A 57,671-nucleotide genomic window follows, 5' to 3' on the forward strand; every position below is an offset into this window, starting at 1 on the left:
AGTGCTGTCGTGCCTGCATCTGCGGTCGCGTCGGCTGCACAACCTGTTCTGAAACCCGTGCAGACGGCCTCAGCGACCACAGCAGCAGTTTCTCCTGCTCCGGTGCTGACACAAGTACCGACACCAACACTGAACCGTTCTGTTGAAGCGCCGGGCGCATTGGCGCAGTCTGACTCTCCGGCGCAGGTCACAGTACCGTCCGCGCCACGTGCGCAAACAGCACAAGCGGCATCGACAGCGGTGCAGGCACAGAACACAACCCGTCGTGTGACGACGGCGTCTGCCAAATCCCGTCAGCAGCCGGATGTGTCGCCGGAAGAACTGGCGCTGCAAAAAGAAATCGACTCGCTGAGCGAATTAAACCGCTCTGAAATAACGGCAGGGGTGTCGCTGCGTGCCCGCAGCGGGCAATCCGGTTTGTCGCAAATGAAAACAACTGAAGTACCGATTGAGGGGCATCTGACCACGCTGGGCATGGGCAACTTCGGGCTGAAGATTATTCCGGTTGTGCTGGACTCCGGCACACTGGATCTGAACGATACCAATGTTGCCGGTCAGTACGGGAAGAATCTGATTCTGAACGAAAGAGCAAAGTTTGCCGGTACGCCGTTCACGACCGTAGCGAAAGCGCAGGGATTAAACTCGGTTGCTGCGATTCAGCAGGAAGCACGTGGAACGGCGCTGCAGATCAGTTATGAACTGAACGGATTTAAGCTGGATCTCGGCAGCAGCCCGTCCGGATTCCCGGTACGCAATGTGGTTGGCGGTATTAAATGGTCCGGTCAGTTTGACGGTGTCGGTGTCAGCGCCGAACTGTCGCGCCGCTCTGTGACCGACAGTATTTTGTCGTTCGCCGGTGCATCAGACAGCGTTTATCAACTGCAATGGGGTGGCGTGACGAAAAACGGCGGCCGTTTTGATGTTTCTTATGACACGGATGAAGGTGGCGTCTACGGTGGAGCCGGTGCGTATGCGCTGACCGGTAAAAATGTGGTGCGTAACAGCAGCGTGGATGCCGGTGGCGGTGTGTACTGGAAGGCGCTGAAAACCAAGGACAGTATGCTGACAGCCGGTGTCGGTATGACAGCAATGTTTTATCGTCAGAATCTGCGTTATTTCACCTATGGTCACGGCGGTTATTTCAGTCCGCAATCATATCTGGCGCTGAATGTGCCGGTGGAGTGGAGTGGTCGCAGCGGTAAATTGTCGTATCTGTTCGGTGGTGCGGTTGGTGTGCAGCACTTTAAAGAAGATGCATCGCTGATTTATCCGTTCTCTCCGGCCGATCAGGCGGAGCTGGTGCAGTTTGCTGCAGCGAATCCGACGCTGAATATTGCAACGTCTTACAAAGGGCAGACCCATACCGGTTTGCAGTATAAGCTGATGGGTTCGCTGGAATATCTGTTTAATCCTTACTTTGCGCTGGGTGGGCGATTCTCTGTCGATAATTCCGGTGATTTCACTGATGCTGCCGGCATGATTTATCTGCGCTATACCTTTGAACCGCGCCGCAGTGCACCGGCTTTCCCGCCAGTTGTGCCACGCAATTACACACAACAGGGGAACTGAGATGAAGACATTATTTGCAGCGGTTTGCCTGAGCCTTTCCGGTGTGGTGCTGGCAGGTGATTTACAGTCCGAAGGAAAAACCGCTTTGTCAGAAGGGGACGCCGCATCGGCCATCATCAAATTCACCGAGGCTGCCAAAGTCAATCCGTTTGATCCGGCTGCGCTGAATAATCTGGCGGTGGCACTGGCGGCGCAGGGTAATTATGAGAAAGCACTGGAAACGCTGGAACGTGCTTACCGCCTCGCGCCGACGCGTGGCGATATTCAGGCAAATCTGCAATCCATGCGCACCTGGGTGGCAAGGAATGCACCGCAGATTCAGTTGAAGGAAAGCAAGGCAAAACCTGTGGTCAATACGTATCCGGATGCGGATATTCCACCGGAACCGCCACCTCTCTGGAAAAAATAACGCAGAAAGCCTGACGCAGCCCCTTGCATCTTGCTGAAATTTGATGCACTATCGTTTGAATCGACTGCCGCAGAAATGCAGGCACCAACTTTATTGAATGAAAAATGACTTTTTCCCGCTTCTTTTTCTTTTTTTACTTTAGCTATTCCCAGCCAGTGGCGGTCGGAATACGGTAAGTGCTTGCAGAAAAGAAAGCGAACCAGATTCAGAAAAACCGCCAGCGATGGCGGTTTTTTTTTAGCCTTCAAATTGTTTCAGTATCTTTTTTAATTATCAGATTCCATTCAGGAGAACACTATGCAACGCACCGATGACTTGCGCATCCGGGAAATGAAAGAGCTGGTTCCGCCATCCCATCTGATTCGTGAATTTGCCTGCTCGAATACCGCGTCGGAAACTGTCGCCTCGGCACGTCAGGCGCTGCACCGCATTCTGCACGGTCAGGATGACCGTCTGATGGTGGTGATCGGCCCTTGCTCTATCCATGACACCAAAGCAGCGATGGAGTATGCGCATCGTCTGGCGGCGGAGCGTCAGCGCTTCATCGGCGAGCTGGAAATCGTGATGCGTGTGTACTTTGAAAAACCGCGTACCACAGTGGGCTGGAAAGGTCTGATCAATGATCCTTACATGGATAACAGCTTCCGCATCAACGATGGTTTGCGTATCGCACGTGAATTGCTGGTGAATATCAATGAACTCGGATTGCCGGCCGGTACCGAATATCTGGACGTGATCAGCCCGCAATACATCGCGGATCTGGTTAGCTGGGGTGCAATCGGTGCGCGTACTACCGAATCGCAGGTACACCGCGAGCTGGCTTCCGGTTTGTCCTGCCCAGTCGGGTTCAAAAACGGTACCGACGGCAACGTCAAGATTGCGGTCGATGCGATCAAAGCTTCGTCGCAGCCGCATCATTTCTTATCGGTGACAAAAGGCGGCCATTCCGCGATTGTGTCCACCAATGGCAATGAAGACTGCCACATCATTCTGCGCGGTGGTAAAACGCCGAATTACGATGCCGCCAGCGTGGAAGCAGCATGTCAGGACATCGCCAAATCCGGTCTTGCAGCGCGTCTGATGATCGATGCCTCACACGCCAACAGTTCCAAAGTACCGGCGAATCAGGTACCGGTGTGCGCTGACATTGGCAATCAGATCGCCGGCGGCGATACCCGTATCGTGGGCGTGATGGTGGAATCGCATCTGGTGGCAGGTCGTCAGGATCTGGTGCCGGGTAAAGAGCTGGTTTACGGCCAGTCTGTTACCGATGGTTGTATCGACTGGGAATCCAGCGTGCAAGTACTGGAAGGTCTGGCCGCGGCAGTACGTCAGCGCCGTCTGGCGCAACCGGAATAAGGATGTCATGTATCCTTGGCTGTGCAAATATCGTCATCTGATGATTTGCAAGGCCCGGACTTTCTGCCGACGACCGCCGGATCGCTGTGCTGAAAACCGCATTTGAGGCAAAAAATGCCGTTTTTCAGCTTCCGACGGGCAGACGGACAGGTCTGTCGCCGGTCAGCGTAAAAAGCCCATGAAAAAGCGCTGTTTCCTTTTCGGGAAAACAGCGCTTTTTTTGCCTGTGCATCAGGTTACAGGCGGCAGGTTCTGCACAGAATCAGTCGCGGAAGTTATTAAATTCCAGCGGCAGATCTTTCATATCTTTACGCAGCAAGGCCATTGCAGCCTGCAGATCATCACGTTTCGCACCCTGAATACGTACCGCGTCGCCCTGAATGCTGGCCTGTACTTTCATCTTGCTGTCTTTGATGATTTTGACGATTTTCTTGGCGTTTTCCTGCTCAATGCCTTTTTTTACGGTGATGGTTTGTTTGACTTTGTCACCGCTGATTTTTTCGATTTTGCCTTTGTCCAGAAAGCGCACGTCCACATTGCGTTTGCCCATGGTTTGCGTCATTTCGATCATGATCTGATCCAGATGGAAGTCAGAGTCAGCATAGATAATGATTTCGCGTTCTTTATCTTTCAGTTCCAGTTTGGCGCTGGTGCCTTTCAGATCGAAGCGGTTAGTGATGACTTTGTTCGCCTGATTGACCGCGTTTTTGACTTCTTCCATGTTCGCTTCGGAAACGGTATCAAAAGATGGCATAGTTTTTCCTTTTCATGTTCATTGATTTGATATCCGCCATTTTATCAAAAGCATGCAACCCTCACGGGGCGATGCCGCTATAATGCCCGCCTTATGAAGCCGAATTTACCTGTTTTACGTCATATTTCTTTAAGTGCCGACAATACTTTCGGGATTGCTGCGGTCGCCGATGCCTTCATGGAAATCAGCGACGCTGCACAACTGGCAGCGCTGGCAGATGATCCGCAATGGTCAGCCATGCCGCGCCTGATCCTGGGCGGCGGCAGTAATCTGGTCTTGTCCGATCAGATTCCGCGTCTGGTACTGAAAATGACAGGTAAGGGCATTGCGATCAGTGCTGAAGATGCAGACTATGTGTATGTGACCGCGCAGGCCGGCGAACGCTGGCATGATCTGGTGCGCTGGACGCTGGCGCAGGGACTGGGAGGGCTGGAAAACCTGTCGCTGATTCCGGGTACTGCCGGTGCAGCGCCGGTACAGAACATTGGCGCTTACGGCCTCGAATTAAAAGATGTGTTCAGTCATCTGGAGGCATGGGATTTTGCGTCACGTGCGCTGCGGCGCTTTACGCTGGAAGAATGCTGCTTTGCTTACCGCGACAGTATTTTCAAACAGGCTTGGAAAGACCGTGCCGCCATTCTGAGTATTACCTTACGTTTGCCACGCCGCTGGACACCGAAACTGGCTTACGCTGATTTGCAGAAATACTTTGCCGGTCGTGATCTGGCAACTCTCAGCGCTACGGAAATCAGCGATGGTGTCGTGCAGATTCGTCAGCAAAAACTGCCTGATCCCGCTGTGATTGGTAACGCAGGCAGTTTCTTCAAAAATCCGGTCGTCAGTGCAGCGCAGCATGCTGAACTGCAACAGGCATTTCCGGCGCTGGTCAGCTATCCGGCAGGGGAACAGTTCAAACTCGCCGCCGGCTGGCTGATTGATCAGTGTGGCTGGAAAGGGCAGGCGCTCGGCGCTGCCGGTGTTTATCACAAACAAGCGCTGGTGCTGGTGAATCTGGGTGGCGCGACCGGTGCTAACATTCGTGCACTGGCACAAACGATACAGCAGGATGTGCAGCAACGCTTTGGCGTGCTGCTGGAACCTGAGCCGGTATTTGTCTGATTGTCAAAGCTTGTGAAACTGCTTCTCAATTTGTAAGTTAAGACCTATCCTTGAAGCCTGTCGATGCTATCGTCGTTAAACGTTGACGGCGCTCATCGCTTTTGCTGAAAATTTTGCAAAATTTTTTTTTATGTGTATCCATAAGACATGGATGCGCTGTGCCGTTTCCGCCTTCAGAAATTCCTGAACTGACAAGCTGATTTGTGCAGTCGCAGAGACAAAACACAATGCATCAGATTAATATATTGAATGCATATTGCAAGCTTCGTGCGCTACATTGATACGAAGTAATACGTACTGTGCGTGCCAAAGTGAAATGTGGTGCATGGCAACAGATATTCAGAATGAACAGCGGTAACGTGATGTCGATGTCGGATTGGTTTAGGAATGCGCGAAAAAAGAAAATTACGTCAGAGTCTGGTAATCAGCGTTCATGACTTGCGCACTGGCATGTTTGTCAGTGAGCTCGATCGTCCGTGGGAAGAGACGAGTTTTCTGATTCAGGGTTTTTTGCTGACAGAGTTGCTGGATCTGCAAACCCTGAAGAATATGGTCAGCCATGTCACGATTGATCCCAGCCGCAGCGACCAGTCTTCTTTACTGCATTTGCCGTGGGACAGTTTCCACGAAGAAGTGGCAGATGTCACACCGGATTTTGAAAAAACGGTTCCCGGTGTCCGTGTCGTGTATACCGCACCACCCGGACATAATTCGGTAATGGACAAGGTGAAGCAAGTGCTGAAGCCAGAACCGCCGCGCGTACCGGGTTCTGCGATTCGCGATGCACGCCGCATGGCTGGTAATGGTCAGGTGCGCCAGCCCGCGCCGTATTTTCTGCGTTACGAAGTACACGCTGCCGAGCAGCGAGATGAAACCAAAGCGGAAAGCAGCAGCAGTCTGCTGCCACCGTCGAACGCTTCATTTTCACAATTTATCGCCACCCTGTATCCGCGTGATGTGGTTTATGCACCACTGAGTTTGTATGAAAAGGTGCAGGACTGGGTGGTGTCATGGAACCGCGCCAAACCGGTCAGCGATACCCGTCAGCGGCGACATTTTCCGCGCCGCCAGCGCCATCCGGATTACATCCCTGATAATTTGCATCTGGTCATTTACAGAGACCGTGCACCGATGCAGGAAGAGCTGGTACGGGCTACGCATGCCATTGAACGCACCACTGCGTTTTTGCAAACCTTATATGAAGATTTGCGTGCAGGGCGTGAACTGACGGTAGAGCAAGTGCAGCCGGCTGTACAGTTGCTGTCGGAATCGGTGATTGCTAACCCGTCTGCACTGATGTGGCTGGTACGCATGCAAAGCGAGGATGTGGAAACGTATAACCACGGTATCAAGGTTGCCGTCTATCTGATGGTGCTGGGGCGTTATCTGGGATTTGCCCGTCCGCAGCTGAATGAACTGGGGTTGATCGGATTGCTGCTGGATGTCGGCAAACTGAATCTGCCGGACGATGTGCTGAAAAAACCGGGCAAGCTGGAACCGGATGAAATGGACATGATGCGTACGCACGTCGAAGCCAGTCTGAACAAACTGCAGAGTAACGGCCCGCTGTCTCACAATGTCTATCTGGGCATCAGTCAGCATCACGAACGTATGGATGGCAGCGGTTATCCCGCCGGACTGAAAGGCGCTGAAATCAGTATTTTCGGACGTATGGCGGCGATTGCTGACAGCTTTGCGGCGATGACGTCCGAGCGTTCGTATGACTCAACCCGTTCAGCCTTTGATGCGATGAAGGAATTGTTCAAAGAAGCGGGGCCACAGTTGCATGAGCCGCTGGTGGAAGATTTTGTGCAGGCGATCGGTATTTTCCCGGTTGGCAGTCTGATCGAATTATCCACCGGTGAAGCCGCGATTGTGCTGGAGCACAACAAAGTCCGCCGTCTGGAGCCCAAAATTCTGGTGCTGACCGATGCAAATAAAAAAGAACGTGAACAACCGGCGGTACTGAATCTGATGCGTCAGGAACCGGCATCCGGACAGGAAACGATCCGTATTCTGCGTGGTCTGCCTGATGGCGCTTATGGCATCGACAGTCGTCGTTTTTATCAGGCGAGAGCGTAATGGATACTGAACAAAGCCACGCAAGTTGTCTGCATCACTGCGCTGAGTTTGCGGTGCGTTTGCAGCAGGAAATCGATAATGCGAGACCGGACCGCACGCTGGCGCTGCTGGTGCTGCATTTACAGCGCAGCGACCGGATTATTTCCCTGATTTCTCCAAGCTATGCTGATGTGATCCGCCAGCGCTTGTGGGAGCGTCTGCGTCCCGGTCTGCGCGATCAGGATGTGGCCGTGTTTGCCAGCGATAACGAATGCTGGCTGATGCTGCCCGGGCTGGCTGCGCCGGAGCTGGTGTTGCTGGCGATTCACCGTATTCTGACCACGCTGGATGTGCCGCTGATGCTGGACAGCCACAGCGTGCATTTCAGTCCTGCCATTGGTGTGGCGGTTACGCCGGTCACAGGTCTGACGTCCACCACCATGATACGCATGGCCGATCAGGCACAAAAGCGCGCATCGGCAGAGCACTTGCGGTATGCGTTTGCCGAGCAGGATATTAAAACCAGCCTGCTGCCGGAAAACCTGCCCAAGCTGGTGGCGGAAGTGATCGAAGCGAATGCGCTGAATGTGGTGTATCAGCCGAAAGTCGATATCCATACCCATCGTGTGGTGGCAGTGGAGGCGCTGGTGCGCTGGCCGTCGGATCATCCGCAATTTGTACCGGTGAATGAACTGATTGAGACGGTAGAGCGCTGCGGTATGGTGGAAGCGCTGACCCTGCAGGTACTGACCACGGTCTTGCGCGAATCCTCCGGCTGGCAGGCACAGGGGCTGGATGTGAAAATCTGGATCAACCTGTCGGCGCGTTTGCTGAACCAGCCGGAATTGCCGCGCACACTGGCGCATAAGCTGGAAGTCTGGTTTGCCGCGTCCGGCAGTATCGGTCTGGAAATCACGGAAAGTGCGCTGATCCGCGATCTGGAGCAAACCGTGGAAGTGCTGACCGAGCTCAAGCGTCTGGGTTTTGCACTGGCGATTGATGATTTTGGTACCGGTTATTCCTCGCTGGCCTATCTGCGCCGCTTCCCGATCGACGAATTAAAAATCGACCGCGTATTCGTCGATTCCATGACCGATTCGGTACAGGATGAGCAAATCGTCAAAAGTATTGTCGATCTGGCGCACAACTTTGGTTTGCCGGTGGTGGCGGAGGGTGCCGAGCGTGCGGAAACCGTGGACATGCTCAGAAAAATGGGTTGCGATCAGGTGCAAGGGTATTACTTTGCGAAACCGATGCCAGCCAGTCAGTTACTCAAGTGGTGTGCAGATTTCCATTTGAAGCATGCCCGCTAGTCCAGGGAATTCGCGGACAACGACAAAAAACTGTGCCGGAGTCCGCATTTCAGGCGATTTTCAGCGTTTTCAGGCAGTCGGAAGCAGGTAGCGCAGTTTGCTACCTGCCGTGATGATGCGTCAGCGTGTACAGCCAAATTCAGCCAGCTGCTTATTTACATCTTCCGGCTTGTACGGCGCGTTCTGTTTTGCTTCTCCGGTCAGTCCCTGTTGCTGCTGACCAAGTCCGGACAGCGCAGTGCGCAGTTTGTCACACAATTCTTTTTGTTGCGGGCCGCTGGCGGGTTTGGCGGCAGGGGCTGCCGTTTGTGGCGTAGATGCTGCTGCCGGTTTGGTTTCCGCAACAGGCGGGGCAGGGCGCGCGCCACTGCGTTCAGCCACTCTGTCCATGCACAGCTTTTCAATCTGCTGTTTGATTTCCAGCGAATTGCCTTTCAGGCTGTACACATCGCTGACCAGACGACGGCGGTCTTCAGAATCGGAACCTTCCATTGCACGGGCCAGCGTCGCACCGGCTTCCCGCATCCATGCAATGCGTTTTGCTTCATCACCCTGACGCACACAGACCGGATCAACGGCTGGTTTGGGCTGTGCAGGCGGTGCTTCTGCCTGACTGATGATTTGCCCTTTCTGACCCGGCGCACACGCATGATCCTGATAGCTGTTGCCGCATTTGTACATGGTCTGCGCCATAACAGGAAATGCGATCATCAGTAAACAACCCGGTATCAGCGTGCTTTTGCGCATGGTTTTCCTCTTAGTTTTGTTTGCTCTCTATTGCTTCCCAGCGCTCCAGCGCGTTCAGCAATTGTTCATCCAGTTCAGCATAGCGGCTGTGTAACTGATTGGCGCGGTCAGGGCCGTTTTTATACAGATCGGCGTCATTTAACTGCGTCGTAATGTCAGCCTGTTCCGCTTCCAGTTTTGCAATCAGCGCCGGTAATTCATCCAGCTCGCGCTGCTCTTTGTAGCTCAGCTTCTTGCGTGCACCGGCAGCTTTGTTCTCTTCCGCAGGTTTTACTGCTGCTTTTTCCTGTTTTGGCGCTGCCGCTTTTTCAGTCTGTTGCTGCGCCAGCGTGCGCTGGTAACGTTCCCAGTCGGTATAACCGCCGACATATTCACGCCACAGACCGTCGCCTTCCGATGCAATCACCTGTGTGACCACATTGTCGAGGAAGGTGCGGTCATGGCTGACCAGAAATACCGTACCGTCGTAATCGGTCAGCAATTCTTCCAGCAATTCCAGCGTATCGATATCCAGATCATTGGTCGGTTCGTCCAGTACCAGCACATTCGCAGGCTTGGCGAACAAACGTGCCAGCAGCAAACGGTTACGCTCACCACCGGACAGGGATTTAACCGGAGAACGCGCACGTTCCGGCGCAAACAGGAAGTCACCCAGATACGACATCACGTGCTTGCGCTGCCCATTGACTTCAACCCAGTCACTGCCCGGAGAAATGGTTTCAGCCAGACTGATTTCTTCATTCAGTTGCGCACGCATCTGGTCAAAATACGCAACCTGCAAACGTGCGCCTTGTTTCACCGTACCGCTGTCCGGTGCCAGTTCGCCCAGAATCAGTTTCAGCAGCGTGGTTTTACCCGCGCCATTCGGCCCGATCAGACCAACTTTATCGCCACGCATCAGCGTGCCGGTGAATTGCTGTACCACGCGTTTATCACCGTAGATTTTGCTGACCGCTTCCAGCTCCGCCACAATCTTGCCGGAACGTTCGCCGGTGGTGATGTCCAGTTTGACCTGCCCTTGCTGATCGCGGCGCGCACTGCGTTCCAGACGCATTTGCTCCAGACGGCGCACGCGGCCTTCATCGCGGCAGCGGCGTGCTTTCACGCCTTTACGTATCCAGACTTCTTCCTGTGCCAGCAATTTATCGAACTTTGCGTTCTCAGTTTCTTCGATATCCAGCAATTCTGCTTTACGTGTCTGATAGGCGGCGAAATTGCCGGGGAAAGACAACAGGCGGCCACGGTCCAGCTCCACGATGCGGGTAGCGACATTGTCCAGAAAACTGCGGTCATGCGTGATAAACAGAATCGAACCACGGAATTCGCGCAGCAAGCCTTCCAGCCACTGAATCGAAGAGAAATCCAGATGGTTAGTCGGTTCATCGAGCAGCAACACGTCCGGCCCGCTGACCAGTGCCGCTGCCAGCGCCACCCGCTTACGAGTACCACCGGATAAGCTGCCGACCGTTACCGATTTATCCAGATTCAGCTTCGCCAGCACGGTTTCCACTTTGTTCGGCAAATTCCAGGCATCGGCCGCATCCAGTTTCAGCTGAATGTCGTGCATCTTATCCATTACTGCCGCATCATCGTCGCCACCGAACTGAGCTGTCAGGCTTTCATATTCCTGCAGTAATTGCTGCCATTCACCAAGACCGCTGGCAACTGCGTCAAATACCGAGATTTCCGGCGCGAACTGCGGCTCCTGCTCAACATAGGCAATGCGTATGCCTTGCTGCATCACCAGCAGGCCATCATCCATGCGCGAAGTTTTCGCGATGATTTTCAGTAAGGAAGATTTACCGGTGCCGTTACGGCCGATCAGACCGACACGCTCACCGGCCTCCAGAGAAAATTCAGCATGATCCAGCAATGCGACGTGGCCGAATGCCAGCTGGGCATTGGTCAGAGAAATAACTGCCATAAGGGATTCCGAGTCAGAAACAGAGCGGTGCAGCGGCGCCGCACACAAAACGCGCTATTGTACGTCAAGCCCGCAGTGCGAAGGGTAAAACCGGCGGTGGCTGAATTGATTGTTAGCAGCATGTCAGGTAAGATACCGCGCTTGCTGTGCCGCCGCGCACAGACACCGCGTCTCGCCGTAGTTCAATGGATAGAACGTATGCCTCCTAAGCGTAAGATACAGGTTCGATTCCTGTCGGCGGGACCAGTGTTTTTCGGTTTCAATTCCTCTTTCTCCTCCGTTTTCCCCTTACTGTCTGTTGCCGTTGTCTGGTGAGCGTTAGCTTGTTGGCCGGATATCGTTGTATTTTTACTAGCTTGCGTTTTCGATTATAAAAAACAGTTATAGTCGCCTCCTGATATTCAACCGGAGGGAGCCACATGCGTCGCTTTGCAGCCGTTGTTATATTAACTACCCTGAGCCTGTCGCAGGATGTGTATGCCAGTCGTTTCAGCCTTGGCGTCAGCCGCGATAAATATGGTGAGTCCGTTGCCAATGATATGAATAATGCCGGACAGGTGGCGCTGATCGTGCGAGATAAAGACGGCACGCCGCATGCAGCTTTCTTTGAGCGCGGCAAAGTCAGCCTGCTGGAAACCGGTGGTGAAATTGCCAGTGAAGCTAACCGGATCAACCGTTTTGGCGAGGTGATCGGTTCGGTGCAGCGCGATAACAGCTGGCAGGCAGTGATTTTCCATCAGTCACAAAACCCGACCATGCTGGGTACGCTTGGTGGCCGCAGCAGCCACGGTCTGGCACTGAATAATGCCGGCGAAGCGGTCGGATTTTCAGATCTGGCGGATGGCAGCTGGCATGCATTTCTTTACCGGCCGGGGCAGGGGATGCGTGATCTCGGTACGCTGGGTGGCAATATCAGTTATGCCGTGGCAATGAATGATACCGGGCAGGTGGCGGGTACTTCGGTGACTTCCGGAGGTTACCGGCATGCGTTTTTGTATGATCCGCAAAAAGGCATGCAGGATCTGGGTACGCTGGGCGGACGTTACAGTTCTGCGAATGCCATCAACAAACATGGCGTGGTGGCGGGTATGTCGGAAATGCCGGATCGCAGCAAGCATGCATTTGTGTATGACGGCAAAACCATGAAGGATCTGGGTGCGCTGATTGGTTATGGTGACAGCGTGGCAACCGGTATTAACGACGAGGGTCATGTGGTCGGCATCGTCGATCTGGAGCATATCCGTCTGGCTTTTGTCTGGCGCGATAACAAAATGCTGGTGCATCCGAGCGGAAAAAGTCTGTATCTGACCAATGCGATCAACAATGCCGGTCAGGTCGTGGGGGCTGTGTATGACCGTGGACTGGAAGCCGCCGCGATGCCATCTTCGACCCGCCCTTTTGTGGACCATGGCGGCGATACGATACTCTGGTTTAATGCGGCGATGGCTGGTCTGGCAGGTGTGCTGGTCTTTTTCCGCCGCCGCATTGCCGGATTCTTTAAAGCGCAAACAACTGTGTGACCTGGTGGTTCAGGTGGTAATTTGGTCTTTTCAAAAGCGATTCGATACAACAAAAAAGGATGCATGCAGCATCCTTTTTTGTTGAAACCGTGGATGATACCGCGTCAGCGTTGCGCCATCGCCAGTTTAAGGGCCAGACCGGCGAATACCGTTGCAGCAATTCTGTTCAGCGCGATTTGTGCACGTGCGGATTTGCGCAGAAACTGGCCTGCCGTCGCGGCAAACCACGCGATGCTGCCGAAAGCAATCAGCGTTGCCAGAATGAACAGGGCGCCCAGCTGAAAGAATTGCGGAGCAAGCGGCCCGCGTTCGGCAGAAACAAACTGCGGCAGAAACGCCAGAAAAAATAAAACAACTTTCGGATTCGTCAGATTCATCACAATGCCGCGCAGATACAGGCTGCCAGCGGCGAGGCGTTCACCTTCCGGTTTGTCGGCAGTGTCAGCCGGCGCATTAAATGCCCCGTAGGCCATGTAAAGCAGGTAGGTAGCACCGACCAGTTTCAGCACTGTGAACGCTGTCGCGGACGCCGCAAATACGGCAGCCAGCCCGAAAGCAATTGCCGTGGTGTGGACTATCAGTCCGGTACACAAACCAAGCACAACCAGCATACCGGCGCGTCTTCCCTGCATGGCAGACTGCATGAGGACAAAAACATTATCCGGGCCGGGACTGTATCCCAGCAAAATGGCGATGCCAAGAAAGCTGATGGCAACATCGACAGGCAGCATCATTCCTCCGTACAGTGCAAAAAAGAATGATTATGCCTGAACAATGTGTGCTTCCTGCAGAGGATTACTTGCGGTAGCGGCGTTTGCTGGAGTGCAGCACAACGCGTTCGGTAAAGGCAAATCCGCCGGCTTTGCCCGGGGTATATTCAATCGCACAACTGGTGCTGATCACCGGTTGCGTCAGCGGGTGATTGTCACTGGTGGTATTGCCGGTAATGCTCATTTCCGACAAAACAGCATCGGCGGATGCCGGGGTGCGGGTGACAGTGTGGGTAGACATCTGGACACTCCTGAAAGGAAAAAAGACAGAGAGGCTTGTGGCGTCTGTCCGGGAAAGCTGCGGATTTTAGTGTCTGTGCGGAAATTTTCAAGCAAAAACACTGAAAAACGTATTCTAACGCGCAATCGATTGCGCCGCAGGGAGTGCGGCGGTTTCAGCTGTCTTTTATCTGAAATCCTGCGAGGCTTGCTTTAGTGAGCGACGCGGGTATCGGTAAAGAAAGTCAGGATCTCTGACTGATTCAGACCATGCGCCTGCAGGTATTCGATGGCGACGCAACTGCCGTATTCGGCACGTATGGCCATCGCCATGGACAGCACGGGTGTCAGGGCAACTGGTCTGGTTGGTGTGGCTGCATCGGAGGGAAGTCTGGTGGAGGCCGGGGAGGTGACAGGAACAGCGGGTTTCATACATAAACTCCTGAACGGTGCGGGTGCAAATGCCCCGCACAGCATGATACGCCATGATGGTTCCGGATGTTGCAATGCAAAAGAGGCAGATATCGATCTGCCTCAATCTCTGTGCAATCCGCAACTGACGCCGTATCAGAGTTCGGTACGTAAGGCGTATAACTCAGGAAACAACACCACATCCAGCATTTTTTTCAGATAAGAAACACCCGCTGTGCCGCCGGTACCGGTTTTGAAACCGATAATCCGTTCAACGGTACTGACATGCCGGAAACGCCACATGCGGAAAGAAGTTTCCATATCCACCAGCTTTTCAGCCAGATCATACAAAGACCAGTATTTTTCCGGTGCGCGGTAGACTTCCAGCCAGGCTGCTTTGACGGATTCATTCATGCTGCGGGTTTGTGACCAGTCACGCTGCAGGCATTCCGCATCAATCTGAAATCCTGCTGCAGCCAGCTGACGGATGGCTTCATCGTAAATGGATGGTGTATCCATCGCAGCTTTCAGGCGCGTATGGATTTCCGGTTTGCATTCATGGACTGCCAGCAGGTTCGCGTTTTTATTTCCCAGTAAGTATTCGAGCTCACGATACTGGTGTGACTGAAAACCGGAAGACGCGCCCAGATACGGGCGAATCGCGCTGTATTCGCTTGGTGTCATGGTGGCCAGTACATCCCATGCATGTACCAGCTGATCCATAATGCGCGCAACGCGGGACAGCATTTTGAAGGCCGGAGGCAAGTCATTCGCCTGCATCTGAAGACGTACAGCATGCAATTCATGCAGCATCAGTTTGATCCACAGCTCGCTGGTCTGATGCTGAACGATAAACAGCATTTCATTGTGATCCGGTGACAGCGGGTGCTGGGCGCTGAGTACCTGATCCAGTCCCAGATAATCGCCGTAACTCATGGCTTCAGAAAAATCCATTTTTGCGCCATGCCAGGACATCGGGCAACGGCCTTCGCCGCTTTGATTTTGTTGATGACTCATATTGAAGTATCCAGTTGTTTGTTGGGGCTGTGAACCGTCAGGTCACTGCATTGCGTTTCAGATCAGGGTCATATGAGCGGGTCGCGAGCAGGTCACGTAAATGCTCAACGGCATCCCAGACGTCGGTAAAGCCGACATACAGGGGGGTGAAGCCAAACCGTAAAATGCCCGGTTCACGGTAATCGCCGATCACACCGCGGGCTATCAGTGCCTGAATCAGAGCATAGGCATGTGGATGGCGCAGACTGACCTGGCTGCCGCGCTGTGCATGGTCACGCGGCGTGACCAGCTCAATACCGAATCCTGCACAACGTTCTTCCACCAGTGCAATGTATAAGTCGGTTAGTGCCAGCGATTTCTGTCGCAGTGCCTGCATATCGGTTTTTGCAAATATTTCCAGACCACACTCAACCAGCGCCAGCGAGACAATCGGTTGTGTTCCGCATAAGGCTGCACGGATGGTTGGCTGGTGTTCAAAATGCGGGCTCATGGCAAATGGCTTCGCATGACCCCACCAGCCGGACAGAGGATGCCGGAATCTGGCCTGATGACGTTCCGGAACCCAGATAAATGCCGGTGAGCCGGGGCCGCCGTTCAGATATTTGTAGGTGCAGCCAACTGCAAAGTCTGCGCCTGCCGCGTTCAGATCCACCGGAACTGCACCGGCCGAATGTGCCAGATCCCACAGCATCAGTGCGCCGTGCTGATGTGCCAGCGCCGTTACTGCCTGCATGTCATGCAGGTAACCGGTGCGGTAATTCACATGGGTCAGCATCACGACGGCAGTCTCCGCATTCACGGCAGTGCTTAATTCTTCGGGACTGTCGATCAGATGGATACGGTAGCCGCGCTGCAGCCAGCCGGTCAGGCCTTCCGCCATGTAGATGTCGGTTGGGAAATTGCTGCGTTCGGTGATGATGACTTTACGCTGTGGAGATGCTTCCTGCATTTGCAGTGCCGCAGCCAGTGCCTTAAACAGGTTTGCGGATGTCGTGTCTGTCACCACCACTTCATCTGCGCCTGCACCAATCAGCGGCGCAAGCATTTTGCCGAGTCTGACCGGCAAATCAAACCAGCCGGCTTTGTTCCAGCTGGTAATCAGATCGGTTCCCCATTCCTGCTGTACCACTTCTGCGGCACGGCTGGCAGCGGCTTTCGGGCGTGCACCGAGCGAGTTACCATCGAGGTAAATCACACCTGCCGGCAAAGCGAATTCCTGCTTCAGCGCAGCGAGTGCATCATCGCGATCGAGTTGTTCGCACTGTTCTCGGCTTTGTATGGTCATGACTGTCTCCGTTTTGAATGAAAGTTATTCGCGGCGCAGCACCGCACGTACCGGGCTGGCATCCAGCCCCTGCAGACGCAGAGGCAGGCAAATCAGTTCGTAATCTCCTGCACTGACCGCATCGAGCACGATGCCTTCCAGAATCGCAAGACCGTGATGGCGCATGCGGTGATGCGCGTCCAGAGTTTTTGAGGTTTCCGGATCAAATGATGGCGTATCGATGCCGATCAGTCTGACGCCGTGTGCTGCCAGCAAATCAATCGTTTCCGGCGCCACGCTGGCAAAGGCGGAATCCCATTGCATCTGCGGCGCAGTCTGGTAGGTACGGAATAAAACACGCTGCGGCAAATCCTGCAGAAAGGGCAGCACATGCTCCGGCCGGACCTGATCGCAGCCAATGGCATGAATCACACGGCAAGGGCCGAGGTAGGTTTGCAAATCGACCTGATCAATGGCAAGGCCGTCTTTGTCGTAGTGCGACGGTGCATCGCAATGCGCACCGGTATGGGTGGACATGGTGATCTTGCTGACCTTTACCGGACAGCCATCCGCGATTTGCCATGTTGTCTCTGCGGAATAGGCGCTGTCACCCGGCCAGACCGGAATGCCGGGGGCGACCGGCGGCGTAATATCCCATAACTGCATATCCTGTCTCCGTTTGAAATTTTGTTGCCGGAAATTGTATGCGCGGATGGCTGACAGGTGCTTGCAAATTGCAGGGCTCAGGCAAGTAATTTTGGTGATTTATTCGATAGGAATGTAGAATATTTGCAGGAAATTTGAATTTTTTAGAAAATATTCTCAGAACTGCCTATGCAACTCGATCAGACTGATTTCAAAATTCTGCAGATTCTGCAAACCGAAGGGCGTATCAGCAATCAGGAACTGGCTGATAAAGTCCATTTATCGCCGTCCAGCTGCCTGCGCCGTGTTCGTATGCTGGAAGATGCCGGGGTTATTCATCAGTATTGTGCGGTTCTGAATCCGGAGCAACTGGGGCTGGAGGTGGATGCCTTTGTGCAGGTTACTATGCGCCGCGATGTGGAGAAATGGCACGAAAATTTTTCACGTGCTTTGCAAGCATGGCCTGAGGTGGTTGGCTCTTACATCATTACCGGTGATGCAAATTATCTGCTACGGGTAAGAGCCCGCAATCTGAAGCATTATTCACACTTTGTGCTGGAACGCTTATATAAAACGGAAGGCGTTCTGGATATCCGTTCGAATATCGTGCTGCAAACCCTGAAAGACACACATCAGATTGATGTCAGTCTGATTCAGGGTGTGCAGGGGCATTCAGCGGGTTTTCAGTAAGGCCGTGAGCAATGGTGCAGCAGGGCCCTGATTGGCCCAGGTTTGCGTCATATCCAGATCGCCATTGGTACTGACCAGTATCAGGATGTTGCCACTGTTGGTATCCACCAGATTCAGAATACGTAATCCCGCGATCCAGCCCTGACGTTCGGTAATAACAACCGGTTTTGCTGGATCCGCACCGCTGAAAGGATAAACCCAGACACCGAGCGCACCGCCGGTCGCATTCGGCTTAGTCATTTCGGCGCGTGCTGCAGCACTTATCAGTTTGCCCTGAATGAATGCGCGGTTCATGGCGATTAAATCCGGCAGTGTGCCGAATGAAGAACCTGCCGCGCCGTAACTGGCTAAATTCACTTCAGGTTCCGGCTGGCCATTCAGAATTCCGTGCACATGGGATGGATTGTCCTGCATCGCGGCGGTATAAAGACCAGCCTGTTTCATTCCGGCGGGTTGAAACACGCGTTTTTGCAGCAGTTGCTGAAAACTCTGACGGTTCAGTTTTTCCAGCAACGCGCCTAACACCATGTAATCGCAGTTGTTGTAATCAAAACGTGCACCGGGGGCAGCCTGAACCGCCTGTGCGCAAACACCGGTTGCAAATTCCTGCATGTTGTCGCCACGGTTTGCTGCTTTCATGTGAAAGTCCGGAATCGCGTTTTCATTGTATAAGCCGGAATAATGCATCAGTAACTGGCGTATTGTTGTTTTGCGCGCATCTGCATTCGGGTAGTCCGGCCAGTACTTTTCCAAAGCGTCATCCAGTTTTAATTTGCCCGCATCAACTTCCTGCATGATCAGAATGGCTGTCATCATTTTCGTGACAGAGGCAAAGCGGAAGGTTTTATTCAGTGCTCCGAAGTTCCCGATACTTTTCTGCAGAAAAATCTGATCTCCGCGCGCAGCAACCACCGCTCCCTGAAAGCCGCTTTGCGCCAGCTGATCAGTGGCCTTTTCAAGTGCTGCGGTATCTGCAGCAACTGCACTCAGGTGAGTGCTCAGGGTCAGCAAGATGCCGCACAACAGGCGGCGCGAACGGGAAACGCTCAGCATAAAATAGCTCCGGGGCAGCAATGAGAAGTCTGTCAGGTTGTCCGGCAGTGTACCAAAACAGTCTGAAAAGGGAAGTTTGTGCACTGCACAGGTATAATGCCGCCCCATGAACTTACTTAAAACCCTTGTTTCTATCAGTGGCATGACCATGCTGTCCCGCATCACCGGGCTGGCGCGCGATGTCCTGATTTCCACGCAGTTCGGTGCCAATGGCATGACCGATGCGTTTAACACTGCGTTCCGTATTCCTAACCTGTTGCGCCGCCTGTTTGCTGAGGGGGCATTCTCACAGGCCTTTGTACCGATTCTGGCGGAATATAAAACCCAGAGTGGTGAGGAGCGTACCCGTGAACTGGTGGATCACGTCGCTACCTTGCTGACCTGGGCGCTGGTAGTTACCTGTCTGCTCGGTGTGCTGGGCGCGCCGGTGATTACCTATTTCGCGGCGAAGGGTTTTATGTCGCGGCCGGACGACTACCACGCGACGATAGTGATGACCCGGATCATGTTCCCGTATATCGGCTTTATGTCGATGGTGGCACTGGCTGGCGGCATTCTGAATACCTGGCGCGAATTTAAAGTGCCTGCATTCACGCCGGTACTGTATAACCTGTGTTCGATTGCCGCATCGCTGTGGCTGGCACCGCATATGGAACAACCTATCTATGCGCTGGCGATTGCGGTGTTTGTCGGCGGTCTGCTGCAATTGTCGATACAGATTCCGGCACTGGCGAAAATCGGCATGCTGCCGCGCATTGGTTTTGGTATGCAGGCGGCGTGGCAGGATGAAGGCGTGCGTCGTATTCTGCGTAACATGGCACCGGCCATTCTGGCCGTGTCTGCTTCGCAAATCAGTATCCTGATTAACACCCGCCTGGCTTCAGAAATGGTGGCAGGCAGTACCAGCTGGCTTGCCAGTGCAGACCGCCTGATGGAATTTCCAACTGCGATGCTGGGTGTGGCACTCGGTACGATCTTGTTGCCGGGTTTGTCGAAAGCAAATTCGGCCGGCGATACGAAAGAATATTCTGATTTGCTGGACTGGGGGCTGCGACTGACCTTTTTGTTGGCAATGCCCGCAGCAGTGGCGCTGGCTATCATTCCTGAAGCACTGACCGCCACTTTATTCCACCACGGAAAATTTGACGCACATGCTGTGCACATGACATCGAATGCGCTGGTTTCCTACGGCATTGGTTTGCTGGGGCTGATTGTCGTGAAAATCCTCGCTCCGGGCTTTTATGCGCAGCAGAATGTCCGTACACCGGTCAAAATTGCTGTCTCGGTGCTGATCACTACCCAGTTACTGAACCTGATTTTCGTACCGATGTTTGCCCATGCAGGGCTGGCATTGTCGGTGGGTTTAGGCGCCTGTATGAATGCTACTTTGCTGTACACTGGTTTGCGTAAGCGTGGTATTTACAAACCACGTCCGGGCTGGTTCCTGTTTTTATTGAAACTGATCGCTGCGCTGATGTTGCTGGCGGCAACCGCATCGTATATTTCGGATCAGATTCCGTGGCTGGAGCTGAAATCCATGCCGGTGTTACGGCTGGGCCTGATGGTGATGCTGATGGTGGCGTCGGCGGGTATTTACTTCGCAGCGCTGGGATTGATGGGATTCCGTCCTAAAGATTTCCGTAAAACGACACGTGCATAAACGGTTTTGCCGTCGCAGTAAAAAAGGCTTTCCTGATCACGGAAAGCCTTTTTTCTTGGTGATATCTAATCGCTGCAATCACGAAAATCACAAAAAGTGGCAGACGTAATCCAGTAATTCCAGTGTTTCGATATCAAATTTTGCATTTGCCGGTACGTCGAAAGACTGACCGCCTGTATAGGTTTTCCATTCCGTTTCGCCTTCCAGACGTACGCGGCAGGTACCTGCATTCAGCTCCATGCGTTCTGCTGCACCTGTGCTGAACGTCAGGCTGGACGGGAAAATCACACCCAGCGTCTTACGGCTGCCATCGGCAAATAAAACAGTATGGGAAATACATTTGCCATCAAAGTACACATTGGCCTTGGTGATGACGCTGACCTGATCGAACTGCGTTGTCATTGCTGCTCCTGTCAAAAAAAAGCCCGCTCACAGGAGCGGGCCGGGATAGGTTAATCCATCCGTTAATTACTGACCGCGTTTCGCGCGCGCATTGGCAGCAATACGCATACGCAGGGCGTTCAGTTTGATAAAGCCACCGGCATCTGCCTGATTGTAAGCGCCACCGTCTTCATCAAAAGTCGCGATCGTCTGATCAAACAGAGAATCGGTTTTGGAATCACGCGCAACAGTGATCACGTTGCCTTTGTACAGCTTCACGCGTACCCAGCCATTCACGCTTTGTTGCGTATGGTCGATCAGTGTTTGCAGCGCAATACGCTCAGGAGACCACCAGTAACCGTTATAAATCAGGCTGGCGTAACGTGGCATCAGATCATCTTTCAGATGCGCCACTTCGCGATCGAGTGTGATCGATTCGATTGCACGGTGGGCGCGCAGCATAATTGTGCCGCCAGGGGTTTCGTAGCAACCACGGGATTTCATGCCGACGTAACGGTTTTCCACCAGATCCAGACGGCCGATGCCGTGTTTGCCACCCAGCTTGTTCAGTTCAGTCAGTACAGTTGCCGGAGACATACGCACACCGTTCAGAGCCACGATATCGCCGCGTTCGAATTCGATATCCAGATATTCTGCTGCGTCCGGTGCCTGCTCCGGGCTGACTGTCCAGCGCCACATGGATTCTTCTGCTTCTGCGCTCGGGTTTTCCAGATGGCGGCCTTCGAAACTGATATGCAGCAGGTTGGCATCCATCGAATAAGGCGCACCGCCGTTACGGTGTTTCATATCGATATCGATACCGGCATCTTCCGCGTATTTCAGCAGTTTTTCACGGGACAGCAGATCCCATTCACGCCATGGGGCGATGATTTTGACGCCCGGCATCAGCGCGTACGCACCCAGCTCGAAACGCACCTGATCATTCCCTTTACCGGTTGCGCCATGGGAGATCGCATCCGCGCCGGTTTGTTTTGCGATATCGATCAGGCGTTTTGCGATCAGCGGACGGGCAATCGATGTGCCCAGCAGGTATTCACCTTCGTACACCGTATTCGCACGGAACATCGGGAATACGAAATCGCGGACGAATTCTTCGCGCACATCATCAATGAAAATATTTTCCGGTTTGATGCCGAATTTCAGTGCCTTGGCACGTGCCGGTTCCAGCTCTTCACCCTGACCGAGGTCAGCGGTAAAGGTCACCACTTCACACTGGTAGTTATCCTGCAGCCATTTCAGAATGACTGAGGTATCGAGGCCGCCGGAGTAGGCGAGGACGACTTTTTTGATATCGCTCATGATGTGCTTTCGTAACGTCTTGGAAAAGTTCTTTACTGTTCTGCAGGTTCCGGTTTTGTGCTGCCGCCGGAAGCAGGCTGCCGGAAAAGTCTGGCGGCAGTTTGCACGTCAGACAGCGGCCGGCAGGGCCGCGTCGGATTAATTACTGACCTTGCCGATCACCAGATATTCGAGCAGGGCTTTCTGTACGTGCAGACGGTTTTCTGCCTCGTCCCAGACTACGGATTGCGGGCCGTCGATCACGCCGGCAGATACTTCTTCACCGCGATGCGCAGGCAGGCAGTGCATGAACAACGCATCTGCATTGGCACGCGCCATTTTGGCTTCATCTACAATCCAGCCGTCAAAGGCTTTCAGGCGTGCCTGATTTTCTGCTTCATAACCCATACTGGTCCACACGTCGGTGTTGACCAGATCGACGCCGGCGCAGGCTTCGGAAGGATCATCAAACAGGGTGAAGTGCTGATTATCTGCATCCACCAGCGACATATCCATTTCATAGCCCTTCGGTGTGGATACATGCAGATGGAAACCGAAAACTTTGGCTGCCTGCAGCCAGGAGTACAGCATATTGTTCGCGTCACCGATCCAGGCTACTTTTTTACCGCTGATATCGCCACGGTGCTCAATATAGGTGAACACGTCGGCCAGTACCTGGCAAGGATGGTGCTGGTTGGTTAAGCCGTTAATGACCGGAACGCGCGAATACTCAGCAAAGCGCTCGATCATGGATTGTTCGAATGTACGGATCATGATGATGTCGCACATGCGGGAAATCACCTGACCTGCGTCTTCCACAGGTTCACCACGACCAAGCTGGCTGTCGCGGGTATTCAGATAGATCGCTGCGCCGCCTAGCTGATGCATACCGGCTTCAAACGACAGGCGGGTGCGGGTGGAGTTTTTCTCAAACACCATGACCAGTGTGCGGTCTACCAGCGGATGATAGGTCTGATACGCCTTGAAGCGCTGTTTGATGATGCGGGCACGCTGCATCACATATTCGAATTCTGTACGGGAGAAATCAGAGAACTGCAGAAAGTGTTTAATAGCCATAAATAGAAACCGGCAGCTTCAGTGCCTGCTGCCACAATCAAAACGAATTCATTATAAGGGAAGATTGCCTGAACTCCGTATTAAATTCAGGAAAACCTGCAATCTGGCGTGATATTGCTGTTTTTGCAGTGCGGAAACTGACCTTATCTTACCGAAAATCTCAGCAAGAGCAACTTACCCCATTTTGTTAATTTTCGTCAATTCGTAAAAAAAACGATGAGTTAAGGGAAATGTTGCCAATGTGACAGTAACAATTGGTAACATCCTCATTATAATTCGGTCAGGAGGTGGCGTGACGGAATACGCTGCTTAAGGGGTTTTTCGCGCACAGTTACTGGATTGTGCCGTTTTTATTCATTCGCCGGGAAATACATATGAGCGCACTCTTAGCCGGACTGACCGTCCTCGTCATTGGCGACAGCCACATGTCTACGCCAGACTATCTGATTACCACCCTGCACAACGACCTGATGAAAAAAGGGGCGGTCGTGTATTCTTTCGGCGCCTGCGGTGTGGCGGCCGGTGAGTGGATGGTGAAAACCCAGTCCTCCTGCGGTGGCGCAGAGCGCATCAAGGATGGCCCGGTCGTGGTGAAAGAAGGTCAGGAAGCCATGACCCGTCCGTTCAATGAAATGGTCAAAACCTATAAACCGAATCTGGTCGTTATCGTGAATGGTGACACGATGGCGGGCTACAACCAGCCTGAACTGCAAAAGACCTGGATCTGGCAGCAGGTTTCCCGCCTGACCAAAGGCGTTAAAAACAATAATGTTGCCTGCGTCTGGGTTGGTCCGGCATGGGGTGCAGAAGGTGGTAAATTCAATAAAACCTTCGCCCGCGCGCAGGAAATGTCGAACTACCTGTCAGAAATCACCGCGCCATGCACCTATGTGGATTCACTGAAATTGTCGAAACCGGGTGAATGGGGTTCCACCGATGGTCAGCATCTGGACATCGCCGGTTATAAATCCTGGGGTGAAGCGATCGGTAATGCGATTGTGACACCGGAAATCCTGAAAACGATCAAACGCTGATCATCACTGAACGCCGGATGCTGCGGGCGCGCGCTTTTGTACAGACAGAAGTACCGTGTACCGCAGCATTTTTTATAGCCCGCTGATCTGATATGACAATGAAAAAACTGATCCTGACCTGTCTGGCACTGTGCACCTCCCTGACTGCATACGCCGATAATTCTCTGTATGAAACCGGCCCCAGTCAGGATTCATCCTTTGTCCGTTTTCTGAATGCAGCAGGCGATAAAGTCACGATTACCAACGGCGCGAATAAACTGGCGCTGGGTGCGCAAACCGATAACCGTGTATCGCGTTTTTTTCCGGTAAAAGCTGGTGACAAGCTGACGGCCAGTGCACAGGCAGGCAGTCTGAAAACCTCGGTGGAAGTCGTCGCAAAACCGGGCGAATTTATCACCGTAGTGCTGGTACCGCAGGGCAGTGCGCTGGATAAGCTGATCGTGCGCGAATCACCAACGGACTTCAACGCCAACCGTGCTTCGATCTCGTTATTAAATGCTGACCCTGCCTGCGCACAGGCTGGTCTGAACGGCGGCGCAAAGGGTGCATCTGTTTTTGAAAATGTCGCACCGGGTGCAACGCAGCGCCGTCTGGTCAATGCCGTCAAACTCAGTGTGCAGGCGCAGTGCGGTAAATCGAATGCCGGTGCTGCTGTCGATATGGGGCAGTTGCAGGCCGGAGAGCGCTACAGCGTGATCGTGATTCCTGCAAAGAAAGCCCAGCAAGTATTCTTCGTGCGTGACAGCACCTCCTGATCAGACGCCGGGCCTGCATTATGGTATTCGCCTCACTCGAATTTCTGACGCTGTTCCTGCCGCTGTTTTTCGCGTTTTATCTGCTCACGCCGCAGCGTTTCCGTAATCACACGCTGCTGGTCGGGAGCTGGATTTTCTACGCATGGTGGACACCGAAATTTCTGATTCTGATCATCGCGCTGACGCTGCTGGCATGGGGCGCAGCAATCCTGATCGATAAAACCAGTGATGAGAAATGGAAAACGCGCTGGATGGCGTGGGCGATTATTCTGAATCTGGCCTCACTTGTCTGGTACAAATACACCAATATGCTGGTCGGCACGCTGAATGAATTCCTGACCGGCCATCAGATGCAGCCGGTACCGTGGGAACACGTGATGCTGCCGATTGCACTGTCATTCACTGTACTGCATGCGATTTCGTATCTGGTCGATGTGCGCCGCAAAGTCGTGCCTGCGCAATACGATGTACTGGCATTTTCGGCTTACATGGCAATGTTCCCGCATCTGATTGCAGGTCCGATTGTGCGTTACAAAGTCATCGATAAAGAATTGCGCGAGCGCGTCTTTTCGATGGAGAAATTTTCGCTCGGCGTGCGCCGCTTCATGATCGGCTTCTCGATGAAAGTGCTGATTGCGGATACGCTGGCGCCGGTCGTTACGCTGTGTTTCGGTCTGAAAAATCCGGGTTTCTGGGATGCATGGATAGGTTGCGTCGCTTACACTTTCCAGTTGTATTTCGACTTCGCCGGTTACAGCGCGATGGCAATTGGCCTGGGCCTGATGCTTGGCTTCCATTTTGAAGAAAACTTTAATAATCCGTATCTGGCGGTGTCGATTCAGGACTTCTGGCGCCGCTGGCATCAGACGCTGTCATCCTGGCTGCGCGATTATCTGTACATCAGCCTTGGCGGTAACCGTTACGGCATTACCCGCACTTATATCAACCTGATGCTGACCATGGCCATTGGTGGTTTGTGGCATGGCGGCGATAACTGGAATTATCTGATCTGGGGCATTATTCAGGGCACGGCACTGTGCTGCGACCGTGCATTCACCCAGCGCGGATTATCCATGCCGGACTACGCTTCGCGCGCACTGACCATGCTGACCGTGATGCTGGCCTGGACCGTGTTCCGTGCGACAGGGTTCGATAATGCGCTCGGCATGTGGGCCGGACAATTCGGCCTGAACGGCTTTGGCATTCAGGACGAAGTCATCCTCGCGCTGCGTCCGATGATTCTGCTGACCTTTGCGATCGGCTTGTGCTGCGTGGTGTATCCGGCGACAGCGATTGCAAAACGCGGTGGTCTGGGTGTGATGCAGTGGAGCATGCTGTGGCCGGTGCTGACCTTTGCGTATGGCGTGGTGGTGCTGGCGGGGCAGAAAGCCATTCCGTTTTTGTATTTTCAGTTTTAAGAGGCCGGTATGAGCGAATCATTTCAATATCGTCCTGAAAAAGCCGGTGTCTGGAAATACCTGCCTGCGCTGGCATTCGGCCTGATCACCGTCGGCGGTTTGATCGCCGGTGTGCGCAGCCTGCAGCAGATTCCTGCTGAAAAATGGACTGAGATGGCAGACTGGCGCAAGGTTGCGCAGGGTGAATCCACCCGCGTACTGACCAGCCAGCTGAATGAACACTTTATCTTCAGTAAAGACTTCGCCGCCACGGAACGTGCGGTCAGCTGGAATCTGGCGCGCGATACCGGTGCGCAGGTGCGTCCCGGCTGCCCGGGCTGGTTTTTCCTGACCGAAGAACTGACAACTTTCGACGGTGGCCCGCAAAATGCCCGCGCCCGCGCGTGGATGGTGACCGAAGTTGCGCGTCAGCTGAAGCAGCGCGGCATACCGCTGGTGATTGCCATGGTGCCGGACAAAGCCCGTATCGAAGCGGCGCAGACTTGCGGCCTGCATCGCCCGGCAGCGTTTGCCGCCCGTTATGACCTGTGGATGAATGAAGTACGTGCCGCGGGAATCACGGTGCTGGACTTGCGCGAGCCTTTGCAGCAAGTACAGGGCGAGCGTTATTACCGTACCGATTCGCACTGGAATGAAGCCGGCGCCAGCGCGGTTTCCGCTTACATTGCGCAGCAATTACGCCAGCAACAACTGATCACCACCGACGCTGCGCCAATGAATGCAGAAACCGTGAAAAGCCGTCAGGGCGAACGCATGGGCGATTTGTATAAATTGTCCAGCCTGAACGATGTGCCGCTGTGGGCGCGTCCGGCAACGGAAGTCACCACGCTCAGCGATGTGGCACCGGTGGCGGTGCAGAGTGATGACTTGTTCGGCGACAGCGGCTTACCGGCTTTGTCGCTGATCGGCACCTCGTTCAGCCTGCGCGGCAATTTCGTACCTTTCCTGAGCCGCCATGTCGGCGCACCGGTCGCAAATCTGGCCAAAGACGGCGGCGCATTTGACGGCGCAGCCCAAGCCTTCTTCCACAGCAAAGTCTTCGAGCAGGAACCGCCGAAGCTGATCGTCTGGGAAATCCCTGAACGCATGCTGCAACGTTCGTTCGATGCCAAAGAACGGGCCTGGTATCAGACGCTGAAGCAGGGCAAGCTGTAAAGTCCGCCCTTCTGCAAACTCAGCAACATTGACATCAAAAAAAGCTGAAGCTGCCTGAGGGCAGCTTTTGTTTTTCGGGTGTCTGATTCAGTGTCGTCTATGGGCAGGTCAATTACCTGCTCACAATGCCCAAAAACACCCGAAATGCGGCATTCAGCACAGAAAAAAGGGTAGTTTTCACGGACGTCGGCAGAAACTCTGGCTCGCAGGGCAGAGGGTAAAAAGTACAAATGCGGAGTTCTGCATAATACAGGGCTAGTAGTGCAGGCATCTGGTTGCGAGCAGGATGAAAAAAACGGTGCCGTCAAAGCACCGTTTTTTGTTTTTACGCCTGATCAGCGATGGGTCAGTAACCGACTTTTTGCTTGGATTCGTGCACCAGCTGTTCAAACAAGTCATGGCGCAGAGTGGTAATCTCGCCGCTTTCCACCGCCGCCAGCACGGCGCAGCCGGGTTCGGCATGGTGGTGGCAGTTATAGAATTTGCAGTGACCGAGGTGCGGTACAAATTCCGGAAATGCTCGCTCCAGCATGCCTTCACTCAGATGATGCAGACCGAATTCCTGAAAGCCCGGTGAATCGATAACTTTGCCGCCTTCCGGCAAATCGTACAAACGGGTGAAGGTGGTGGTGTGCTTGCCGGTATCCAGTGCAGCAGAAATTTCGCGGGTCGCAATATCGGCATCCGGCACCAGCAGATTGATCAGCGAGGATTTACCCATGCCGGACTGGCCGATCAGTATCGTGCTTTCGCCCTGAATAATCTCCAGCAAGGCAGCGCGGGTGGCTTCCGGATTGCCCTGCGCCGACACTTCCAGCACCGGATAACCGATGTCGCGGTACATTTGCATGCGTTCACGCGCACGCGGTAACGCTTCAGCCAGATCGACTTTGTTCAGCACCAGCCACGGCGTAATCCCAGCCGATTCTGCCGCCACCAGCGCGCGCGAAACCAGATCATCAGTGAAGCCGGGTTCGGTTGCCACCACAATCAGCAGGCGGGTCAGATTCGCTGCCAGCATTTTGGATTTGTACTGATCCGAGCGGTACAGCAGGGTTTTGCGCGTGACGATTTTTTCGATAACGGCCTGATCTTTAGAAGTCAGCGCGATCTCGACCAGATCACCGACGGCGATATCACTTTTCTTGCCACGGGTCACGCAGTGCAGGCGCAGCTTCTGGCCATCGACTTCAGCAGTCGCCAGATAATGGCGACCATGTGCAGCGATGATTTCTGCCTGTTGCGTCGCCATTATGCGAAGCTCTGTTCAAAAATGGCATCCACTTTGGCCGCCAGAATAAAGTCATTCAGCGAGATACCGCCTTTGCCGTCATTTACGGTATGGGTGTCAAAGCGCAGCAGTACGCGGTTGTAGGTCAGCACCAGTTCCGGATGATGATCTTCAGCGTGAATCACGTAGGCAATCGCGTTCACAAATGCCAGTGCTTCATAATAATTTTTGAATTCATACGTTTTGGCAATGCGTGCACCATCCTGTGCCCAGCCCGGTGTGGCTTGCAGTGCTGTCGCGATCTCGTCCGCTGTCATGCCGGTTTCGGTGTGCTGGCAGCGCAGGTTCAGTAACTGTTTGTTGTCCATTGTTGTCTCTTGAAAGTTTGTATGAAATCGTTCGGTAAGTAATCAGTTCGCCATCAGATGCTGAATGCGGATGCTGGCAGGCGGATGCGAATCGTAAAACGTGGAATGCAAAGGGTCCGGCGTCAAGGTCGATGCATTGTCGTCATACATTTTGACCAGCGCATTGCGCAGGTCATCTGCGCTGGCATGTTTTGCAGCAAAGGCATCGGCTTCGAATTCGTGTTTGCGTGAGCCTATCGACATCAGCGGCGAAAACACAAAGGTGAACACCGGCATGATCAGCATAAACAGTAACAGCGCCATTGCATCAGTACCACCAAGCGCCATCGGATCAACACCGAGGCCAGTGTAAAACCAGACCTGATTTTTCAGATAACCGAGTAGCGCCAGAAACGGCAGCGTCATCACAAACATCAGCGCGATGCGTTTTTTGATGTGATTCAGTTTGAAGTGACCAAGCTCATGCGCCAGCACCGCTTCAATTTCCGCAGGTTCAAGGCGTTCCAGCAGGGTGTCGTAAAACACGATGCGTTTGACTTTGCCGAAACCGGAAAAATAAGCATTGCCGTGCGCGCTGCGACGCGAACCATCCATCACAAACAAGCCACCGGAAGCAAAGCTGACGCGCTGCATCAGGTCTTCGATACGCGCTTTCAGCGTTTCATCGGCCAGCGGGCTGAATTTGTTGAACAGCGGCGCAATCAGATTCGGGTACAGAACCATCACCAGTAACTGAAAACCGCAGAACACCGCCCACGCATACAGCCACCACAGTTGTCCGGCCTTTTCCATCAGCGTCAGGATCACCCACAGCAAAGGCAGCATCAGTGCGCTCATCAGCAGCGTGCTTTTGACCAGATCGGCAACAAACAGGCCGATGGACATATTGTTAAAGCCGAAACGTTCCTCGACCACAAACTGACTGTACAGGCTGAGCGGAATGCCGATCACGCCGGACACCACGGAATATGCCGCGATCAGACCAATCTGATACAGCATGCCGGGGCCGGTGTAAGACAGCACCAGATCGGACAGCCATTGCAAGCCGCCGAACAGGGTCAGCGCGAGCAGCACCACGACTTCAACCACCAGCAATACCTGTCCGAACTGGGTTTTGGTAATGCTGTAATCCGCGGCTTTCTGGTGCGATGCCAGGCTGATTTTTTCAGCGAAATCGGCTGGTACCTGCGCGCGGTGACGGGCAATATGACGGATCTGACGGTAGGCCAGCCAGAACTGCAGGGCGACCGACAGCGCTAAGAAGCCGGTGAATAAAACGGTAAAGCTGACAGAATTCATGGGAAAATGTGACATTCGTAAAAAAGCTAAGGAAGAATTATGTCACAAGCTCACGATAACCAAGCATCTGCGACAGCCATCAAACCGGACGACATGAACCTGATCTGGGTTGATATGGAAATGACCGGTCTGGATCCGGACACCGATAAAATTCTGGAAGTCGCGGTCATCGTGACCGATTCGCAGTTAAACGTACTGGCCGAAGGCCCGGTACTGGCGATTCATCAGAGCGATGCCACGCTCGATAAAATGGATGCGTGGAACAAAGGCACGCACGGCAAATCCGGTCTGATCGACCGCGTCAGAGCATCGGAAGTGACTGAAGCAATTGCCGAAGAAACCCTGATTGCTTTCCTGAAAGACTACGTACCGGCAAATAAATCACCGATGTGCGGCAACACAATCTGTCAGGACCGCCGCTTCATGGTGCGCGGTATGCCGAAACTGGAAGCCTTCTTCCATTACCGCAATCTGGACGTATCGACACTGAAAGAACTGTGCCGCCGCTGGAAACCGGAACTGGCGTCCGGCTTCAAAAAAGCGCAGAAACACACGGCGCTGGCCGATATCCGTGAATCGATTGAAGAACTGAAGTACTACCGTACCCATTTCATCAAGGAATAAGCGGCGCTGAATGCCGCTGTGCCGGTGATTCGGCCAGCGCGGCAAATGCGGCAAGTGCGGCAAATACGGCAAACAGGTAGCAAACAAATAGCAAAAAAACGGACTGCAAGCGCAGTCCGTTTTTTTATGCTCAGACGACATATCACCAGCGGAACCGGCGCGGAAAGTGTCAGAACGCACTGCAAGCATCCTGATGCAGTCCGGGGTTCGCCGGAAATGCTCAGTAAGGCGCAAAACTGCCCAAAAACGGGTTAAATGCGGTGTTCTGCACAGCGATCCGGCGGTCGTCGGCAGAAAGTCCGGCTCTCCGGAAATGCCTGATGCGGATAGCTGCATAGTCCGGGTGCCGGAGCATGGCCGCAGGCAACAAAAAAGCCGCGATCATTCGCGGCTTTTTCAGTGCAGATGACTGAAGAAATTCAGTCAGTGCGGGAATTACACACCCAGCAGTTCTACTTCAAAAATCAGGGTTGCGTTCGGAGGAATCACGCCGCCTGCACCGCGCGGACCGTAGCCCAGTGCGGAAGGGATAGTCAGAATGCGTGTGCCGCCGATTTTCATGCCTTGCACGCCTTCATCCCAGCCTTTGATCACATGGCCAGCACCCAGCGGGAACGAGAAAGGCTGATTGCGGTCTTTGCTGGAATCAAATTTCGCGCCGGCAGAACCGTCAGCATTTTGCAGCCAGCCAGTGTAATGTACGACAACGTGGTTACCGGCTTGCGCTTCTGCGCCTTCGCCAACGACTTTGTCTTCGTATTGCAGGCCGCTTACTGTAGTGATCACACTCATGATTTCTCCAATTCAAAAAAGTGGCGGTATTGTAGACCAAATCCGTTGGCGCAGTATGCACGCTTGCTGACGGGAAAAATGCCTTGATACCGCGCAATTTTGCATGAAATCCTGAAAAACCTGTGTCAGTGGCAGCACTGCAGTGCACAACGCGGGTTAAAATGCAGCTTCTGTTTATCAACTCAGGTCTGAGATACATGCGTAGTCGTTTCCTGCTGGCAAGTCTGCTGGCCGCTCTGGTTCTCCCGCTGACTGCACAGTCTGCCAGCAGCAATGTGGTGGTCGTACTGAATTCGCGTGATGCAACCGTCACACTGCTCGATCAGCAATCCTACAAAGAAATCAGTACTTTCCCTATTGGTAAGGAACCGCACCATCTGATGGCGACACCGGATAACAAATCCCTGATCGTTGCCAATGCCGTCGGCGACGAACTGGTGTTTCTGGACCCGAAAACCGGTCAGATTCAGCGCCGTATCAAAGATGTGGCAGATCCTTACCAGATCGGTTTTTCACCGGACCAGAAATGGTTTGTGTCGAATTCCCTGCGTCTGGACCGTGTAGATATTTATCGCTACGACGGCACGAATCTGAAACTGGACAGCCGTGTGCCGCTGCCGAAACTGCCTAGCCACATGGCATTCGATGCCGCCAGCACCACTGTATTCATTACGCAGCAGGGCAGCGATCAGGTGTCCGCGATTGATCTGGCGACGCATAAAGTTAAATGGACGCTGCCGGTCGGCAAACTGCCAGCCGGTATCGCGATGACACCGGACGATAAATATCTGCTGGTCGGCATCATGGGTGCCGATTATGTGGAAGTGATCGACTGGCGCGCACAGAAAACCATCAAGCGTGTGAAAGCCGGTGTCGGTACGCATAATTTCCGCGCACTGGGCGACAAGCGCCATGTGTTCGTATCCAACCGTACCTCCAACGAAATCAATATTTTCGACCAGCAAAAACTGGAAATGGTCGGTTCGATTCCGGTACCGGGCGGCCCTGACTGTATGGAAGTCAGCGAGGATGGCAAAACCCTGTGGGCTACGCTGCGCTGGATTAAAAAAGTTGCGGTGGTGGATATTCCATCCCGCAAAGTCATCAAACTGATTCCGGTCGGACGCTCGCCGCATGGTGTGTACTTCGCAAACCGCGCAGGCGATAAGTAAAGCCGCGCTGCTGGCTGCCGCACTGTGCAGCCAGTCTCTCAGCGCTGCTGCTGCGACTGCGGCAGCGCCTTCCTGCCGTGCCACGGTCTACCTGAGCTTCGATACCGGCTCGCAATCGCAGGCACAACTGATTGCCGATACCCTGCGCAAATATCAGATCCGCGCTACGTTTTTTCTGGCAAATGAAAAAACCGTGCGCGGCGATTATTCCCTCGATCAGAGCTGGCAGCCTTTCTGGCAACAACTGGCACGCGATGGCCATGCTTTCGGCAGCCATACCTTTGACCACGTCTATGTGGTGCGTGATTTGCCGGATGGCCGCATCGCGGTCAAACCACAGTTCGGGCCACAGGCTGGCAAAATACTGCAATGGACACAGGCAGAATACTGTACGGAACTGCGTCGAGTGACGGAACGTTTCCAGCAACTGACTGGTCAGAAAATGGACCCGTACTGGCGTGCACCGGGTGGACGCTTAACACCGGGGCTGGAGCAGGCTGGTCAGCGTTGCGGCATGCGTCACGCAGGCTGGGCGCCCGCTGGTTTTTCCGGTGACGAACTGCCAAGCGAACAAGTCAGCAACGCCCGCTTGCTGAGCAAGATGCTGAAAGGCCTGAAAGACGGCGATATCGTCATGGCACACATGGGCATCTGGTCCCGCAAAGATCCGTGGATGCCAGCGAATCTGGTGCCGCTGATCGAAGGCTTACAGCAAAAATCATTTTGTTTTGCGACACTGCGCGAACATCCTCTTTATCGCTGAAGAAACACATCATGACTGAATGGATTGCCAATCTGCAGGCCTGGTTATTTGAAACGCTGGTCCAGCCTGCGATGTTCTCACTCGGGCTGGGTGAATTTGTGGAAGATGCCTTTAACGGCGTTGAATGGTTTGTCTGGGGACTGATACAGCTGGTGCTGCTGTTCCTGATTCTGCGTCCGCTGGAAGCATGGCTGCCGGTGCAGACCATACGCAATCGCTGGGCGCGCTGGAACGATTTTCTCTACACCGCACTGCACCGGCTGGGTGCGTTTTCGGTACTGACGTTTTTCCTGCTTGAACCAATGCTGGACCAACTGACGGCAGTATTGCATTTGCAGGGGTTGAATCCGTTTAATCTGGAAAATCTCTGGTCCGGCTTTCTGCAATATCCGGCGCTGCTGTTTTTTGCGTATCTGGTGGTACTCGACTTTTTCGATTACTGGTATCACCGTGCGGAACATCAGTTCAACTGGTGGTGGGGCTTGCACAGCCTGCATCACAGCCAGCAGGATATGAATCTGTGGTCGGATAACCGGAATCACTTGCTGGATGATTTACTGCGCGATATTTACATGGGCATCATCGCCATTGTGATCGGTGTCGAGCCGGGTCAGTATGTGCTGCTGGTGATGGCATCGCAAATGCTGCAAAGCCTGCAGCATGCGAATGTGCGCATCCATTTCGGACGCTGGGGAGAGTACCTGTTAGTGTCGCCCCGGTATCACCGTTTGCACCATGCAATTGGCATAGGGCATGAAAGCGATGGCGAAGGTACACTCGGCGGTCATAATTTTGCGGTGCTGTTTCCGGTGTGGGATTTGTTATTCGGCACAGCGCGTTTTACCGGCGAATTCGTGGAAACCGGTATCCGCGATCAGTTGCCGCCACCGGCAGGGCAGGGGCGCGATTACGGCAGCGGATTCTGGTCTCAGCAAAAGCTGGGCATTTTGCGAATGCTGGGCATCGATAAGGAAACAAAAGCATGAACATGACGGCACTGGGTTTGTCCTGGGGACGCGCGCTGGGATCGCAATTCCACTGGCGCATGCTGAGCCTGACCTTTTTGCCATTTCTGGCCGCCGCAATTTTGTGGGCCGGTATTCTGTGGTTTGGTCTGCAGGCGCTGGTTGATCTGATACAGGCGTGGTTCGCGCAGTATCAGGGCTTTGAGCAAACCGGCCGCATCTTCAGTTTTGTCGGGTTGCTGGCGCTGAAAGCATTTGTGGTGCCGCTGGTGGCAATGTGGTTGCTGTTACCGCTGATGGTACTGACTTCTATGATCTGCATCACAGCTTTTGCCATGCCTTCCATTACGCGCTTTGTCGGCAACCGCTATTACCCGGTGCTCGAAAGGCGGCACGGCGGTAGCCTGTTCGGCAGTCTCTGGCATTCGCTGAGTTCGTTTGTTATTTTTATCGTGATCTGGCTGCTGACTTTACCGCTGACGCTGATTCCGCCGCTGGCCATGGTGCTGCAACCTTTGCTCTGGGGCTGGCTGACTTACCGCGTGATGATTTACGACGCACTGGCTGAACATGCAGATGCCGACGAGCGTGAACTGATTATTACCCGCTATCGTCCGGCACTGATTGCGATCGGCACGGTATCCGGCATATTTGGCGCAGCACCGGGCATGCTCTGGCTCGGTGGTGTAATGTCTTTCCTGACCTTACCATTCACCGCCGGTTTCGCAATCTGGCTGTACATCGTGGTGTTTGTGTTCACCGGATTGTGGTTCGTGCATTTCAGTCTTTCTGCACTGGAGCAGTTACGTGCAGAGCAGGGCATACGTATTGCAGACAATCAGGTGGTTGCTGAGTTCTGATGTCGCGCTGAACATAACAGCTTCATTTACAGATGAAGCTGTGCAGCGGCACAATCCCGCTCAGTATTTGTCCCTGTGGCAAAATGACAGCTTATTCAGGTAAGCGAAGGGAAATGCAATGGGATTCGGACTGATCATCATCGGCGATGAAATTTTATCCGGCAAGCGTCAGGATAAACATCTGGAAAAAGTCATCGCCATACTGAAGCAACGCGGATTGCAACTGGACTGGACCGAATATGTCGGCGACAAGCGCGAACGCATTACCGCCACTTTGCAACGCAGTTTTGCCGGTGACGACGTCGTGTTTTCCACTGGCGGCATCGGCGCAACGCCCGATGACCATACCCGTCAGTGTGCAGCTGCCGCATTGAATCTCCCGCTGGTACTGCACCCGACCGCACGTAACTGCATACAGGACCGTATCCGCAAAACGGCAGCTGATGCCGGTCAAACCGTTGATCTCGACAGCCCCGATAATCTGCAACGCCTGAAAATGGGCGAATTCCCGCAGGGTGCGGAATGCATTCCGAATCCGTACAACAATATTCCGGGGTTCATGATTCAGCGCCATTATTTTGTACCGGGTTTTCCCGTGATGGCATGGCCGATGATTGAATGGGTACTGGATACGCATTACGCGCATTTGTTCCATCAGCACCCTGAGGCAGAACTTTCCTGTATCGTTTATGGTGCAATGGAGGCATCGCTGACGCCGCTGATGGAAGCGATTGAAGCCGAATTTCCGGGCGTCAAAGTGTTCAGCCTGCCGAGTGTCGAAACCGCGACCCAGCGTCGCCATATTGAACTGGGCGTGAAGGGCGAGGAAAGCTTGCTGAGTCCGGCCTTCGCCCGTTTGCAGGTAGGTCTGGAGCAAGCCGGTGCAGAGTTTGTGCCGGCGGTGAATAGCCCCGCTGCAGACTGAATCCGGTCAGGGATATGCAAAAGTTAAAGTTCACCCTGTTTTCCCTGCGCGACTTTCTGGTTGCGTTCGGCCCTGTGCTGGCCTTGTTTTGCGGACTGGTGTATCTCGGTTATCGCTTGGCCGATCCTGCGCCTTCGCGTCTGGTTGACATGACCAGCGGGGTGCAGGGCTCCACCTATGAGCGCTTTGCACGGGCCTATTCTTCTGAACTTGCAAAGAGTGGCGTCACGCTGAGAAATGCAAACTCGGAAGGCTCTCAGCAAAATTTCGAGCGTATCCGTGATCCGGATTCTGTGTATGAAGTCGGTTTTGTACGCAGCGGTTCGACTGATCCGGAACAGGCCACAGAGCAGGGGCTGATTTCGCTCGGCGCTTTATTTTATGAGCCGATCTGGATTTTTTATCGCAGCAAAACTGACTGGCGTTCGCTGACGCAGTTAAAAGGCAAGCGTATTAATCTCGGTGCACGCGGTTCCGGCATACAGCGTATTTTTACCGAATTGTTGCAACTGAATCATTTGCAGGAAGCAGATGTCAGCATTCAGCGTTTGCCGGATCAGCAGGCGCTGGCGAGTTTTCTGCGCGGCGAAACCGATGTACTGGTGTTTTGTACCGGCAGTGATTCAGAAATCGTGCAGCAATTGCTGCAAAACCGCGATGTTCGCCTATTCGATTTTGAACAGGCGGAAGCCTATACACGGCGTTTAGCGTATTTATCGGCGGTGACACTGCCACGCGGCATTATTGATATCGGCGCGGATTTACCTGCCCGGGATTATCATTTGCTGGCCACCACCGTGACGCTGGTGGCGCATGAAAGTCTGCATCCGGCGCTGGTGTCGCTGATGCTGCAGGCGGCCCGCAGCATTCACAGCAAAGCGGACTGGTTCAGTAAGCGCAATGAATTTCCATCCGAGCGTTTCACGGAAATTCCGGTATCAGAACACGCAGTGAAATTTTACGAACACGGCACACCGGTGCTGCAGCGTTATCTGCCGTTCTGGGTCGCTAACTTCATCGAACGCATGTGGTTCGTGCTGGTCGCGGCCGGTGCACTGATCCTGCCACTGTCGAAAATTATTCCGCCTGTCTATGTCTGGCGTATCCGCTCCCGTATTTATCGCTGGTATGGTCAGTTGCGCGAAATCGAACTGAGTCTGGAGCAGGAGGGACTTGGCTGGCAGCAGGGAACGCAGAGACTGGATGCACTGGAAAATAGTGTGAATCAGATCGTGGTGCCGCTTGCCTATGCCGAAGAGTTGTACGGTTTGCGTGGTCATATTCAGCTGGTGCGCAGCCGGCTGGCAGCCGCTGCGGCGCGCGACCGGCAATCGCCTCCGGCAGAAAATGGCAGTTGCGCAGACTGCTGAATTTCCTGTGGCGCACTTGCCGCTGTCAGAATTAAATTCCGCCGGAATGCCTTCGTACCGATCAGGCTTTGCATGTGTGCAGTGCGGGATCGGTACCGGCGGAACTGCGTTAAAATCAGCGCTTTGTTACATTTCTCTTAAGTCATCATCATGACCACGACGAGCGCTTATCCTACCCCGTTTGAACTCGGCAACGGCAACCAGACCACAACCTGGCCGGAATGCATTGCCTACTATCAAAAGCTGGCAGCAGATTTCCCGCAAGTACTGCAATTTTTTGAAATCGGACAGTCGGATTCCGGACGCCCGATTCATGCCGGTGTTGTTACTGCTGATGGCGTATTTGACCGCGAGCAACTGAAGGCAGCCGGTCGTCCTGTGTTTTTCAATAACAATGGTATTCACCCCGGTGAGCCGGAAGGCGTGGATGCCTGCATGGCACTGGTACGTGATTTTTGTCTGGATGCAGATCGACGCGCAGCGCTGGGCAATACGGTCTTCCTGTTTACGGCCATTTATAATGTCGACGGCAGCATGAACCGCCAGAACACCTCGCGTGTGAACCAGGATGGCCCGGAAAGTTTTGGTTTCCGTGGCAACAGTCTGCATCTGGATCTGAACCGTGATTTCATCAAATGCGACAGTCTGAATGCACAAGTGTTCAACCGCTTTTTTACAGCCTGGGATCCGGATGTGATGGTGGACACCCATACATCGAACGGTGCGGATTATGCTTATACGATGACGCTGATTCAGACGCAGACCGATAAGCTCGGATATGGTCTGGGTGAGTATCTGAAGCAGCAAATGTTACCGGCGATTTTCCAGGGCATGGATGCCAGAGGCTGGCCTACTTGTCCGTATGTGAATCCTGTCAAAGATATTCCGGATCACGGCATTGAAGATTTTTTGGAAACACCACGCTTTTCCACAGGGTATGCGGCCTTGCATCACACTATCGGGTTTATGCCGGAAACCCATATGCTGAAGCCGTTTAAAGACCGCTATCTGTCGATGCGTGCGCTGGTGGAAACGGTACTGGATTACACCATTCAGCATGGTCAGCAAATTCGTAGCCTGCGCCAGCAAGCCCGCGCAACAGTGCGTGCACAACAACAGGCAGCAGTGCACTGGGAAGCCGATCACAGTCAGCCTTCCAGCTTCATGTTCCGGGGCTATGAAGCAGTATATTCTCCGAGTGTACTCGGCACTTATATGCGGCTTTCCTATGACAGACAAAAGCCCTGGGAAAAAGCAATTCCGTATTTCAATCGTTTTGTCCCGGATATCGTAGTCGCTCAGCCAAAAGCGTATCTGATTCCGCAGGCATGGCGTCATATCATCGAGCGTCTGCAATGGAACGGCGTGCAAATGACACGCGTGGAAGAAACACATGAACGTGAAGTGCAGGTGTACCGTGTTCCGTCTGTGGCTTCTCGTCCGAATGCCTATGAAGGACATATGTTCCATGATCAGGTCAGCCTGACGCAGACAACCGAAACGGTCCGTGTCGAAGCAGGGGATTATATTGTCAGTCTGGATCAGGATCAGGCGCGTTATGTGATCGAAACGCTGGAACCTGCTGCACATGACAGTTTCTTCCGCTGGGGCTTCTTCAACAGTGTGCTGGAGAAAAAAGAAGCTTATTCAGATTATGTGTTTGAAGACAGTGCGGCAGAAATACTACGCACTGAGCCGGAAACTCGTGCTGCGTTTGAAGCATGGAAAGCGGTGAATCCTGAGATTCTGGACAGCCAGGAATCGGTGCTGGATTTCATTTTTGCGCATTGCCGTAAATACCGTGAACCGGAATGGCGTCGCTATCCGGTATATCGTTTATTCTGATCGGTAGTTTGTTTCGCCCGTGCATCATTTGTTGCCCGGGCGAAACGCTATAAAGAGGCAGAATTCCATTGATATTCTCGTTTTGCATCTGTGCCGCACTTCATTACAATAGGGCGCTGTAATACATTCGTAACATGTTTATTTTTGCGGTTTTGTTGAAGGGGACATAATGAAAAAAATGCTGAAACTGGCAGTCGCAGGTCTGGTTCTGTGTTCTGGTGCATCCGTGATGGCGGAAGGCGTGGATACCTCGGTGGATGGTATTTTTAATGCACTGACCAGCTCAACTAATCTGCAGGCAACAGTTGATACTCTGGTATCCGGTGGTGCGAATCCACAGTCAATTATTTCTGTTGCAGCGGCAGCAGGTATTTCTCTGGATGCCGTCAAAGAACTGCAGGTATGCAAATCGACATCCAGTGGTGATAACAGCCTCGGCGCCTCTTGTCTGCGTCCCAGCTCTGTTGTTGCAGCTTATCAGTCCGGTGCAAACGATCCGGTACGCTTCCTGCCAGCAACTGCAGCAGGTAAGAAAAAAGCTGCTGAATCCAAATAACCGGATCACTGCAAATAAAAACGCCGCTTCAGTAAGCGGCGTTTTTATTTTTATATTCGGGGTATTCTGAATCTGTCCGGAAATTGTATTTGCATCGTGCAGACGCTGCCAAATGACACCGCGGTATTACTTTCAGCGCACATCACCGGACTGTCGAACCGGATGCAGTAAGCCACGCAAATCATTGTGATCAATTTCGTACAAGAGTGCCAGCAACCTGCCCAGCTCTCCGGTAGGAAAACCTTCGCGGGCAAACCAACCGAGGTAGTGACCGGGTAAATCCGCCAGAACACGTCCTTTGTACTTGCCGTAAGGCATGCGCATGCTGGTCAGACGCAGCAAATCATGCTGTCGTTGTTGTGACTCACCGGTGCTCATTCGCTTTGCGAACCATTCACGGATTGGGCTGGCTGACTGGCCGGTGCCGCATTTTTTGGCGGTACAGGCTCGGCACGTTTTTCTGCTTCCGGTTCATTCGGAAACACAGTGCCATCCAGATAGCGCTCGATCAGATCAAAGAATTGTGAGTAAAAATTGCCACTGGCGATGGTTTCGCTGGCAACTTTCACCATGGAATCATCGGTGCTGCCAAAAGGTAATGACACAGAGCCAATCGCACTGACACCAATACTGGCGGAGGTATTGCTCTTTTTCAGGGAGTAGCGGTCGCGCACAGCATTGGCGAAAATGGTGGAACTGTTACTGCCTTTGCTGTCAGGCACACAGGTCACGTTAAACTCGATTTCCGCATGAATATCAACATCATGCTGATATTTGCGGCGACCACGAATGATGGTCGGTTTCCAGTCACTGATCACATAACCCTGACTTAACAGGGCGCGGCGGGCCGCTTCGCAGGCGTTTTGTTCACTACCGGGGTAGCTGCGGGTGAACACATCGGTGGCGCCGAAATCTTCGTGCTGGGCTCCGGCGGATTTCTGGCCGGTGACGCTGCAGGCGGACAGGCCTGCCAGCAGCAACATTGCCAGGGATCGGTAAACAACTTGTAGACGCATAATTCTCACTTCTCAGATATCTGGCGGTCGCATACAGGCAGCGACCTGACAGAACATGTGCCGTATTGTAAACCGGATACCGTTTTTCCGAATGACAGCCTTGTGACGGATTGTGACGGTGTACGAACGGTTCCGGACTCAGAAACTGCCGGCGAACTGGTAACGCTGCCCCGGATGCCACATTGTGACGACGGTTGCCACCCGTGCTTGCGAACGGGTTTTCCGGTGCAGTACCAGACAAGCATCACGTGTGCTGATCTGCAGCATATCAGCCACCGGCTTAGGAGGCAGCATGGCTTCGATACGGTAATCCACACCCTGCAACGGTGCTACTGCTACAAGGTATTCATTCGGTGTTCGCAGACTGAAATCCTGTGCCAGATAATCCGGCGCAATGACCGGATTAACCCAGCGGTCTTCCACCTGAATCGCAACCTGATTCTCAAAGTGCACGATCAGCGAGTGAAACAAAGATGTTCCAGTATCGACGCCAAACTCCTGTGCCAGTAATTCGCTGGCCGGCAATGCCTGTAACGCATGAAGTTCGCTACGGTGGACATGACCGCGTGCCCTGACTTCATCCGCGATGCTTTTAATTTCCACCAGCGTAGCCTGATATTTTTGTTGTGCAACATACGTTCCCGAACCTTGTATGCGTGTCAGGATTTGTTCCGCAGTCAGTTCTCTGACGGCGCGGTTGACAGTCATGCGAGAGACTGAGAATTGTGCTGCCAGCGCGGATTCGGACGGGATTGCGTCGCCTTCTTTCCAGACGCCACTTTGCACTGCTTGCAGCAGATAGTCTTTGATTGCCTGAAAAGCAGGGGTTGAAGCAGGAATTTTGTTCACGGATGCAGCCTGTAGGTTCTGGTTACAAAAATGTACCGGATAGCGCTAAACCGGCATTGTCGCATTAAAAATCCGCTTGCTAAAGTTGTATATACAACTTAAACTGCCAATCAATCGCAGTCGTATGTCTGCGCAGGCGATATTTGCCACCCGAAAAACATCTGTTTCACATCTAGGAGACCTGTATGTCTGATGCACTGATGAATGATCCGCGCTGGGATGCCAGCCGTGAAATCCGCGCACCGCGCGGTGCTGAAAAAGTTTGTAAGACCTGGGTGGCGGAAGCTGCTTACCGCATGATTCAGAATAATCTGGATCCTGCTGTCGCAGAAAATCCCAAGCATCTGGTGGTGTACGGCGGTATTGGCCGCGCAGCGCGTAACTGGGAATGCTTTGATCAGATTCTGGCTTCGCTGAAAGAGCTGAATGAAGATGAAACCCTGCTGATTCAGTCCGGTAAGCCAGTCGGTGTATTCAAAACCCATGCAGATGCACCACGCGTTCTGATCGCGAACTCCAATCTGGTACCAAAATGGGCTAACTGGGAACATTTCAACGAACTGGACCGCAAAGGTTTGTTCATGTACGGCCAGATGACGGCAGGCAGCTGGATTTACATCGGTACGCAAGGCATTGTGCAGGGCACTTATGAAACGTTCGCTGAAGCCGGTCGTCAGCATTTCGGCGGTGAGTGGGGTGGTCGCTGGATTCTGACCGCTGGTCTTGGTGGTATGGGCGGCGCACAGCCACTGGCAGCAACTTTTGCCGGTGCGGTATCGCTGAATATTGAATGTCAGCAGTCCAGTATTGATTTCCGTCTGCGTACCCGTTACGTGGACAAGCAGGCGAAAGACCTGGACGATGCACTGGCGCTGGTACGTTATCACTGCGAACGTAAAGAGGCGGTATCGATCGCTTTGTTGGGTAATGCCGCTGAAATTCTCCCGGAACTGGTCAAGCGCGCACAGGCTGGTGGGATGAAGCCGGATCTGGTGACGGATCAGACCTCAGCACATGATCTGATTAACGGTTACCTGCCAGCTGGCTGGACTGTTGCAGAGTGGAAAGCAGCTCAGCAGGATGCCAACCGCCACGCAGAGCTGACCGCAGCAGCAGCGAAATCTTGTGCAATTCATGTGCAGGCAATGCTGGATTTCCATGCAATGGGCATTCCGACGGTGGATTACGGTAATAACATCCGTCAGGTTGCATTTGATCAGGGCTTGAAAAATGCATTTGATTTCCCGGGTTTCGTGCCGGCATACATCCGTCCTCTGTTCTGCGAAGGCAAAGGCCCGTTCCGCTGGGTAGCCTTGTCCGGCGATCCGGATGATATCCGTAAAACCGATGCCAAAATTAAAGAACTGTTCCCCGAAAACCGCCATGTGCATCAATGGCTGGATATGGCTGCGGAACGCATTTCCTTCCAGGGCTTGCCGGCACGAATCTGCTGGCTGGGACTGGGTGAGCGTCACCTTGCAGGTCTGGCCTTCAATGAAATGGTGCGCAATGGTGAACTGAAAGCACCGGTCGTGATTGGCCGTGATCATCTGGATACCGGATCGGTTTCCAGCCCGAATCGTGAAACTGAAAGTATGCGTGACGGCACCGATGCTGTGTCTGACTGGCCGTTACTGAATGCCTTGCTGAACACAGCTGGCGGCGCGAGCTGGGTATCTTTGCATCACGGCGGTGGTGTCGGTATGGGTTATTCCCAGCATTCCGGTATGGTGATTGTGGCGGACGGCAGCGAAGCAGCAGCAGAGCGTCTGGCACGTGTACTGATCAATGACTGCGGTTCCGGTGTGATGCGCCATGCCGATGCGGGCTACGAGCAGGCTATTGCCTGTGCCAAGCGTCAGGGTCTGAAGTTACCGATGATTCGCTGATTTTTCTGAGTCATCAATAAATATTTGAGAATTTTGTGATTACAGGGCCGGAAATCCGGCCCGGAGACAGGAAACAGAATGACTAGCTTAACTATTAACCCAGGCCAGTTCAGCCTCGCCGACCTGCGTCTGATCTGGAAGCAACCGGTACAACTGCAATTGCATCCGGATTCCCGTGCAGCAATTGATGCTTCTGCAGCAGCAATTCGTAAGATCGTTGAAAAAGGCGATGCTGCTTACGGTATTAACACTGGTTTCGGCAAACTGGCAAAGACCCGCATTCCGGACGATCAGCTGGAACTGCTGCAGCGTAACCTGATTTTGTCGCATTCAGTCGGTACCGGTGAGCTGATGAGTGATGAAGTGGTACGCCTGCTGCTGGCAACAAAAATCGCCAGTTTGTCCCGTGGGGTATCCGGTATCCGTGCATCGGTGATTGACGCAATGATCGCGATGTTTAATGCCGGCATCATGCCAGCTGTACCTGTTAAAGGTTCTGTCGGCGCTTCAGGTGATCTGGCGCCACTGTCGCATATGACGCTGGCACTGATGGGTGAAGGTCAGGTCCGTGTTGGCGGTGTTATGCGTTCTGCCGCAGAAGCCCTGGCAGACGCGGGCATCACACCGGTTGTACTCGCGGCGAAAGAAGGTCTGGCGCTGATCAATGGTACCCAGGCATCGACTGCGCTCGCACTGAACGGCTTATTCCTTGCGGAGCGTTTGCTGGAAGCGGCAACCATCACGGGCGCTTTGTCGGTTGATGCAGCAAAAGGCAGTGATGCGCCTTTCGATGCCCGCATTCATAGTAGCCGTGGTCAGCCTGGTCAGATTAAAACAGCTGCGATTTATCGCGAACTTCTGAGCGGCAGTGCGATTCGTCAGTCGCATCTGGTGAATGACGAACGTGTGCAGGATCCTTACTGCCTGCGCTGCCAGCCTCAGGTCATGGGTGCTTGTCTGGATGTTATTAATAATGCGGCCCGTACTTTGCTGACAGAAGCGAATGCGGTGACAGATAATCCACTGGTGTTTGCCGATACCGGTGAAGTGATTTCCGGCGGTAATTTCCACGCTGAGCCGGTTGCATTTGCTGCCGACACGCTGGCGCTGGCGATTGCAGAAATCGGCTCGATTTCTGAACGCCGCATTGCATTACTGATTGATGCGTCGATTTCCGGCCTGCCACCTTTCCTGGTACCGTCTTCCGGTCTGAATTCCGGTTTTATGATTGCCCATGTGACGGCAGCGGCGCTGGCATCTGAAAACAAATCGCATGCGCATCCGTCCAGTGTTGACACGATTCCGACATCCGCAAATCAGGAAGATCACGTCAGTATGGCAACTTACGGTGCGCGTCGCCTGCACGAGATGGCGCACAATACCGCAACTATCGTTGGTATCGAGTTACTGGCTGCTGCGCAGGGCGTTGATTTCCACGCACCGTTGCAGACTTCCGGTTTGTTGCAGCCGGTGGTGCAGCGTCTGCGTCAGGATGTCAGCTTCTACGATAAAGACCGTTTGTTTGCTCCGGAAATCGAGGCAGCAAAACAACTGGTACTTGACGGCGCAATCAGCGCACACTGCCAGTCTTTGTACCAGCATTTGTATCTGGCCTGATCAAAGCGCTGACAACAACCTGCCGTACTGCAGTTCGCAGCGGCAGGTTTTGTTTTTTTGGAGTACATTCGGCGTATAGTGATAAAGGAAATAATGATGCAAATCTGGTCTGAACAGGATTTCCGCACCATGCCCTGGAAAAACGGTGGCGGAAGCACAACTGAACTGGCAATTTATCCGTCGCAGGCGGGGTTGGATAATTTCATCTGGCGCCTGAGCACTGCTACCGTCGCAACTGACGGACCTTTTTCCCATTTTGCAGGGATAGAGCGCAGTCTCGCCCTGCTGAGTGGCGACGGAATGGATTTATATCTGCACGAGACTGGTGATGAAGGTGAAGTCGCTGAACTGCGTCCGGACAGCGCTCCTTTTCGATTCAATGGCGAAACGCCGGTCGTAGCGAAATTGTTGAATGGTGTTGCAATTACAGATCTGAATATGATGAGCCGGCGCGAAGTCTGCTCGCACACGATGCTGCGCTTTGGTGAAGGTGATCACTTTGTGCAGGCAAACGAGGCACAACAGATTTTACTGTTTTGCCATGAGGGACAAGCGACACTTGCCGATGGTACGTTGATACAGCGTCAGCAGTTATTGTTGCAGGAAGAAAATCATGCGCATGAAGGACTGACACTGCAATTCAGTGCTGCAGCGGAAAGTGACATTTATCTCATTATTATTCGCTTCAGTGCGACAGGAGCAGGATGATGCAGGTATGGGATCATCTCTGGAACAATGTGCATCTGGCCACCATGGATACGGACGCCGGCGATATTCGTGATGCGGCAATTGCGGTACACGCAGGGAAAATTGCGTGGCTGGGAAAAGAATCAGATTTACCAAAAGGCTGGCAGGCCAGTCAGGTGACTGACGGACAGGGACACTGGATCACACCGGGTCTGACTGATTGCCATACGCATCTGGTGTATGGCGGTAACCGTAGTCATGAATTCGAAGCACGCCTGAACGGCGTCAGTTACGAAGCAATCGCGCAGCAGGGCGGTGGCATACGCTTTACAGTCAGTGCGACTCGTGAGGCCAGTGAAGAAGCGCTGCTCGCAGAAGCAATTCCGCGTTTACGCAGTTTGTTGAAAGAAGGCGTCACCACCGTAGAAATCAAATCCGGCTACGGTCTGGATATTGCAAGCGAAAGAAAGATTCTGCGGGTCGCACGCAGGCTTGGCGAGATTTTTCCGGTTCGGGTGGTAACGACTTTCCTCGGTGCGCATGCATTGCCGCTTGAATATCATGGACGTGCTGACGCATACATCCGCCATGTTTGTGACGAGATGCTGCCGGCCCTCGCAGAAGAAGGGCTGGTCGATGCGGTCGATGCGTTTTGTGAAAATATCGGATTTTCTTATGCGCAGACGGAGCAGGTTTTCATTGCTGCACAAAAGCTGGGATTGCCGGTGAAATTACATGCGGAGCAATTATCAGATCAGGATGGCGCAGCACTGACAGCCCGGTATCAGGGTTTATCGGCAGATCATCTGGAATATCTTTCTCAAAAGGGAATTGTTGCGATGGCAGCATCCGGTACGGTGGCGGTACTGTTGCCCGGTGCATTTTATTATTTGCGTGAAACCAAACTGCCGCCAGTACAGGCATTACGCGATGCTGGTGTTCCGATGGCACTGGCGACAGATTGCAATCCGGGTACATCGCCGATGACATCCTTATTGCTGACTATGAATATGGGATGCACTTTGTTTCGTATGACGCCGCTGGAATGTCTGCAGGGCGTTACCGTACATGCAGCCCGTGCACTTGGTTTGCGGCAGACTACCGGTATGTTACGGGTTGGTATGGATGCGGATATGGCGCGCTGGGCAATTACCCGTCCGGCAGATTTGTCCTACTACATCGGCGGTAATTTCCTGAGTGAGCGCATTTTTCAGGGAAAGTCAGCGACTGTTTCCTGAGCGGTCAGCAAACTGCGCTGTTACATAGAGCCATTGCAGTTTGTGGTGAATATTGAAACCTTTTTGACAATCTTTTACGGCGAGCCCCGATAAGCGGGGCTTTTCGTTTTTTGTCACCGGATTTGAGCGCGTATAATGTCAGACAGACATCGGCATCGCCGTAAGCCCGCGTATCAATAACGCTGTGGCCAATCTCATTGCTTCTCACATCTATGATTTCTTCCACCCTAACTTCTGTAAAGTCTTTGCTGAGCCGCGCATTGCAGCGACGCTGGATTCAGATCAGTTCCGGCCTTATTTTGCTCTGGAGCGTTCTGGGCTGGCTGGCAGTACCTGCTATTGTGCGGTCCGTATTGCCTGAGCAGGTTTTGCAGCATACCGGACGTGTACTCGAAACCGGTGATATCCGGTTTTCACCATGGACGCTGACTCTGACCTTGTCCGACCTGCATCTGAAAGAAGCTGACAGAAAAACGGATGCGCTGACAGTCAATAAGCTTCAGCTGAATCTTTCGCTGGCCTCGGTATGGCATCGCGCACTGGTGGTGGATGGTCTGGAACTGGATCAGCCACAATTGCGGGTTACCCGGGAACTGCAGGGAACACACAGCCGTTATAACTTCAGCGATATTCTGGAAAAACTGGCGGAAACACCCGCCAGTCCTGAACCTGCCCGTTTTGCACTGCATGACATTCTGATCCGGCAAGGGGGAATCCGTTACGAAGATACCGGTTCTGCAAAAACTGCCGTTATAAGCGCTCTCGAACTCGGGTTGCCATTTATTTCCAGCTTTCCGCATGACGCTGACACCCATGTCGAGCCCGCGATTTCATTCATGCTGAATGATGCGCCGGTCAGATTTCACGCGAACAGCAAACCATTCAGCAGCACGATGGAAAGTCGTCTGGATCTCGGTATTCAGACACTGGATCTGGCGAAACTGCAAAGCTATTTGCCACTGGCACTTCCGGTGCGCTTACAGTCAGCCAGACTGGATTCCGCGCTGACTCTGGTATTTCAGAATCAACCTGCCAAAGCGGTACTGGAAGGCAGCGTGGCACTGCAAAAGGTGCATCTGCAAAGTCCGGAAGGCGATGATCTGTTGCGTGTCGGAGGACTCAAAGCAGAGCTGGCATCGGTGGATTTACATTCATTGCAAGGGCACATCAAAAATCTGCAGATTGATCAACCGGAAATCTGGCTGAGTGCAGATAAAGAACGTGGCTGGAACTGGCTTGCGCTGATGCCGGTAAAGACAATGGTTGCGAAGCCAAAGGCTTCCGAAGCCAAGGCTGGCAATGCAGCGCAGACTGAAAGTGCACTACCCTTGTGGAAATTGGATAAAGCGAACATGCAGGATGGCAGCCTGCATTTTTCAGACAATTTGCTCGCAAGCCGAAAAACCAGTCGTGACCTGCAATGGAGTTTGTCAGTCAATTCACTGAATACGGCAAAAGATGCAGCGCCCGCGCAGCTGTATTTCGCACTCAGTGATGCAGATAAGGGTAGCATGAAGCTGGATGCGCAGATTCAACCGCTGAGCCGGCAGATCAGTGCGCAACTGCAGGTCAGCGACTGGCAGATTGCTCCGTACCAGCCCTGGCTGGACAAGGTGTTGCGTGCGGGACTGAGCGGCGCTGTCGATGCGAGTTTGCAGGCAGTCTGGCAGCCGGAAAAATGGTCGCTGGAAAAAAGTGAACTCCACCTGCACGATCTGCGTCTGCAGGGTACGCCTGCCGACGGCAGTGTGGCATTGAGCAGCCTGGATCTGAACGGTATTACTGCGAATAGTGAACTGCGACAACTAAAGGCGGAAATGCTGGCACTGGACGGTTTGCGTACTGAACTGAAGCGTGGCAGTGACGGTGTATGGCTGGCCAGTCGCTGGCTGGCGCAGGATACGGCGAAGTCCGGCAGTGCGGGGGAACAGACGGCAGCAAAACCGTGGCAGTTACAACTGGAGCAGCTCAAGTTGGCGCAGTCGGCATTGTCATTCTCGGATCAGAGTGTCAGGCCTGCGTTCAGGGCGCAGCTTGATCAGGTGAATCTGAACGTCTCGCAGTGGAGATCAGATCTTTCACAAGCGCTGAAAATCGGTGTATCGGGACGCTGGAACCAAAAGGGCAGTCTGAAGCTGGATGCTGATCTGGGACCAAAACTGGCGGATGCGCGGTTCAGTATTGATGCCCGCAGTTTGCCGGTTGCTTCGCTGTACCCTTATGTATCAGATTTACTGAATGTGGAAGTAACGCAGGGTAATCTTAGCCTGAAAGGCAGCGGACGTGCCGGCAGTCTGCGAACAGCACAGCCGGAACTGGCGTTTGACGGTCAGATGAAGTTGCAGGATTTTCAGATATTTGAAAATGGTTCGGAACAGGATTTTCTTGAGTGGAAAACCATCGCTGCCGATGGTCTGAAACTGCAGTTTGGCCCTCGCAATCGTCAGATTGAACTGGCAACGCTGACGCTGCAGGATTTCTTTGCGCGCGCAGTTCTGTCAGAGAAGGGCAAACTGAATCTGTCGAATATTCTGGTACGCAAAGCACCGGATACGGCAGCGCCCGCAGATGCAAAAGAAAAAGCAGTGCCTGTATCGCAGAATGCCTCGCTCGCCGCTGCGACACCGCTACAGGAAGCGCAGCCGGCCCCCGCAAAATCAGCCGCACCACTGATCCGTATCGGTCAGACCCGTATCAGCGGCGGCAATATTAACTTCACGGATCACTTTATTCGTCCGAACTACAAAGCGAATTTGACCGGTGTCAGTGGCACGATAGGCTTGCTCGCATCAGACAGTACCCAACCGGCAACGATTGAACTGACCGGTAAAGTCGATGATGATGCCCCGTTACTGGTATCCGGTGCATTGAATCCGCTGGCCAATCCGATCTTTCTGGACATTAAAGGCAGCACCAACGGGCTGGAGCTGACGCGTCTGACGCCGTACTCTGCGAAATATGCAGGTTACGCGATTGAGAAAGGTAAGTTGTCGATGCAGGTTGCCTACCGTATCGAACAACAGCAGTTAAAGGCAGAAAATGAAATCGTTCTGGATCAGCTGACCTTCGGCGAGAAGGTGGAAAGCCCGGACGCAACAAAATTACCGGTGATGCTGGCGGTTGCTTTGCTGCGTGATAATCAGGGCAAGATTGCGATTAACCTGCCAGTTACAGGCTCCTTATCCGATCCGCAGTTTTCTGTCAGCAGCCTGATTTTTAAAGTATTCATGAATGTGCTGACCAAAGCAGTGACTTCCCCGTTTGCCTTGCTGGGATCCCTGTTTGGCGGTGGTGAGGAATTGTCTTTCGTCAGTTTTGATCCCGGGCAGACGCTGATCGCAGATCCTGCACGTCAGCGACTGGACCAACTGGGCAAAGCACTGCTGGCAAGACAAAGCCTGCATCTCGAAATCACCGGAAAAGCGGATGCCGTTTCCGATGCGGATGGTGTGCGTGCTGCGGTACTGGAGCGTCGCTTACAGGAAGCAAAATGGCGTGATGCGCTGAAAAAAGATAAAACGATCCGGATTGATGACATCACACTCAGTAAAGAAGAACGCCATCGTTATCTGCAGGCCTTGTACGGCGAGGCAAGTATTGTCAAGCCGCGCAATGTGCTGGGACTGACCAAATCTCTGCCGGACGACGAAGTAACGACGTTGCTGAAGGCTGCGATTCCGGTGGATGATGATTCACTGCGCCAGCTGGCACAAAGACGTGCTGATCTGGTGCGAGATTATCTGGAGGATGTTGCCGGTGTGCCGCGTGAACGCCTGTTTCTGATAGCACCACGGATTCATCGCGATTCTGCCAACAGTGACGCATGGCACCGCGTGGATTTTTCACTGAAATAAGCTGGCGCAACGGCACTGTGGCGCATCTGCCGCAGTGTTTGTGGCAACACAAATGACAGAAAGATAGTCTGCGCGTGGCTTGTGCAGCAATGCTAAGGTTGAATGCAGGCAATCTTCATTGTTTTGGAACCCATCCTGAATTATGCTGGGAAAAGAAATCTGCATGACAATGAGAGGAATAAGTATGGCCGACTCTGGACTGAAAAATATTTTGTACGTTGAAGACGACCCGGATATCCGGACAGTCGCAAAAATTTCCTTCGAAATCGTCGGTGGATTTGAACTGAACTGCTGCGCCTCCGGCATGGATGCGCTTCAGCAGATACGCAATGGCTATGTGCCGGACCTGTTGTTGCTGGACGTGATGATGCCGGTCATGGACGGACCGACCACGCTGTTAGAGTTGCGCAAAATGACGCCGACTGCTAATACCCCTGTTGTCTTCATGACTGCCAAAGTTCAATCCGTGGAATTGGAGTACTACCGCAATCTCGGGGCACTGGGTGTGATTGCAAAACCGTTTGATCCGATGACTTTGTCTGATCAGATTAATGAAATGTGGGCTCGTCGTCAGTAATGAATACCGTGAATGACGCTTTGCACGAAAAATTGCGCGCACTGGAAGCCATTTTTCTGCAAAAACTACCTGGCAAGTGTGAGGAAATTGTTTCCGCACTCGAAAATCTGGCTGCAAGTCCGGACGATACCGGCTTGCAGCATGATTTACATCGCTATCTGCATACGATGGCAGGATCGGCGGGAACATTCGGATTTGAAGCGCTGGGGCGTCAGGCGCGGGTGTATGAAAGCCGTCTGAAGCCCTGGGTGAAGGACGGTGTGATGCCTGCGCAGGAATTTGAACAATTCCGCCAGCAGTTACGCGGGTATATGCAGGCGGTGATTGCTGGTGAAACACCGGATGCAGTGCCACAACCGGAAGATAACGACGATATTCTGCAGTCACATGAGCCCGCACGTGAAAACCGTCTGATTTATCTTGTGGATCAGGATGCAGAGCAGCAGCAAGCGATTTCATCACAATTGCAGCATTTCGGTTTTGAAGTTGTCTGGATTGCGCATCCGCGTGATCTGGCCCGTGCTGTTGGCGCACGTCGTCCGGATGCAATTGTGATTGAACTCAGTTTTCCTGATGATCAGCAGGCAGGTGCGGAAGAAATCCGCAGGCTCGAACAATTGAAACGCTTCCGGATTCCTACGATTTTCATTTCGGCATCACCGACCTTTACTTCCCGTATGCTGGCTGTGCGCGCGCATGGTGACGGGTATTTTACCAAGCCGGTGGATGTGGTCGGGCTGACGGACAGGATAGAAGGCTTGCTGCGCCGTGGCAGTCATACCGGCTACCGCGTGATGATCATAGATGATGATGTGGTAACCGCACACTATTACAGCACGGTATTGCGTAATGCTGGCATGGAAGTGCATCTGCTGCACGATCCGGCGCAGGTGCTGGCAGCAATCAGCGATTTCCGGCCCGAGTTAATGTTAATGGATATTTATATGCCAGGGTGCAGTGGCATTGAATTGTCGAAGCTGATACGCCAGGATAATTCCTACGTTGATATTCCGATTGTGTTTTTGTCCGGAGAAGTGGATCCGGAGCGCCAGCTGGAAGCGGTGCGCGCCGGTGCAGATGACTTTATCGCCAAGCCGGTCAGATCCGAGTATCTGGTGTCATCGGTGATTAGTCGGGCAGAGCGCTACCGCACACTGCGTGCACTGATAATGCGTGACGGTTTAACCGGATTGCTGAATCACTCGGCGATTAAAGAACGCCTGCAATCGGAAATGTTGCAGGCACAGCGTAACCGTAGTCCGCTGGCGCTGGCCATGATTGATCTGGACAGTTTCAAGAAAATCAATGACAGCTATGGTCATGCCACCGGTGATCAGGTTTTGCGCACACTATCGCGTTTGCTGCAGCAACGGCTTCGCCGTACCGATATTGTTGGCCGTTACGGCGGTGAAGAGTTTGCCGTGATTTTTCCGGATACGTCGGCGTTGAAAGCCCGTGCGGTACTGGACGAAGTACGTCAGGCATTCGGTCGCATCAGTCAGCATGCTGAGAACGGCAGCTTCCATGTCACGTTTTCTGCCGGGATTGCCGATCTGGAGCAGGCCAGTGATGCCGATGCCTTGTTTGAAGTGGCTGATGCCGCGATGTATGTGTCCAAACAAGCCGGACGCAACCGGATTACGCTGGCGTAAGCAACAGGGTACTCAACAAAAATGCCGCTGATATTCAGCGGCATTTTTGTTTCAGAGCAGCGACCGGTGCGTCGCTCAGATTCTGAGCAAGGTCTGCGCCTTGATTTTGGAATCCAGCGGTTTCCCTTTTTTCGCACGCTTGCCCAGATGGACTTGCAGCGCACTGTTGGCAATCACCACTTCCTGCGGCTTGGCACCACGGCCGATACCGGTGATACGCACACCTTTGTCGGTCACGGTTTGCACCAGCAGCAGCGCTTCTTTATCTTCCAGATCCATCAGAATCACACCACGTCCGCCACTGGACAAAGCTTTCACTTCCGCCAGCGGGAATACCAGCAAACGCCCGTTGCCGGACAGACAGGCAACTGCACTGTCTTCGGCCGCAATCACGACCGGCGCGAACAAGCTTGCATCGTCATCCAGCGTGATAAAGGCTTTACCGGATTTATTACGGCTGATCATGTCGCTGGCTTTGGCGGTGAAACCGACACCGGTACTGGACGCAATCAGCAATCCGGTTTCCGCCGCGCCCGCAAAGTAATGCAGGATGCGGGTACCGGCGGCCAGATCGATCAGCGTAGTGATAGGCACGCCGTCGCCGCGCGCGCCGGGCAGGGCGGATACGGCAACGGAATACACGCGGCCATTCGAGCCGAATACCAGTAACTGATCGACAGTACGGCACTCAAAGGTACCGTACAGAGTGTCACCGGCTTTGAAGCTGAACTGTGCCGGATCATGGCCGTGTCCGGTACGTGCACGCACCCAGCCTTTTTCGGAAATGACGACCGTGACCGGTTCATCCACCACCTTCTGTTCTACCGAGGCCTTGGCGGCTTCTTCGATCAGTGTGCGGCGTGCATCGCCGAATTGTTTGGCGTCGGTTTCGATTTCCTTGATGATCATTTTTTTCATCGAGGCCGGATTGTCGAGCAAATCATGCAGACTGGCTTTTTCTTTGCGCAGCTCTGCCAGTTCCTGCTGAATCTTGATCGCTTCCAGACGCGCCAGCTGACGCAGACGGATTTCCAGAATATCTTCGGCCTGACGGTCGGACAAACGGAAAGCTGCGATCAGCGCCGGTTTCGGTTCATCGGATTCACGGATGATGCGGATCACTTCATCGATATTCAGCAGCACCGCTTCGCGGCCTTCGAGAATATGAATACGGTCATCGACTTTGCGCAGACGGAATTCGGTACGGCGGGTCACGGTCGCGAAACGGAACTGTATCCACTCTTGCAGGATATGGCTCAGCGCCTTCTGACGCGGACGGCCATCCTGACCAATCATCACCAGATTGATCGATGCAGAGCTTTCCAGCGAGGTATGCGCCAGCAGGATCTGCATGAACTCGGTCTGATCCAGATTTTTGGATTTCGGCTCAAATACCAGACGTACCGGTGCATCTTTACCGGATTCGTCGCGCACGGTATCCAGTACCGACAAAATCATTTGCTTCAGTGATACCTGATCCGGCGACAGCGTTTTCTTACCGGTTTTGATTTTCGGATTGGTGATTTCCTCAATCTCTTCCAGCACTTTTTGCGACGAGGTGCCCGGCGGCAGTTCAGTCACCACCGCTTGCCACTGACCACGCGCCAGTTCTTCAATCTTCCAGCGCGCACGTACTTTCATGCTGCCGCGACCGGTCGCATACATTTCTGCCAGCGTCGCTGCCGGTGTGATGATCTGGCCGCCGCCCGGGAAGTCAGGCCCCGGTACCAGCTGCATTAATTCTTCATGGGTGATAGCCGGATTTTTGATCATGGCCACGGTTGCTTTGGCAACTTCGTGCAGATTGTGCGACGGGATTTCCGTCGCCAAACCGACCGCAATACCGGATGCGCCGTTCAGCAGTACGAACGGCAGACGCGAAGGCAGCAGACGCGGTTCCTGCGTGGTGCCATCGTAGTTGGCCTGAAAATCAACAGTACCCTGATCGATTTCATCCAGCAATAAACGGGAAATCGGTGTCAGACGCGCTTCGGTGTAACGCATCGCCGCTGCGCCGTCACCGTCGCGCGAGCCGAAGTTACCCTGACCATCAATCAGCGGATAACGCAGCGAGAAATCCTGCGCCATACGCACCAGTGCATCGTAGACCGACTGATCGCCGTGCGGATGCAGCTTACCGAGCACGTCACCGACCACCGCCGCCGATTTACGCGGTTTGGCGGTGGAAGCAAGGCCGAGTTCATGCATCGCATACAAAATACGGCGTTGTACCGGTTTCTGGCCGTCGCAAACGTCCGGCAGGGCGCGGCCTTTGACCACGGAAATGGCGTAATCCAGATAAGCGCGTTCGGCAAAGCTGGCCAGCGTCAGGGCTTCGCCGTCTGACGGTGGTTCTGTCTGTTCAAATAAATTCGCTTGTTCGCTCATGGTAGCTATCTTTATTCAGCCGCAAAAACGGCTGGAAAAACCTAAAACAGGGGGGGTATCCGCGATTTTCGCCTGATTGTCGGCAAGAATACTGGGCTTCAGAAAATACCCCCGGGGGTATATTTTGGCCTCCGGAGCACCTTGACAGGCACTCCGGCAGCATTAAATGTCAGCTTCGACTGCGTTACCGAACTCTTCCAGCCACGCACGACGCGCCGCCGCTTCGGTTTTACCCATCAGCATATTGAAGCGGTTTTCGGAAAAACTCTGATCGAATTCACCCAGCGCGACTGGCAGCAGGCGGCGGGTATCCGGATTCATGGTGGTTTCCCACAGCTGTTCCGCATTCATTTCACCCAGACCTTTGAAGCGGGAAATGCTCCACGCGCCGTCTTTCACGCCATCTTTGCGCAGCTTGTCTTCGATCGCAGTCAGCTCGCCATCGTCCAGTGCATACAGTTTTTGCGCCGGTTTTTTGCCACGCGCCGGTGCATCGACACGGAACAGCGGCGGACGTGCGACACAGATATGACCGCGTGCAATCAGTTGCGGGAAGTGACGGAAGAACAGCGTCAGCAGCAATACCTGAATATGCGAGCCGTCCACGTCCGCATCGGACAGAATACAAATCTTGCCGTAACGCAGATTCGATAAATCCGGATTGTCCTGCGGGCCATGCGGATCAACGCCGATCGCCACCGCGATATCGTGAATCTCGTTATTCGCAAACAAGCGGTCGCGCTCGGTTTCCCACGAATTCAGCACCTTGCCGCGCAAAGGCAGAATCGCCTGAAACTCTTTATCGCGGCCCATTTTTGCAGAACCACCGGCGGAATCACCTTCGACCAGAAATAATTCATTGCGCGTGATATCGTCAGATTCGCAATCAGTCAGCTTGCCCGGTAACACGGCAACGCCGGACGATTTTTTCTTCTCGACTTTTTGCGCAGAACGCAGACGCGACTGGGCTTGCTTGATGACCAGCTCAGCCAGTTTTTTACCGAGATCCACATGCGCATTCAGCCACAGCTCCAGCGCCGGTTTCACGAAAGCGGAGACTAAACGCACGGCATCGCGTGAATTCAGACGCTCTTTGGTCTGGCCCTGAAATTGCGGGTCCAGCACTTTGGCGGACAACACAAACGAAACACGCGCAAACACGTCTTCCGGCAACAGCTTCACGCCCTTCGGCAGCATGGAATGCATTTCGGCAAAGCTTTTTACTGCGCCGTACAAACCATCGCGCAGGCCGGATTCATGCGTACCGCCGCTCGGTGTCGGAATCAGATTCACATAAGATTCGCGGAATACGCCGCCTTCTTCCGTCCACGCCACTACCCACGACGCGCCTTCGCCCTCGGCAAAGCCTTCGCTGTCGGAACTGGCGAATTGCTCGCCTTCAAATAACGGGATCACCGTTTCGGTCTGATTCTGCTGCGCCAGTGCTTCGGTCAGATAACCGCGTAAGCCCTGATCATATTGCCAGACCTGCGTTTCGCCGGTTTTGGCAT

At 53.5% G+C, this 57,671-nt stretch carries 51 protein-coding genes and 1 tRNA gene (2 of these 52 only partly in view); 30 read left to right on the plus strand and 22 right to left on the minus strand.

Annotation, left to right across the window (positions count from 1 at the left end):
• The 3 genes from IE092_RS11755 to aroG all read left to right on the plus strand — a co-directional run.
• Positions 1-1,569, plus strand: the final stretch of a protein-coding gene (locus IE092_RS11755; RefSeq protein ID WP_189357373.1) for a cellulose biosynthesis protein BcsC. The gene continues 2,664 nt to the left of window position 1, outside the view; the window shows 1,569 of its 4,233 coding nt (coding positions 2,665-4,233); its start codon lies beyond the left edge, outside the window; the stop codon is at positions 1,567-1,569.
• 1 nt (position 1,570) lies between these two features.
• Positions 1,571-1,978, plus strand: coding sequence for a tetratricopeptide repeat protein (locus tag IE092_RS11760; protein ID WP_189357374.1), 408 nt, complete (start codon positions 1,571-1,573; stop codon positions 1,976-1,978).
• A gap of 297 nt (positions 1,979-2,275) precedes the next feature.
• A complete protein-coding gene (gene aroG / locus IE092_RS11765) occupies positions 2,276-3,337 on the plus strand; it encodes a 3-deoxy-7-phosphoheptulonate synthase AroG (protein WP_189357375.1) in 1,062 nt (353 codons plus the stop codon).
• 262 nt (positions 3,338-3,599) lie between these two features.
• Here the strand turns inward: aroG and IE092_RS11770 are convergent, their stop codons facing one another.
• Positions 3,600-4,091, minus strand: coding sequence for a YajQ family cyclic di-GMP-binding protein (locus IE092_RS11770; protein WP_189357376.1), 492 nt, complete (start codon positions 4,089-4,091; stop codon positions 3,600-3,602).
• A gap of 93 nt (positions 4,092-4,184) precedes the next feature.
• Between IE092_RS11770 and murB the strand changes: the two genes are divergently transcribed.
• The 3 genes from murB to IE092_RS11785 all read left to right on the plus strand — a co-directional run bounded on the left by murB (position 4,185) and on the right by IE092_RS11785 (position 8,584).
• On the plus strand, positions 4,185-5,210 hold the full coding sequence (gene murB, locus IE092_RS11775; protein ID WP_189357377.1) for a UDP-N-acetylmuramate dehydrogenase: 1,026 nt from the start codon (positions 4,185-4,187) through the stop codon (positions 5,208-5,210).
• A 387-nt stretch (positions 5,211-5,597) separates the two neighbouring features.
• On the plus strand, positions 5,598-7,292 hold the full coding sequence (locus tag IE092_RS11780) for an HD-GYP domain-containing protein (protein WP_189357378.1): 1,695 nt from the start codon (positions 5,598-5,600) through the stop codon (positions 7,290-7,292).
• The gene (locus IE092_RS11785) at positions 7,292-8,584 is read left to right on the plus strand and encodes a putative bifunctional diguanylate cyclase/phosphodiesterase (protein ID WP_189357379.1); all 1,293 of its coding nucleotides are present in this window, start codon (positions 7,292-7,294) and stop codon (positions 8,582-8,584) included. The genes IE092_RS11780 and IE092_RS11785 overlap by 1 nt, the downstream gene beginning before the upstream one ends.
• Before the next feature lie 120 nt (positions 8,585-8,704).
• Here the strand turns inward: IE092_RS11785 and IE092_RS11790 are convergent, their stop codons facing one another.
• Entirely contained in the window at positions 8,705-9,331 is a 627-nt protein-coding gene (locus IE092_RS11790; protein ID WP_189357380.1) for a DUF4124 domain-containing protein, read from the minus strand.
• Positions 9,332-9,341: 10 nt separating this feature from the next.
• Positions 9,342-11,255, minus strand: a complete 1,914-nt coding sequence (locus IE092_RS11795; RefSeq protein ID WP_189357381.1) for an ATP-binding cassette domain-containing protein — start codon at positions 11,253-11,255, stop codon at positions 9,342-9,344.
• A 171-nt stretch (positions 11,256-11,426) separates the two neighbouring features.
• Here IE092_RS11795 and IE092_RS11800 point away from each other — a divergent pair.
• Both IE092_RS11800 and IE092_RS11805 read left to right on the plus strand, forming a co-directional pair.
• Positions 11,427-11,501: transfer RNA gene (locus tag IE092_RS11800), tRNA-Arg, on the plus strand.
• Positions 11,502-11,674: 173 nt separating this feature from the next.
• Positions 11,675-12,775, plus strand: a complete 1,101-nt coding sequence (locus IE092_RS11805) for an HAF repeat-containing protein (RefSeq protein ID WP_189357382.1) — start codon at positions 11,675-11,677, stop codon at positions 12,773-12,775.
• A 104-nt stretch (positions 12,776-12,879) separates the two neighbouring features.
• Here the strand turns inward: IE092_RS11805 and IE092_RS11810 are convergent, their stop codons facing one another.
• From IE092_RS11810 to kynB, 6 genes are all read right to left on the minus strand, one after another.
• Positions 12,880-13,506 carry a LysE family translocator gene (locus tag IE092_RS11810; protein ID WP_189357490.1) on the minus strand — a complete coding sequence of 209 codons (627 nt, stop codon included), beginning with the start codon at positions 13,504-13,506 and terminating at the stop codon, positions 12,880-12,882.
• A 64-nt stretch (positions 13,507-13,570) separates the two neighbouring features.
• On the minus strand, positions 13,571-13,786 hold the full coding sequence (locus IE092_RS11815; RefSeq protein WP_189357383.1) for a hypothetical protein: 216 nt from the start codon (positions 13,784-13,786) through the stop codon (positions 13,571-13,573).
• A 191-nt stretch (positions 13,787-13,977) separates the two neighbouring features.
• Entirely contained in the window at positions 13,978-14,196 is a 219-nt protein-coding gene (locus IE092_RS11820) for a hypothetical protein (protein ID WP_189357384.1), read from the minus strand.
• Between the two features lie 135 nt (positions 14,197-14,331).
• Complete coding sequence (gene kynA / locus IE092_RS11825; protein WP_189357385.1) at positions 14,332-15,192, minus strand: tryptophan 2,3-dioxygenase; 861 nt, start codon at positions 15,190-15,192, stop codon at positions 14,332-14,334.
• Between the two features lie 37 nt (positions 15,193-15,229).
• Entirely contained in the window at positions 15,230-16,477 is a 1,248-nt protein-coding gene (gene kynU / locus IE092_RS11830) for a kynureninase (protein WP_189357386.1), read from the minus strand.
• Positions 16,478-16,501: 24 nt separating this feature from the next.
• Positions 16,502-17,221, minus strand: a complete 720-nt coding sequence (gene kynB / locus IE092_RS11835) for an arylformamidase (protein ID WP_373295331.1) — start codon at positions 17,219-17,221, stop codon at positions 16,502-16,504.
• A gap of 69 nt (positions 17,222-17,290) precedes the next feature.
• On the opposite strand from kynB, the gene IE092_RS11840 reads away from it, so the two are divergent.
• The gene (locus tag IE092_RS11840; protein ID WP_189357388.1) at positions 17,291-17,791 is read left to right on the plus strand and encodes an Lrp/AsnC family transcriptional regulator; all 501 of its coding nucleotides are present in this window, start codon (positions 17,291-17,293) and stop codon (positions 17,789-17,791) included.
• On the opposite strand, the gene IE092_RS11845 is transcribed toward IE092_RS11840, so the two are convergent.
• Complete coding sequence (locus tag IE092_RS11845) at positions 17,774-18,844, minus strand: serine hydrolase domain-containing protein (protein WP_189357389.1); 1,071 nt, start codon at positions 18,842-18,844, stop codon at positions 17,774-17,776. The two genes, IE092_RS11840 and IE092_RS11845, sit on opposite strands and share 18 nt — an antisense overlap.
• A gap of 106 nt (positions 18,845-18,950) precedes the next feature.
• Here IE092_RS11845 and murJ point away from each other — a divergent pair, with 106 nt between their 5' ends.
• A complete protein-coding gene (gene murJ / locus IE092_RS11850; protein ID WP_189357390.1) occupies positions 18,951-20,504 on the plus strand; it encodes a murein biosynthesis integral membrane protein MurJ in 1,554 nt (517 codons plus the stop codon).
• Positions 20,505-20,591: 87 nt separating this feature from the next.
• Here murJ and ppnP read toward each other — a convergent pair whose 3' ends face one another.
• The 3 genes from ppnP to argF all read right to left on the minus strand — a co-directional run bounded on the left by ppnP (position 20,592) and on the right by argF (position 23,261).
• Positions 20,592-20,906, minus strand: coding sequence for a pyrimidine/purine nucleoside phosphorylase (gene ppnP / locus IE092_RS11855; RefSeq protein ID WP_189357391.1), 315 nt, complete (start codon positions 20,904-20,906; stop codon positions 20,592-20,594).
• A 66-nt stretch (positions 20,907-20,972) separates the two neighbouring features.
• Complete coding sequence (locus IE092_RS11860) at positions 20,973-22,205, minus strand: argininosuccinate synthase (protein WP_189357392.1); 1,233 nt, start codon at positions 22,203-22,205, stop codon at positions 20,973-20,975.
• Between the two features lie 138 nt (positions 22,206-22,343).
• Entirely contained in the window at positions 22,344-23,261 is a 918-nt protein-coding gene (gene argF / locus IE092_RS11865) for an ornithine carbamoyltransferase (RefSeq protein WP_189357393.1), read from the minus strand.
• Between the two features lie 374 nt (positions 23,262-23,635).
• Here argF and IE092_RS11870 point away from each other — a divergent pair, with 374 nt between their 5' ends.
• From IE092_RS11870 to IE092_RS11885, 4 genes are all read left to right on the plus strand, one after another.
• Entirely contained in the window at positions 23,636-24,295 is a 660-nt protein-coding gene (locus IE092_RS11870) for an SGNH/GDSL hydrolase family protein (RefSeq protein WP_189357394.1), read from the plus strand.
• 98 nt (positions 24,296-24,393) lie between these two features.
• Entirely contained in the window at positions 24,394-25,050 is a 657-nt protein-coding gene (locus IE092_RS11875) for an alginate O-acetyltransferase AlgF (RefSeq protein WP_189357395.1), read from the plus strand.
• A 20-nt stretch (positions 25,051-25,070) separates the two neighbouring features.
• Positions 25,071-26,468 (plus strand): MBOAT family O-acyltransferase, encoded by a 1,398-nt coding sequence (locus IE092_RS11880; RefSeq protein WP_189357396.1) that lies wholly within the window; start codon positions 25,071-25,073, stop codon positions 26,466-26,468.
• A 9-nt stretch (positions 26,469-26,477) separates the two neighbouring features.
• Positions 26,478-27,623 (plus strand): alginate O-acetyltransferase AlgX-related protein, encoded by a 1,146-nt coding sequence (locus IE092_RS11885; protein WP_189357397.1) that lies wholly within the window; start codon positions 26,478-26,480, stop codon positions 27,621-27,623.
• A 346-nt stretch (positions 27,624-27,969) separates the two neighbouring features.
• Here the strand turns inward: IE092_RS11885 and rsgA are convergent, their stop codons facing one another.
• From rsgA to IE092_RS11900, 3 genes are read right to left on the minus strand one after another with little or no spacing between them, the layout of a single operon-like run.
• Positions 27,970-28,875, minus strand: a complete 906-nt coding sequence (rsgA, locus tag IE092_RS11890) for a ribosome small subunit-dependent GTPase A (protein WP_189357398.1) — start codon at positions 28,873-28,875, stop codon at positions 27,970-27,972.
• Complete coding sequence (locus IE092_RS11895; RefSeq protein ID WP_189357399.1) at positions 28,875-29,222, minus strand: 4a-hydroxytetrahydrobiopterin dehydratase; 348 nt, start codon at positions 29,220-29,222, stop codon at positions 28,875-28,877. The genes rsgA and IE092_RS11895 overlap by 1 nt, the downstream gene beginning before the upstream one ends.
• Before the next feature lie 42 nt (positions 29,223-29,264).
• Entirely contained in the window at positions 29,265-30,521 is a 1,257-nt protein-coding gene (locus tag IE092_RS11900) for a M48 family metallopeptidase (protein ID WP_189357400.1), read from the minus strand.
• Positions 30,522-30,560: 39 nt separating this feature from the next.
• On the opposite strand from IE092_RS11900, the gene orn reads away from it, so the two are divergent.
• A complete protein-coding gene (gene orn, locus IE092_RS11905) occupies positions 30,561-31,145 on the plus strand; it encodes an oligoribonuclease (RefSeq protein WP_189357401.1) in 585 nt (194 codons plus the stop codon).
• 435 nt (positions 31,146-31,580) lie between these two features.
• Here orn and IE092_RS11910 read toward each other — a convergent pair whose 3' ends face one another.
• Positions 31,581-31,937 (minus strand): FKBP-type peptidyl-prolyl cis-trans isomerase, encoded by a 357-nt coding sequence (locus tag IE092_RS11910; RefSeq protein WP_189357402.1) that lies wholly within the window; start codon positions 31,935-31,937, stop codon positions 31,581-31,583.
• Positions 31,938-32,134: 197 nt separating this feature from the next.
• On the opposite strand from IE092_RS11910, the gene IE092_RS11915 reads away from it, so the two are divergent.
• From IE092_RS11915 to IE092_RS11950, 8 genes are all read left to right on the plus strand, one after another.
• Positions 32,135-33,109: a YVTN family beta-propeller repeat protein gene (locus tag IE092_RS11915; RefSeq protein WP_189357403.1), complete on the plus strand. Its 975-nt coding sequence runs from the start codon at positions 32,135-32,137 to the stop codon at positions 33,107-33,109.
• On the plus strand, positions 33,072-33,872 hold the full coding sequence (locus IE092_RS11920; RefSeq protein ID WP_189357404.1) for a polysaccharide deacetylase family protein: 801 nt from the start codon (positions 33,072-33,074) through the stop codon (positions 33,870-33,872). The genes IE092_RS11915 and IE092_RS11920 overlap by 38 nt, the downstream gene beginning before the upstream one ends.
• Before the next feature lie 11 nt (positions 33,873-33,883).
• Positions 33,884-34,858 (plus strand): sterol desaturase family protein, encoded by a 975-nt coding sequence (locus IE092_RS11925; protein ID WP_189357405.1) that lies wholly within the window; start codon positions 33,884-33,886, stop codon positions 34,856-34,858.
• On the plus strand, positions 34,855-35,697 hold the full coding sequence (locus IE092_RS11930; RefSeq protein WP_308427131.1) for an EI24 domain-containing protein: 843 nt from the start codon (positions 34,855-34,857) through the stop codon (positions 35,695-35,697). Before IE092_RS11925 ends, IE092_RS11930 begins: the two co-directional genes overlap by 4 nt.
• 118 nt (positions 35,698-35,815) lie before the next feature.
• Positions 35,816-36,622, plus strand: a complete 807-nt coding sequence (locus IE092_RS11935) for a competence/damage-inducible protein A (RefSeq protein ID WP_189357406.1) — start codon at positions 35,816-35,818, stop codon at positions 36,620-36,622.
• 14 nt (positions 36,623-36,636) lie between these two features.
• The gene (locus IE092_RS11940) at positions 36,637-37,992 is read left to right on the plus strand and encodes a TAXI family TRAP transporter solute-binding subunit (protein ID WP_189357407.1); all 1,356 of its coding nucleotides are present in this window, start codon (positions 36,637-36,639) and stop codon (positions 37,990-37,992) included.
• Positions 37,993-38,142: 150 nt separating this feature from the next.
• Entirely contained in the window at positions 38,143-39,837 is a 1,695-nt protein-coding gene (locus IE092_RS11945) for a M14 family zinc carboxypeptidase (RefSeq protein WP_189357408.1), read from the plus strand.
• A gap of 169 nt (positions 39,838-40,006) precedes the next feature.
• The gene (locus IE092_RS11950) at positions 40,007-40,393 is read left to right on the plus strand and encodes a hypothetical protein (protein ID WP_189357409.1); all 387 of its coding nucleotides are present in this window, start codon (positions 40,007-40,009) and stop codon (positions 40,391-40,393) included.
• A gap of 132 nt (positions 40,394-40,525) precedes the next feature.
• Here the strand turns inward: IE092_RS11950 and IE092_RS11955 are convergent, their stop codons facing one another.
• From IE092_RS11955 to hutC, 3 genes are all read right to left on the minus strand, one after another.
• Positions 40,526-40,771 carry a DUF3820 family protein gene (locus IE092_RS11955; protein WP_189357410.1) on the minus strand — a complete coding sequence of 82 codons (246 nt, stop codon included), beginning with the start codon at positions 40,769-40,771 and terminating at the stop codon, positions 40,526-40,528.
• Complete coding sequence (locus IE092_RS11960; protein WP_189357411.1) at positions 40,768-41,409, minus strand: DUF2242 domain-containing protein; 642 nt, start codon at positions 41,407-41,409, stop codon at positions 40,768-40,770. The genes IE092_RS11955 and IE092_RS11960 overlap by 4 nt, the downstream gene beginning before the upstream one ends.
• 138 nt (positions 41,410-41,547) lie before the next feature.
• Complete coding sequence (gene hutC / locus IE092_RS11965) at positions 41,548-42,258, minus strand: histidine utilization repressor (RefSeq protein ID WP_189357412.1); 711 nt, start codon at positions 42,256-42,258, stop codon at positions 41,548-41,550.
• Between the two features lie 185 nt (positions 42,259-42,443).
• Between hutC and hutU the strand changes: the two genes are divergently transcribed.
• The 7 genes from hutU to IE092_RS12000 all read left to right on the plus strand — a co-directional run bounded on the left by hutU (position 42,444) and on the right by IE092_RS12000 (position 53,772).
• Entirely contained in the window at positions 42,444-44,147 is a 1,704-nt protein-coding gene (gene hutU / locus IE092_RS11970) for a urocanate hydratase (RefSeq protein WP_229793153.1), read from the plus strand.
• Between the two features lie 78 nt (positions 44,148-44,225).
• Positions 44,226-45,764, plus strand: a complete 1,539-nt coding sequence (hutH, locus tag IE092_RS11975; RefSeq protein ID WP_189357413.1) for a histidine ammonia-lyase — start codon at positions 44,226-44,228, stop codon at positions 45,762-45,764.
• Positions 45,765-45,857: 93 nt separating this feature from the next.
• Positions 45,858-46,472, plus strand: coding sequence for a HutD/Ves family protein (locus tag IE092_RS11980; RefSeq protein ID WP_189357414.1), 615 nt, complete (start codon positions 45,858-45,860; stop codon positions 46,470-46,472).
• The gene (gene hutI, locus IE092_RS11985; protein ID WP_373295332.1) at positions 46,472-47,689 is read left to right on the plus strand and encodes an imidazolonepropionase; all 1,218 of its coding nucleotides are present in this window, start codon (positions 46,472-46,474) and stop codon (positions 47,687-47,689) included. The genes IE092_RS11980 and hutI overlap by 1 nt, the downstream gene beginning before the upstream one ends.
• 212 nt (positions 47,690-47,901) lie before the next feature.
• The gene (locus tag IE092_RS11990) at positions 47,902-51,543 is read left to right on the plus strand and encodes a DUF748 domain-containing protein (protein ID WP_189357416.1); all 3,642 of its coding nucleotides are present in this window, start codon (positions 47,902-47,904) and stop codon (positions 51,541-51,543) included.
• 184 nt (positions 51,544-51,727) lie between these two features.
• On the plus strand, positions 51,728-52,120 hold the full coding sequence (locus IE092_RS11995) for a response regulator (protein ID WP_189357417.1): 393 nt from the start codon (positions 51,728-51,730) through the stop codon (positions 52,118-52,120).
• 8 nt (positions 52,121-52,128) lie between these two features.
• The gene (locus tag IE092_RS12000) at positions 52,129-53,772 is read left to right on the plus strand and encodes a diguanylate cyclase (RefSeq protein ID WP_189357418.1); all 1,644 of its coding nucleotides are present in this window, start codon (positions 52,129-52,131) and stop codon (positions 53,770-53,772) included.
• Positions 53,773-53,847: 75 nt separating this feature from the next.
• Here the strand turns inward: IE092_RS12000 and parC are convergent, their stop codons facing one another.
• Positions 53,848-56,160, minus strand: coding sequence for a DNA topoisomerase IV subunit A (gene parC / locus IE092_RS12005; protein WP_189357419.1), 2,313 nt, complete (start codon positions 56,158-56,160; stop codon positions 53,848-53,850).
• Positions 56,161-56,322: 162 nt separating this feature from the next.
• Positions 56,323-57,671 carry the 3' portion of a DNA topoisomerase IV subunit B gene (locus IE092_RS12010; RefSeq protein ID WP_189357420.1) on the minus strand. The gene runs 640 nt beyond the window's last position, so the window shows 1,349 of its 1,989 coding nt (coding positions 641-1,989); its start codon lies beyond the right edge, outside the window; the stop codon is at positions 56,323-56,325.

This window comes from Cognatundibacterium squillarum (assembly GCF_014652435.1).
In the GTDB taxonomy this organism is placed as follows: Bacteria; Pseudomonadota; Gammaproteobacteria; order Burkholderiales; family Burkholderiaceae_D; genus Undibacterium; species Undibacterium squillarum.

What these genes read in the sequence shown, in the direction of transcription:
- IE092_RS11760 (WP_189357374.1), top strand. Translation starts at nt 1,571, where the DNA reads ATGAAGACATTATTTGCAGCGGTTTGCCTGAGCCTTTCCGGTGTGGTG.
- aroG (WP_189357375.1), top strand. Translation starts at nt 2,276, where the DNA reads ATGCAACGCACCGATGACTTGCGCATCCGGGAAATGAAAGAGCTGGTT.
- IE092_RS11770 (WP_189357376.1), bottom strand. Translation starts at nt 4,091, where the DNA reads ATGCCATCTTTTGATACCGTTTCCGAAGCGAACATGGAAGAAGTCAAA.
- murB (WP_189357377.1), top strand. Translation starts at nt 4,185, where the DNA reads ATGAAGCCGAATTTACCTGTTTTACGTCATATTTCTTTAAGTGCCGAC.
- IE092_RS11780 (WP_189357378.1), top strand. Translation starts at nt 5,598, where the DNA reads ATGCGCGAAAAAAGAAAATTACGTCAGAGTCTGGTAATCAGCGTTCAT.
- IE092_RS11785 (WP_189357379.1), top strand. Translation starts at nt 7,292, where the DNA reads ATGGATACTGAACAAAGCCACGCAAGTTGTCTGCATCACTGCGCTGAG.
- IE092_RS11790 (WP_189357380.1), bottom strand. Translation starts at nt 9,331, where the DNA reads ATGCGCAAAAGCACGCTGATACCGGGTTGTTTACTGATGATCGCATTT.
- IE092_RS11795 (WP_189357381.1), bottom strand. Translation starts at nt 11,255, where the DNA reads ATGGCAGTTATTTCTCTGACCAATGCCCAGCTGGCATTCGGCCACGTC.
- IE092_RS11805 (WP_189357382.1), top strand. Translation starts at nt 11,675, where the DNA reads ATGCGTCGCTTTGCAGCCGTTGTTATATTAACTACCCTGAGCCTGTCG.
- IE092_RS11810 (WP_189357490.1), bottom strand. Translation starts at nt 13,506, where the DNA reads ATGCTGCCTGTCGATGTTGCCATCAGCTTTCTTGGCATCGCCATTTTG.
- IE092_RS11815 (WP_189357383.1), bottom strand. Translation starts at nt 13,786, where the DNA reads ATGTCTACCCACACTGTCACCCGCACCCCGGCATCCGCCGATGCTGTT.
- IE092_RS11820 (WP_189357384.1), bottom strand. Translation starts at nt 14,196, where the DNA reads ATGAAACCCGCTGTTCCTGTCACCTCCCCGGCCTCCACCAGACTTCCC.
- kynA (WP_189357385.1), bottom strand. Translation starts at nt 15,192, where the DNA reads ATGAGTCATCAACAAAATCAAAGCGGCGAAGGCCGTTGCCCGATGTCC.
- kynU (WP_189357386.1), bottom strand. Translation starts at nt 16,477, where the DNA reads ATGACCATACAAAGCCGAGAACAGTGCGAACAACTCGATCGCGATGAT.
- IE092_RS11840 (WP_189357388.1), top strand. Translation starts at nt 17,291, where the DNA reads ATGCAACTCGATCAGACTGATTTCAAAATTCTGCAGATTCTGCAAACC.
- IE092_RS11845 (WP_189357389.1), bottom strand. Translation starts at nt 18,844, where the DNA reads ATGCTGAGCGTTTCCCGTTCGCGCCGCCTGTTGTGCGGCATCTTGCTG.
- murJ (WP_189357390.1), top strand. Translation starts at nt 18,951, where the DNA reads ATGAACTTACTTAAAACCCTTGTTTCTATCAGTGGCATGACCATGCTG.
- ppnP (WP_189357391.1), bottom strand. Translation starts at nt 20,906, where the DNA reads ATGACAACGCAGTTCGATCAGGTCAGCGTCATCACCAAGGCCAATGTG.
- IE092_RS11860 (WP_189357392.1), bottom strand. Translation starts at nt 22,205, where the DNA reads ATGAGCGATATCAAAAAAGTCGTCCTCGCCTACTCCGGCGGCCTCGAT.
- argF (WP_189357393.1), bottom strand. Translation starts at nt 23,261, where the DNA reads ATGGCTATTAAACACTTTCTGCAGTTCTCTGATTTCTCCCGTACAGAA.
- IE092_RS11870 (WP_189357394.1), top strand. Translation starts at nt 23,636, where the DNA reads ATGAGCGCACTCTTAGCCGGACTGACCGTCCTCGTCATTGGCGACAGC.
- IE092_RS11875 (WP_189357395.1), top strand. Translation starts at nt 24,394, where the DNA reads ATGAAAAAACTGATCCTGACCTGTCTGGCACTGTGCACCTCCCTGACT.
- IE092_RS11880 (WP_189357396.1), top strand. Translation starts at nt 25,071, where the DNA reads ATGGTATTCGCCTCACTCGAATTTCTGACGCTGTTCCTGCCGCTGTTT.
- IE092_RS11885 (WP_189357397.1), top strand. Translation starts at nt 26,478, where the DNA reads ATGAGCGAATCATTTCAATATCGTCCTGAAAAAGCCGGTGTCTGGAAA.
- rsgA (WP_189357398.1), bottom strand. Translation starts at nt 28,875, where the DNA reads ATGGCGACGCAACAGGCAGAAATCATCGCTGCACATGGTCGCCATTAT.
- IE092_RS11895 (WP_189357399.1), bottom strand. Translation starts at nt 29,222, where the DNA reads ATGGACAACAAACAGTTACTGAACCTGCGCTGCCAGCACACCGAAACC.
- IE092_RS11900 (WP_189357400.1), bottom strand. Translation starts at nt 30,521, where the DNA reads ATGAATTCTGTCAGCTTTACCGTTTTATTCACCGGCTTCTTAGCGCTG.
- orn (WP_189357401.1), top strand. Translation starts at nt 30,561, where the DNA reads ATGTCACAAGCTCACGATAACCAAGCATCTGCGACAGCCATCAAACCG.
- IE092_RS11910 (WP_189357402.1), bottom strand. Translation starts at nt 31,937, where the DNA reads ATGAGTGTGATCACTACAGTAAGCGGCCTGCAATACGAAGACAAAGTC.
- IE092_RS11915 (WP_189357403.1), top strand. Translation starts at nt 32,135, where the DNA reads ATGCGTAGTCGTTTCCTGCTGGCAAGTCTGCTGGCCGCTCTGGTTCTC.
- IE092_RS11920 (WP_189357404.1), top strand. Translation starts at nt 33,072, where the DNA reads ATGGTGTGTACTTCGCAAACCGCGCAGGCGATAAGTAAAGCCGCGCTG.
- IE092_RS11925 (WP_189357405.1), top strand. Translation starts at nt 33,884, where the DNA reads ATGACTGAATGGATTGCCAATCTGCAGGCCTGGTTATTTGAAACGCTG.
- IE092_RS11930 (WP_308427131.1), top strand. Translation starts at nt 34,855, where the DNA reads ATGAACATGACGGCACTGGGTTTGTCCTGGGGACGCGCGCTGGGATCG.
- IE092_RS11935 (WP_189357406.1), top strand. Translation starts at nt 35,816, where the DNA reads ATGGGATTCGGACTGATCATCATCGGCGATGAAATTTTATCCGGCAAG.
- IE092_RS11940 (WP_189357407.1), top strand. Translation starts at nt 36,637, where the DNA reads ATGCAAAAGTTAAAGTTCACCCTGTTTTCCCTGCGCGACTTTCTGGTT.
- IE092_RS11945 (WP_189357408.1), top strand. Translation starts at nt 38,143, where the DNA reads ATGACCACGACGAGCGCTTATCCTACCCCGTTTGAACTCGGCAACGGC.
- IE092_RS11950 (WP_189357409.1), top strand. Translation starts at nt 40,007, where the DNA reads ATGAAAAAAATGCTGAAACTGGCAGTCGCAGGTCTGGTTCTGTGTTCT.
- IE092_RS11955 (WP_189357410.1), bottom strand. Translation starts at nt 40,771, where the DNA reads ATGAGCACCGGTGAGTCACAACAACGACAGCATGATTTGCTGCGTCTG.
- IE092_RS11960 (WP_189357411.1), bottom strand. Translation starts at nt 41,409, where the DNA reads ATGCGTCTACAAGTTGTTTACCGATCCCTGGCAATGTTGCTGCTGGCA.
- hutU (WP_229793153.1), top strand. Translation starts at nt 42,444, where the DNA reads ATGTCTGATGCACTGATGAATGATCCGCGCTGGGATGCCAGCCGTGAA.
- hutH (WP_189357413.1), top strand. Translation starts at nt 44,226, where the DNA reads ATGACTAGCTTAACTATTAACCCAGGCCAGTTCAGCCTCGCCGACCTG.
- IE092_RS11980 (WP_189357414.1), top strand. Translation starts at nt 45,858, where the DNA reads ATGATGCAAATCTGGTCTGAACAGGATTTCCGCACCATGCCCTGGAAA.
- hutI (WP_373295332.1), top strand. Translation starts at nt 46,472, where the DNA reads ATGCAGGTATGGGATCATCTCTGGAACAATGTGCATCTGGCCACCATG.
- IE092_RS11990 (WP_189357416.1), top strand. Translation starts at nt 47,902, where the DNA reads ATGATTTCTTCCACCCTAACTTCTGTAAAGTCTTTGCTGAGCCGCGCA.
- IE092_RS11995 (WP_189357417.1), top strand. Translation starts at nt 51,728, where the DNA reads ATGGCCGACTCTGGACTGAAAAATATTTTGTACGTTGAAGACGACCCG.
- parC (WP_189357419.1), bottom strand. Translation starts at nt 56,160, where the DNA reads ATGAGCGAACAAGCGAATTTATTTGAACAGACAGAACCACCGTCAGAC.